The sequence below is a fragment of the Streptomyces sp. NPDC030820 genome, assembly GCF_055572075.1.
The window spans coordinates 336,252-390,645 of sequence record NZ_JBVIEB010000007.1 but is presented as its reverse complement, the minus strand read 5'-3'; the positions used below and the strand labels follow the sequence as shown (position 1 = coordinate 390,645).

Annotated in this window: 58 protein-coding genes and 2 pseudogenes (1 of these 60 running past the window's edge); 31 read left to right on the top strand and 29 right to left on the bottom strand. The window is 72.4% G+C overall.

Going from position 1 to position 54,394, the window contains the following annotated elements; genetic code table 11:
* A protein-coding gene (locus ACZ418_RS21830) for an SHOCT domain-containing protein (RefSeq protein WP_468365252.1) crosses the window boundary here: on the bottom strand, positions 1–99 show its 5' portion. 195 nt of this gene lie to the left of the window's left edge; 99 of the gene's 294 nt are visible here — the first part of the coding sequence; the start codon lies at positions 97–99; its stop codon lies off the left edge, out of view.
* A gap of 215 nt (positions 100–314) precedes the next feature.
* On the opposite strand from ACZ418_RS21830, the gene ACZ418_RS21825 reads away from it, so the two are divergent.
* The 5 genes from ACZ418_RS21825 to ACZ418_RS21805 all read left to right on the top strand — a co-directional run bounded on the left by ACZ418_RS21825 (position 315) and on the right by ACZ418_RS21805 (position 3,216).
* Positions 315–905, top strand: a complete 591-nt coding sequence (locus ACZ418_RS21825) for a TetR/AcrR family transcriptional regulator (protein WP_468365249.1) — start codon at positions 315–317, stop codon at positions 903–905.
* A 5-nt stretch (positions 906–910) separates the two neighbouring features.
* Complete coding sequence (locus ACZ418_RS21820) at positions 911–1,300, top strand: (R)-mandelonitrile lyase (protein WP_468365247.1); 390 nt, start codon at positions 911–913, stop codon at positions 1,298–1,300.
* Positions 1,301–1,316: 16 nt separating this feature from the next.
* A complete protein-coding gene (locus tag ACZ418_RS21815; RefSeq protein ID WP_468365245.1) occupies positions 1,317–1,901 on the top strand; it encodes a DUF4865 family protein in 585 nt (194 codons plus the stop codon).
* Positions 1,898–2,809, top strand: coding sequence for a phosphotriesterase family protein (locus ACZ418_RS21810; RefSeq protein ID WP_468365243.1), 912 nt, complete (start codon positions 1,898–1,900; stop codon positions 2,807–2,809). Before ACZ418_RS21815 ends, ACZ418_RS21810 begins: the two co-directional genes overlap by 4 nt.
* Before the next feature lie 68 nt (positions 2,810–2,877).
* The gene (locus ACZ418_RS21805) at positions 2,878–3,216 is read left to right on the top strand and encodes a hypothetical protein (RefSeq protein WP_468365240.1); all 339 of its coding nucleotides are present in this window, start codon (positions 2,878–2,880) and stop codon (positions 3,214–3,216) included.
* A 33-nt stretch (positions 3,217–3,249) separates the two neighbouring features.
* Here ACZ418_RS21805 and ACZ418_RS21800 read toward each other — a convergent pair whose 3' ends face one another.
* Both ACZ418_RS21800 and ACZ418_RS21795 read right to left on the bottom strand, forming a co-directional pair.
* Positions 3,250–4,488, bottom strand: coding sequence for an ROK family protein (locus tag ACZ418_RS21800; RefSeq protein ID WP_468365238.1), 1,239 nt, complete (start codon positions 4,486–4,488; stop codon positions 3,250–3,252).
* A gap of 36 nt (positions 4,489–4,524) precedes the next feature.
* Entirely contained in the window at positions 4,525–5,241 is a 717-nt protein-coding gene (locus ACZ418_RS21795; RefSeq protein ID WP_468365236.1) for an alpha-ketoglutarate-dependent dioxygenase AlkB family protein, read from the bottom strand.
* A gap of 80 nt (positions 5,242–5,321) precedes the next feature.
* Between ACZ418_RS21795 and ACZ418_RS21790 the strand changes: the two genes are divergently transcribed.
* On the top strand, positions 5,322–6,455 hold the full coding sequence (locus ACZ418_RS21790) for a methyltransferase (RefSeq protein ID WP_468365511.1): 1,134 nt from the start codon (positions 5,322–5,324) through the stop codon (positions 6,453–6,455).
* Here the strand turns inward: ACZ418_RS21790 and ACZ418_RS21785 are convergent.
* Complete coding sequence (locus tag ACZ418_RS21785) at positions 6,452–7,309, bottom strand: class II fructose-bisphosphate aldolase (protein WP_468365233.1); 858 nt, start codon at positions 7,307–7,309, stop codon at positions 6,452–6,454. The two genes, ACZ418_RS21790 and ACZ418_RS21785, sit on opposite strands and share 4 nt — an antisense overlap.
* A gap of 31 nt (positions 7,310–7,340) precedes the next feature.
* Entirely contained in the window at positions 7,341–8,222 is an 882-nt protein-coding gene (locus ACZ418_RS21780) for an SIS domain-containing protein (protein ID WP_468365230.1), read from the bottom strand.
* Between the two features lie 125 nt (positions 8,223–8,347).
* On the opposite strand from ACZ418_RS21780, the gene ACZ418_RS21775 reads away from it, so the two are divergent.
* Complete coding sequence (locus tag ACZ418_RS21775) at positions 8,348–9,127, top strand: DeoR/GlpR family DNA-binding transcription regulator (RefSeq protein WP_468365227.1); 780 nt, start codon at positions 8,348–8,350, stop codon at positions 9,125–9,127.
* A 241-nt stretch (positions 9,128–9,368) separates the two neighbouring features.
* Here the strand turns inward: ACZ418_RS21775 and ACZ418_RS21770 are convergent, their stop codons facing one another.
* A complete protein-coding gene (locus tag ACZ418_RS21770) occupies positions 9,369–9,764 on the bottom strand; it encodes a luciferase domain-containing protein (RefSeq protein ID WP_468365225.1) in 396 nt (131 codons plus the stop codon).
* A 658-nt stretch (positions 9,765–10,422) separates the two neighbouring features.
* Between ACZ418_RS21770 and ACZ418_RS21765 the strand changes: the two genes are divergently transcribed.
* Positions 10,423–11,640, top strand: a complete 1,218-nt coding sequence (locus ACZ418_RS21765) for an MFS transporter (RefSeq protein ID WP_468365223.1) — start codon at positions 10,423–10,425, stop codon at positions 11,638–11,640.
* A gap of 236 nt (positions 11,641–11,876) precedes the next feature.
* The gene (locus ACZ418_RS21760) at positions 11,877–12,617 is read left to right on the top strand and encodes a maleylpyruvate isomerase family mycothiol-dependent enzyme (RefSeq protein ID WP_468365221.1); all 741 of its coding nucleotides are present in this window, start codon (positions 11,877–11,879) and stop codon (positions 12,615–12,617) included.
* A gap of 7 nt (positions 12,618–12,624) precedes the next feature.
* Here the strand turns inward: ACZ418_RS21760 and ACZ418_RS21755 are convergent, their stop codons facing one another.
* Positions 12,625–13,023 (bottom strand): MarR family winged helix-turn-helix transcriptional regulator, encoded by a 399-nt coding sequence (locus ACZ418_RS21755; RefSeq protein WP_468365219.1) that lies wholly within the window; start codon positions 13,021–13,023, stop codon positions 12,625–12,627.
* An 85-nt stretch (positions 13,024–13,108) separates the two neighbouring features.
* Between ACZ418_RS21755 and ACZ418_RS21750 the strand changes: the two genes are divergently transcribed.
* Both ACZ418_RS21750 and ACZ418_RS21745 read left to right on the top strand, forming a co-directional pair.
* The gene (locus tag ACZ418_RS21750; RefSeq protein WP_468365216.1) at positions 13,109–14,599 is read left to right on the top strand and encodes an MFS transporter; all 1,491 of its coding nucleotides are present in this window, start codon (positions 13,109–13,111) and stop codon (positions 14,597–14,599) included.
* A 71-nt stretch (positions 14,600–14,670) separates the two neighbouring features.
* Positions 14,671–14,952 (top strand): DUF6332 family protein, encoded by a 282-nt coding sequence (locus ACZ418_RS21745; RefSeq protein ID WP_468365214.1) that lies wholly within the window; start codon positions 14,671–14,673, stop codon positions 14,950–14,952.
* On the opposite strand, the gene ACZ418_RS21740 is transcribed toward ACZ418_RS21745, so the two are convergent.
* The 3 genes from ACZ418_RS21740 to ACZ418_RS21730 all read right to left on the bottom strand — a co-directional run bounded on the left by ACZ418_RS21740 (position 14,913) and on the right by ACZ418_RS21730 (position 17,593).
* On the bottom strand, positions 14,913–15,578 hold the full coding sequence (locus tag ACZ418_RS21740; RefSeq protein WP_468365211.1) for a response regulator transcription factor: 666 nt from the start codon (positions 15,576–15,578) through the stop codon (positions 14,913–14,915). The genes ACZ418_RS21745 and ACZ418_RS21740 overlap by 40 nt on opposite strands.
* A complete protein-coding gene (locus ACZ418_RS21735; RefSeq protein WP_468365209.1) occupies positions 15,575–16,789 on the bottom strand; it encodes a sensor histidine kinase in 1,215 nt (404 codons plus the stop codon). Before ACZ418_RS21735 ends, ACZ418_RS21740 begins: the two co-directional genes overlap by 4 nt.
* Before the next feature lie 117 nt (positions 16,790–16,906).
* A complete protein-coding gene (locus tag ACZ418_RS21730; RefSeq protein ID WP_468365206.1) occupies positions 16,907–17,593 on the bottom strand; it encodes a TetR/AcrR family transcriptional regulator in 687 nt (228 codons plus the stop codon).
* Between the two features lie 145 nt (positions 17,594–17,738).
* On the opposite strand from ACZ418_RS21730, the gene ACZ418_RS21725 reads away from it, so the two are divergent.
* Positions 17,739–18,188: a nitroreductase family deazaflavin-dependent oxidoreductase gene (locus tag ACZ418_RS21725; RefSeq protein ID WP_468365202.1), complete on the top strand. Its 450-nt coding sequence runs from the start codon at positions 17,739–17,741 to the stop codon at positions 18,186–18,188.
* Positions 18,189–18,404: 216 nt separating this feature from the next.
* On the opposite strand, the gene ACZ418_RS21720 is transcribed toward ACZ418_RS21725, so the two are convergent.
* A complete protein-coding gene (locus ACZ418_RS21720; RefSeq protein WP_468365199.1) occupies positions 18,405–19,646 on the bottom strand; it encodes a geranylgeranyl reductase family protein in 1,242 nt (413 codons plus the stop codon).
* A gap of 141 nt (positions 19,647–19,787) precedes the next feature.
* Here ACZ418_RS21720 and ACZ418_RS21715 point away from each other — a divergent pair, with 141 nt between their 5' ends.
* On the top strand, positions 19,788–21,143 hold the full coding sequence (locus tag ACZ418_RS21715; protein ID WP_468365197.1) for a M20/M25/M40 family metallo-hydrolase: 1,356 nt from the start codon (positions 19,788–19,790) through the stop codon (positions 21,141–21,143).
* A gap of 62 nt (positions 21,144–21,205) precedes the next feature.
* Positions 21,206–21,913 carry an MBL fold metallo-hydrolase gene (locus ACZ418_RS21710; protein ID WP_468365194.1) on the top strand — a complete coding sequence of 236 codons (708 nt, stop codon included), beginning with the start codon at positions 21,206–21,208 and terminating at the stop codon, positions 21,911–21,913.
* Between the two features lie 54 nt (positions 21,914–21,967).
* Here the strand turns inward: ACZ418_RS21710 and ACZ418_RS21705 are convergent, their stop codons facing one another.
* Positions 21,968–23,011, bottom strand: a complete 1,044-nt coding sequence (locus ACZ418_RS21705; protein WP_468365192.1) for an NUDIX hydrolase — start codon at positions 23,009–23,011, stop codon at positions 21,968–21,970.
* Between the two features lie 143 nt (positions 23,012–23,154).
* Positions 23,155–23,349 (bottom strand): hypothetical protein, encoded by a 195-nt coding sequence (locus ACZ418_RS21700; protein ID WP_468365189.1) that lies wholly within the window; start codon positions 23,347–23,349, stop codon positions 23,155–23,157.
* An 841-nt stretch (positions 23,350–24,190) separates the two neighbouring features.
* On the opposite strand from ACZ418_RS21700, the gene ACZ418_RS21695 reads away from it, so the two are divergent.
* From ACZ418_RS21695 to ACZ418_RS21685, 3 genes are all read left to right on the top strand, one after another.
* Positions 24,191–24,544, top strand: coding sequence for a hypothetical protein (locus tag ACZ418_RS21695; protein WP_468365186.1), 354 nt, complete (start codon positions 24,191–24,193; stop codon positions 24,542–24,544).
* Entirely contained in the window at positions 24,541–25,311 is a 771-nt protein-coding gene (locus tag ACZ418_RS21690; protein WP_468365183.1) for a maleylpyruvate isomerase family mycothiol-dependent enzyme, read from the top strand. The genes ACZ418_RS21695 and ACZ418_RS21690 overlap by 4 nt, the downstream gene beginning before the upstream one ends.
* A gap of 215 nt (positions 25,312–25,526) precedes the next feature.
* On the top strand, positions 25,527–27,566 hold the full coding sequence (locus ACZ418_RS21685) for an NPCBM/NEW2 domain-containing protein (protein WP_468365180.1): 2,040 nt from the start codon (positions 25,527–25,529) through the stop codon (positions 27,564–27,566).
* Between the two features lie 118 nt (positions 27,567–27,684).
* Here ACZ418_RS21685 and ACZ418_RS21680 read toward each other — a convergent pair whose 3' ends face one another.
* On the bottom strand, positions 27,685–28,635 hold the full coding sequence (locus tag ACZ418_RS21680) for an ROK family protein (protein WP_468365177.1): 951 nt from the start codon (positions 28,633–28,635) through the stop codon (positions 27,685–27,687).
* A 260-nt stretch (positions 28,636–28,895) separates the two neighbouring features.
* Here ACZ418_RS21680 and ACZ418_RS21675 point away from each other — a divergent pair, with 260 nt between their 5' ends.
* Positions 28,896–29,945 carry a LacI family DNA-binding transcriptional regulator gene (locus ACZ418_RS21675; RefSeq protein ID WP_468365175.1) on the top strand — a complete coding sequence of 350 codons (1,050 nt, stop codon included), beginning with the start codon at positions 28,896–28,898 and terminating at the stop codon, positions 29,943–29,945.
* 176 nt (positions 29,946–30,121) lie between these two features.
* Here the strand turns inward: ACZ418_RS21675 and ACZ418_RS21670 are convergent, their stop codons facing one another.
* From ACZ418_RS21670 to ACZ418_RS21645, 6 genes are all read right to left on the bottom strand, one after another.
* On the bottom strand, positions 30,122–31,420 hold the full coding sequence (locus tag ACZ418_RS21670) for a DUF6986 family protein (protein ID WP_468365173.1): 1,299 nt from the start codon (positions 31,418–31,420) through the stop codon (positions 30,122–30,124).
* A 184-nt stretch (positions 31,421–31,604) separates the two neighbouring features.
* Positions 31,605–32,567 (bottom strand): electron transfer flavoprotein subunit alpha/FixB family protein, encoded by a 963-nt coding sequence (locus tag ACZ418_RS21665; protein WP_468365170.1) that lies wholly within the window; start codon positions 32,565–32,567, stop codon positions 31,605–31,607.
* 55 nt (positions 32,568–32,622) lie between these two features.
* On the bottom strand, positions 32,623–33,408 hold the full coding sequence (locus ACZ418_RS21660) for an electron transfer flavoprotein subunit beta/FixA family protein (protein ID WP_468365167.1): 786 nt from the start codon (positions 33,406–33,408) through the stop codon (positions 32,623–32,625).
* Between the two features lie 217 nt (positions 33,409–33,625).
* On the bottom strand, positions 33,626–34,135 hold the full coding sequence (locus tag ACZ418_RS21655; RefSeq protein ID WP_468365165.1) for a flavin reductase family protein: 510 nt from the start codon (positions 34,133–34,135) through the stop codon (positions 33,626–33,628).
* A 44-nt stretch (positions 34,136–34,179) separates the two neighbouring features.
* Complete coding sequence (locus ACZ418_RS21650) at positions 34,180–34,260, bottom strand: putative leader peptide (RefSeq protein ID WP_351617915.1); 81 nt, start codon at positions 34,258–34,260, stop codon at positions 34,180–34,182.
* Between the two features lie 83 nt (positions 34,261–34,343).
* Positions 34,344–34,757 carry a TlpA family protein disulfide reductase gene (locus ACZ418_RS21645; RefSeq protein ID WP_468365508.1) on the bottom strand — a complete coding sequence of 138 codons (414 nt, stop codon included), beginning with the start codon at positions 34,755–34,757 and terminating at the stop codon, positions 34,344–34,346.
* Positions 34,758–34,832: 75 nt separating this feature from the next.
* Here ACZ418_RS21645 and ACZ418_RS21640 point away from each other — a divergent pair, with 75 nt between their 5' ends.
* Entirely contained in the window at positions 34,833–35,249 is a 417-nt protein-coding gene (locus tag ACZ418_RS21640; protein ID WP_468365162.1) for a DUF4395 domain-containing protein, read from the top strand.
* 188 nt (positions 35,250–35,437) lie between these two features.
* The gene (locus ACZ418_RS21635) at positions 35,438–36,166 is read left to right on the top strand and encodes a lysophospholipid acyltransferase family protein (protein ID WP_468365159.1); all 729 of its coding nucleotides are present in this window, start codon (positions 35,438–35,440) and stop codon (positions 36,164–36,166) included.
* A gap of 261 nt (positions 36,167–36,427) precedes the next feature.
* On the opposite strand, the gene ACZ418_RS21630 is transcribed toward ACZ418_RS21635, so the two are convergent.
* The 4 genes from ACZ418_RS21630 to ACZ418_RS21615 all read right to left on the bottom strand — a co-directional run bounded on the left by ACZ418_RS21630 (position 36,428) and on the right by ACZ418_RS21615 (position 40,352).
* Entirely contained in the window at positions 36,428–37,018 is a 591-nt protein-coding gene (locus ACZ418_RS21630; protein ID WP_468365157.1) for a transglutaminase domain-containing protein, read from the bottom strand.
* Positions 37,019–37,096: 78 nt separating this feature from the next.
* Entirely contained in the window at positions 37,097–38,167 is a 1,071-nt protein-coding gene (locus tag ACZ418_RS21625; protein ID WP_468365154.1) for a threonine aldolase family protein, read from the bottom strand.
* Positions 38,164–38,958, bottom strand: coding sequence for an SDR family NAD(P)-dependent oxidoreductase (locus ACZ418_RS21620; protein WP_468365152.1), 795 nt, complete (start codon positions 38,956–38,958; stop codon positions 38,164–38,166). The genes ACZ418_RS21625 and ACZ418_RS21620 overlap by 4 nt, the downstream gene beginning before the upstream one ends.
* Positions 38,955–40,352 carry a DUF6421 family protein gene (locus tag ACZ418_RS21615; RefSeq protein WP_468365149.1) on the bottom strand — a complete coding sequence of 466 codons (1,398 nt, stop codon included), beginning with the start codon at positions 40,350–40,352 and terminating at the stop codon, positions 38,955–38,957. Before ACZ418_RS21615 ends, ACZ418_RS21620 begins: the two co-directional genes overlap by 4 nt.
* A 389-nt stretch (positions 40,353–40,741) precedes the next feature.
* On the opposite strand from ACZ418_RS21615, the gene ACZ418_RS21610 reads away from it, so the two are divergent.
* Positions 40,742–41,425, top strand: coding sequence for a glycerophosphodiester phosphodiesterase (locus ACZ418_RS21610; RefSeq protein WP_468365146.1), 684 nt, complete (start codon positions 40,742–40,744; stop codon positions 41,423–41,425).
* Between the two features lie 3 nt (positions 41,426–41,428).
* On the opposite strand, the gene ACZ418_RS21605 is transcribed toward ACZ418_RS21610, so the two are convergent.
* On the bottom strand, positions 41,429–41,968 hold the full coding sequence (locus ACZ418_RS21605) for a GNAT family N-acetyltransferase (protein WP_468365144.1): 540 nt from the start codon (positions 41,966–41,968) through the stop codon (positions 41,429–41,431).
* A 72-nt stretch (positions 41,969–42,040) separates the two neighbouring features.
* On the opposite strand from ACZ418_RS21605, the gene ACZ418_RS21600 reads away from it, so the two are divergent.
* Positions 42,041–42,433 carry a VOC family protein gene (locus tag ACZ418_RS21600; protein ID WP_468365141.1) on the top strand — a complete coding sequence of 131 codons (393 nt, stop codon included), beginning with the start codon at positions 42,041–42,043 and terminating at the stop codon, positions 42,431–42,433.
* Here ACZ418_RS21600 and ACZ418_RS21595 read toward each other — a convergent pair.
* Entirely contained in the window at positions 42,430–43,269 is an 840-nt protein-coding gene (locus ACZ418_RS21595; protein WP_468365138.1) for a class I SAM-dependent methyltransferase, read from the bottom strand. The two genes, ACZ418_RS21600 and ACZ418_RS21595, sit on opposite strands and share 4 nt — an antisense overlap.
* A gap of 151 nt (positions 43,270–43,420) precedes the next feature.
* Here ACZ418_RS21595 and ACZ418_RS21590 point away from each other — a divergent pair, with 151 nt between their 5' ends.
* Positions 43,421–44,185 carry a VOC family protein gene (locus tag ACZ418_RS21590; RefSeq protein WP_468365135.1) on the top strand — a complete coding sequence of 255 codons (765 nt, stop codon included), beginning with the start codon at positions 43,421–43,423 and terminating at the stop codon, positions 44,183–44,185.
* Positions 44,186–44,217: 32 nt separating this feature from the next.
* Here the strand turns inward: ACZ418_RS21590 and ACZ418_RS21585 are convergent.
* A pseudogene (locus ACZ418_RS21585) lies at positions 44,218–45,145 on the bottom strand (FUSC family protein); the annotation flags it as partial.
* Between the two features lie 62 nt (positions 45,146–45,207).
* Here ACZ418_RS21585 and ACZ418_RS21580 point away from each other — a divergent pair.
* The 5 genes and pseudogenes from ACZ418_RS21580 (at position 45,208) to ACZ418_RS21560 (ending at position 49,119) form a co-directional block, all read left to right on the top strand.
* Positions 45,208–45,765 (top strand): DUF5134 domain-containing protein, encoded by a 558-nt coding sequence (locus tag ACZ418_RS21580; protein WP_468365132.1) that lies wholly within the window; start codon positions 45,208–45,210, stop codon positions 45,763–45,765.
* 88 nt (positions 45,766–45,853) lie between these two features.
* Positions 45,854–46,789 (top strand): M56 family metallopeptidase, encoded by a 936-nt coding sequence (locus ACZ418_RS21575; protein ID WP_468365129.1) that lies wholly within the window; start codon positions 45,854–45,856, stop codon positions 46,787–46,789.
* A 202-nt stretch (positions 46,790–46,991) separates the two neighbouring features.
* A pseudogene (locus ACZ418_RS21570) lies at positions 46,992–47,370 on the top strand (phosphatase PAP2 family protein); the annotation flags it as partial.
* A gap of 61 nt (positions 47,371–47,431) precedes the next feature.
* Positions 47,432–48,121 carry an HAD family hydrolase gene (locus tag ACZ418_RS21565; RefSeq protein WP_468365126.1) on the top strand — a complete coding sequence of 230 codons (690 nt, stop codon included), beginning with the start codon at positions 47,432–47,434 and terminating at the stop codon, positions 48,119–48,121.
* 278 nt (positions 48,122–48,399) lie between these two features.
* Entirely contained in the window at positions 48,400–49,119 is a 720-nt protein-coding gene (locus ACZ418_RS21560; protein WP_468365124.1) for a TetR/AcrR family transcriptional regulator, read from the top strand.
* Here the strand turns inward: ACZ418_RS21560 and ACZ418_RS21555 are convergent.
* A complete protein-coding gene (locus tag ACZ418_RS21555) occupies positions 49,101–49,721 on the bottom strand; it encodes a DUF6214 family protein (RefSeq protein ID WP_468365505.1) in 621 nt (206 codons plus the stop codon). The two genes, ACZ418_RS21560 and ACZ418_RS21555, sit on opposite strands and share 19 nt — an antisense overlap.
* Positions 49,722–49,953: 232 nt before the next feature.
* Here ACZ418_RS21555 and ACZ418_RS21550 point away from each other — a divergent pair, with 232 nt between their 5' ends.
* Both ACZ418_RS21550 and ACZ418_RS21545 read left to right on the top strand, forming a co-directional pair.
* Positions 49,954–51,291 carry an FAD-dependent oxidoreductase gene (locus ACZ418_RS21550; RefSeq protein WP_468365122.1) on the top strand — a complete coding sequence of 446 codons (1,338 nt, stop codon included), beginning with the start codon at positions 49,954–49,956 and terminating at the stop codon, positions 51,289–51,291.
* 143 nt (positions 51,292–51,434) lie between these two features.
* The gene (locus ACZ418_RS21545; RefSeq protein WP_468365119.1) at positions 51,435–52,826 is read left to right on the top strand and encodes a nucleobase:cation symporter-2 family protein; all 1,392 of its coding nucleotides are present in this window, start codon (positions 51,435–51,437) and stop codon (positions 52,824–52,826) included.
* Here the strand turns inward: ACZ418_RS21545 and ACZ418_RS21540 are convergent.
* Complete coding sequence (locus tag ACZ418_RS21540) at positions 52,743–53,099, bottom strand: ArsR/SmtB family transcription factor (protein ID WP_468365116.1); 357 nt, start codon at positions 53,097–53,099, stop codon at positions 52,743–52,745. The genes ACZ418_RS21545 and ACZ418_RS21540 overlap by 84 nt on opposite strands.
* A gap of 131 nt (positions 53,100–53,230) precedes the next feature.
* On the opposite strand from ACZ418_RS21540, the gene ACZ418_RS21535 reads away from it, so the two are divergent.
* Positions 53,231–54,310 carry an NADH:flavin oxidoreductase/NADH oxidase gene (locus tag ACZ418_RS21535; RefSeq protein ID WP_468365113.1) on the top strand — a complete coding sequence of 360 codons (1,080 nt, stop codon included), beginning with the start codon at positions 53,231–53,233 and terminating at the stop codon, positions 54,308–54,310.
* The last annotated feature ends 84 nt before the right edge of the window (positions 54,311–54,394 follow it).

Below are 54,394 nucleotides of genomic sequence, written 5' to 3'. Positions count from 1 at the left end.
GAAGGTGACGGCGCCGATCACGACGGCCGCCCAGATCAGCGGGAAGAACAGGATCCAGGGGCCGGGTCCGCCGCCGCCCCAGTCGGCCAGGGTCTGCATCTCGGGTCATCTCCCTCGTCGGTTGCCAGGTCCCCGGTCCTTGGGGACGCCACGAGAGTCCCTCCGGGAGGGGGTCCGGGTCGTCGTGCGGCCGGCGGCAGTGCGGGTACCTCCCGGGGAGTACGACAGGGGCGGCGGACTGCTCCCCGAGGAGCCCCTGGAGAGTTCGAGAGCCTCTGGGCAGCTTCTGGGGCTGGCGGACTGTAACTACTAGTATGTACAGTGATCGCATGAGCACCTCGGAACGACTGATCGAGTCCACCCGTGAGCTGCTGTGGGAGCGCGGGTACGTGGGCACGAGCCCCAAGGCGATCCTGGAGCGCGCGGGTGCCGGCCAGGGCAGCATGTACCACCACTTCAAGGGCAAGCCGGACCTCGCCCTGGCGGCGATCCGGCGAACCGCGGAGGAACTGCGCGCCGCCGCCGAGCGGGTCCTGGGCGGTCCGGGCACGCCGTACGAGCGCATCGAGGCGTATCTGCTGCGCGAGCGTGACGTGCTGCGCGGCTGCCCGGTCGGGCGGCTGACCATGGACCCGGACATCATCGCCAGCGAAGAGCTGCGCGCGCCGGTGGACGAGACGATCGCGTGGGTCCGGAAGCGGATCGCCGGGATCGTCGAAGAGGGCAAGCGGCAGGGGCAGTTCGCACCCTCGCTGGACGGCGAGGAGATCGGCGCGGCCGTCCTCGCGACCGTGCAGGGCGGCTATGTCCTCGCCCGCGCCTCCGGCTCCCCCGCCGCTTTCGACGCCGGGGTGCGCGGTCTGCTCTCCCTGCTCGCACCCCGAACCCCCGGACAGGAGACCTGAGTCACATGCACATCACCAGACGGCGTCCCGACACCAGGCAGGGCCCGGCGGAGAACTTCACCGGCACGGTCTGGCTGGACGAGATAGCCGCCCCGGCCGCCCCCTCGCGGCTGCGCATGTTCAACGTCCACTTCGCTCCGGGCGCCCACACGGCCTGGCACCGGCATCCGAACGGGCAGGTGCTGCACGTGCTGGAGGGCGAGGGTCTGGTGCAGCGCAAAGGCGGTGCGGTGGAGGCGATCCGCGCGGGCGACACGGTGTGGATCGAGCCGGACGAATGGCACTGGCACGGCGCCGCGCCGCGCACCTTCATGACCCATCTCGCGGTCGTGGAGGCCGCCGAGAACGGCACGACGACCGAGTGGCACGCGCACGTGGCCGACTACCCCGCCTGAGAAAGGGATGCGCGAGATGCACGCCATGCAGTACGAGTTCGCCCTTCCCGCCGACTACGACATGGGCGTCATCCGCTCCCGCGTCGCCCGTGTCGCGCATCTGCTGGACGACTGGGACGGCCTTGGCATCAAGACGTATGTGCTGCGCGAGCGCGGGGTGCACGGCTCGCCGGTGAACCAGTACGGGCCGTTCTACCTCTGGAACACCATGGAGGGCATGAACAGCTTCCTGTGGGGAGGAACCTTCCAGGGGCCCGTCGACGACTTCGGGCGGCCGGCGATCCGGCAGTGGACGGGGCTGGCGTTCGAGGAGGGCACCGCGACCGGGGCGGCGCCCGCGTTCGCCGTGCGGCGGCGGCAACCGGTGCCGGAAGGCGTGGAGTTGGCCGCGTTCATGGCGGACGCGGCGGCCGAGACCGGGCGGCTGGCGGCGGAGGACGGCGCGGTCCTCGCCGCGGCGGCCGTGGACACGCGCGCGTGGGAGCTGGTCCACTTCTCGCTCTGGGAGCACGACACGCCCAAGGCCGACGGAGACCTCTACCAGGTGCTGCACCTGTCCGCGCCCGGCCGTGACCGGCTGCCGCGCGGGCGGCAGTGGTGAGCCGCGTCCGCACGGTCCTCGGCGACATACGGCCCGATGAGCTGGGCGTGTGCGACGCGCACGACCATCTGTTCCTGCGCAGCCCGCGGTTGCCGGGCCAGGAGCTGAACGACCTGTCGGCCGCGCGGGCCGAGCTGGCCGCGTTCCGGGCGGCGGGCGGAGCGGCCGTCGTGCAGTGGACGCCGTACGGCATGGGACGGCGGGCGGCGGACCTGCCGGAGCTGTCCCGGGACACGGGTGTGCGGCTGGTCTGCGCCACGGGCCTGCACCAAGCGGCGCACTACGACTCCGAGTTGCTCGGCAGGCTGCGCGCCGACGGCCTCACCGAGCTGTTCGTGTCCGAGCTGACCGGCGGCATCGGCACGAGCGGGGTGCGGGCCGGGCTGATCAAGGTGGCGGGCGGTTTCCACGCGCTCGACGCGCACGCCCGCCGCACCATGACGGCCGCGGCCGAGGCGCACCACGCCACCGGCGCACCCATCGCCGTGCACCTGGAGCTGGGCACCGGCGCGCCGGACGTACTCGACCTGCTGTGCGGCGAGTTGAGGGTGCCCGGCGAGCGGGTGATCCTGGGCCATCTGAACCGCTTCCCCGACCCGGTGGTGCACCGGCAGGCCGCCGAGTCCGGCTGCTGGCTGGCCTTCGACGGGCCGTCCCGCGCCCATCACGCCACCGACTGGCAGATGCCGGAGGCGGTACGGGCGCTGGCGGACGCCGGCTTCGGTGACCGGCTGCTGCTCGGCGGCGACACGGTGGTCGCCGGGGCCCGCTCGGTCGACGGCGGGCCCGGGATGCCGTACCTGCTGCGCCGGCTGCGGCCCCGGCTGGACGCTGCGCTGGGCGCGGACCTGGTGGACCGCATCCTCACCGAGCATCCGGGACGGGCGTTCGCGGCCGACTGGACGTGAGCGGAGAGGCGTGGCCCGATCGCATCGATGCCTGTCCCTCCGGACGGTTCCCGCTCCGGCGACCGAGCGTGTCCACGCTGACGGCCGCCGTCTACTTCACCCGCTCCGTGGGCCTGCGGCGGCGCAGGTCGGCCTCGGCATGGGCCTCGGCGCGGTCAGGACCGGCTGCTCGGGGTCGGCGTCGCTCCGGCGCCCCAGGCCAGTACTCCGGCGCCTTCCACCTCGGCAGCGGCCTGGTCGGCGTCGCGCCACCGTCCGTCCTGGCCTGGCTCTGTCTCACCCGGGGTGGGCCGGGCTGGATCTGTATGGGCGCCGTGTTCGGGTGCGCGGGGCTCCCGGCGCCGCCGGCAGTCCGCTCGGCGCTGCGGTCCCGCCCGGCCGAGGTGCCGAGCGCCGCCACCGGGTGACGGCCAAGTCACCCGAGGCGACCAGGACCCCCGTCAGCGCAGCGCCCCCAGCGGGTCGTCCAGGACCGGTTGCCAGGCCAGTTCGGCAGCGCCGACCAGGCTGTTGTGGTCCAGGGTGCACGGAAGGATCGGCACGCCGCCGCTCTGACCCCACAGGCTGCGGTCGGCGACGACCGCGCGAAGCCGGCCGGGGTCGGCGTCCAGGAGGGTGCGGTGCAGGCCGCCGAGGATGATGCGGTCGGGGTTGAGGATGTTGACCAGGCCGGCCAGACCCAGGCCCAGACGGTCGATCAGGGCCTCGGCGGCCCTGCGGACGGCAGGGTCGTCGTACTGGGTGTCCAGCAGGTCGTTGGCCTGCTGGAGCAACGACAGCTCGGGGCCCGGCTCGCGGCCGGCCTCGGCCAGCAGGGCCAGCGGGTCGGCCTCCACGTCCAGACAGCCGCGGCTGCCGCAGTGGCAGGGCCGGCCCTCCGGGTTGACGGTGAGATGGCCGACCTCCAGGGCGAGCCCCGAACTTCCCGTGTGCAGACGGCCGTCCAGCACGAGGGCGCCGCCGACGCCGCGGTGTCCGGTGGCCACGCACAGCAGGTCCCGGGCGCCGCGGCCGGCGCCGTGCCGGTGCTCGGCGAGCGCGGCGAGGTTGACGTCGTTGCCGGCGAAGGCAGGCCCGGTGATGCCCGCCGCGCGCACGCACTCCGTGAAGATCCGCCGGACGGGAGCGCCGACCGGCCAGGCCAGGTGCAAGGGGTTGAGGGCGAGCCCGTCGGGTTCGGCCACGGCGGACGGTACGGCGAGTCCGGCGCCGACACAGCGGCGGCCGGTCGTGCGCAGCAGCTCCGCGCCCGCCTCCACGACCGAGCCGAGCACCTTCGCCGGGTCGGCGTCGACGGTCTCGCAGCCGGGCGCGGTCGCCACGATCCGCCCGCCGAGGCCGACCAGCGCGGCCCGGAAGCCGTCGGCGTGCACCTGCGCGGCGAGCGCCACCGGGCCGTCCTCGGCGACCTCCAGCCGGTGCGAGGGGCGGCCCTGCGAACCGGCCGCGGCGCCCGGCCGGGCGTCCACCCGGATCAGTCCGAGCGCCTCCAGCTCGGCGGCCACCGCACCGGCGGTCGCCCGGGTGACCCCGAGTTCCGCGGTGAGCACGGCCCGGGTGGGGGCCCGCCCGGTGTGCACCAGCTCCAGCGCGGGCCCGAGCGCTCCGCGCCCTCGGTCCAGCCGCGCCCTGGAGGTGTTCCTCTCCCCCGCCGTCCGGGGATCCGCCTTGCCGCTCATGAGGGCGAGTCTCCCATGATCCGCAGGTGCGGCGGCCTACAGGCCGCTGACCCGAAGCGTGATGTTCAGACGTCCGGACAGCCCCAACTCGGTCGGCGCGGTGCCGCCGTGCACCCGCGGAACCCCGTGGTAGGCGAGCCGGGAGGGTCCGCCGAAGACGAACAGGTCGCCGCTGCGAAGCTCCACGTCCGTGTACGGCTTCGCGCGCGTCTCGGTGTTGCCGAAGCGGAACACGCATGTGTCGCCCAGGCTCAGGGAGACCACCGGCGCGTCCGCCTTCTCGTCGCTGTCGCGGTGCATGCCCATGCGGGCGTCGCCGTCGTAGAAGTTGATCAGTGCGATGTCGTACGCGTACGGCTCCTGGGGGCCCAGCGCGGCGACGGCGGCGCGGCGGCCGAGCTCGCCGAACCAGGCCGGGAACGGCTTCACGGGGGCGCCGTCGCCGTCGACGGCCGTACGGGCGTAGGCGTACGGGTACGCGTGCCGGCCGGGGCAGTCGGGGTTGTCCCGTACGGCCCGCCCGCAGTTCGGGCACCTGCGCACGACACCCCAGTGCCGGCCGAGGCAGACCTGTCGGGCGGTCATCGTGCCGCCGCCCGGGGTGCGGACGGTGCGCAGTCCGGCCGGCGGCCGCGCCCAGTCCCGGCAGGCGGCGAGCAGCTCGCGCTGGCGGCCCGCGTCCAGCCAGTCCGGGACGTGCACGGCGCCCGGCGCGACCTGAGCGCGCTCCCTGGGAAACAGCTCCGCGTCCACACGCTCCATCTTGCCGCAGGGCCGCCCCAGCAGCTCTGAGCTGCGGCTCCGCTAGCCTGGGAGGCACGATGAGCGACCGAATGACGACACCGTGGGGCGAGGTCGAGCTGTCCCGCTTCCCCGACGATCCCCGCGACCGGCTGCGCGCCTGGGACGCCTCCGACGCGTACCTGCTGCGCCACCTGGCCGAGGAGGGGGTGCCGCTCACCGGCTCGATCGTGGTGGTCGGGGACCGCTGGGGCGCGCTGGCCACGGCGCTCGCGCAGCACCGGCCGGCGCAGATCACCGACTCCTTCCTGAGCCAGGAGGCGACCCGGGCGAATCTTGCGCGGGCCGGTGTCGAGCCGGGTGCCGTCCAGTTGCTGACCACCCAGGATCCGCCGCCGCAGCGGGTGGACGTGCTGCTGGTGCGGGTGCCGAAGAGCCTGGCGCTGCTGGAGGACCAGCTGCTGCGTCTGGCGCGCGCCGTGCACGCCGGCACGGTGGTCGTGGGCACCGGGATGGTGAAGGAGATCCACACCTCCACGCTGCAGCTGTTCGAGCGGATCCTCGGACCGACCCGGACCTCTCTGGCACAGCAGAAGGCCCGGCTGATCTTCTGCACCCCGGACCCGGCCCTGGAGCGGCCGGCGAACCCATGGCCGTACAGCTATGTCCTTCCGGACGGCGTCGGGGCGGTCTCCGGGCGCCCGGTCGTCAACCACGCCGGCGTCTTCTGCGCCGACCGCCTCGACATCGGCACCCGCTTCTTCCTGCAGCACCTGCCCGGTCCGGGCGCGGGCCGCGTGGTGGACCTCGGGTGCGGCAACGGCGTGGTCGGTACGGCGGTGGCGCTCGCCGATCCGTCGGCCGAGGTGCTGTTCGTGGACGAGTCCTTCCAGGCCGTGGCCTCGGCGGAGGCCACCTACAAGGCCAACGGGGTGCCGGGACATGCTGAGTTCCGCGTCGGCGACGGGCTGGCCGGGGTGGCGCCGGGCAGCGTGGACCTGGTCCTGAACAACCCGCCCTTCCACTCCCACCAGGCCACGACCGACGCGACGGCGTGGCGGATGTTCACGGGGGCGCGGCGCGCGCTGCGGCCGGGGGGTGAGCTGTGGGTGATCGGGAACCGGCACCTCGGGTATCACGTGAAGCTGAGGCGGTTGTTCGGGAACAGCGAACTGGTGGCCTCCGACCCGAAGTTCGTGGTGCTGAGGGCCGTCAAGAAGGCCTAGGCCGTCCGGGAGAGGACCCCGATGATCCGGCGTACCTCGTCGGCCATCGCCTCCCGCCCCACGCTGAGGTACTTGCGCGAGTCGACGGCCTCCGGGTGAGCCGCGAGGAAGTCCCGGATCGCGCCGGTCATGGCCACATTGAGCGCCGTGCCGACGTTGACCTTGGCGATGCCGCCGGTGACCGCCGCGATCAGGCCGTCGTCCGGAACCCCGGAGGAGCCGTGCAGCACGAGGGGGACGGGCAGGGCGGCGGACAGTCGTTCGAGCAGGCCGTGGTCGAGGGTGGCGGTGCGGGTGGTCATCGCGTGCACGCTGCCGACGGCGACGGCGAGCGCGTCCACCCCGGCGCCCGCCACGAAGTCGCGGGCCTGGTCCGGATCGGTGCGGGCGCCGGGCGCGTGGGCGTCCAGCGGGAGCCTGCCGTCCTTGCCGCCGATCTGGCCCAACTCGGCCTCGATCCACAGCCCTTGGGAATGAGCCCAGTCGGCGGCGGTCCGGGTGGCGGAGAGGTTGTCGGCGTACGGCAGCCGGGCCGCGTCGTACATCACCGAGCTGAACCCGGCGTCGGGCGCCTGGCGCAGCAGGTGGTCGCTCTGCACATGGTCCAGGTGCAACGCGACGGGAACGGCGGCGCGTTCGGCGGCGGCGACGGCGGCCCTGGCCAGCGGCAGCAGCCGCCCGTAGCGGAATTTGACGGCGTTCTCGCTGACCTGGAGCACGACGGGCGCGCCGGCCGACTCGGCGCCGGCGATGACGGCCTCGACGTGCTCCAGGGTGATGACGTTGAACGCGGCGACGGCGGATCTGGTTTCGGCGGCTGCGGTGACCAGCTCGCCGGTGGACGCGAGGGGCACGTGAGGTGTCCTTCCGGGCGCGGGTCGGGGCTCAGGGGGCGAGGATCACCGAGCGGGTGAGATGGCGCGGCCGGTCGGGGTCGAGGCCGCGGGCGGCGGCGACGGCGACCGCGAGCCGCTGGACGCGGACGAGTTCGGCGAGCGGGTCGAGCCCGCCCTCGATCCACAAGCCGCCGGTGGTGCGGACCTGTTCGGCGAGCCCCCCGGGTGCCTCGCCGAGCATCCAGGTGGCCGTGCCCTCGGTGGTGACGCTGATCGGACCGTGCCGGTACTCCATCGCCGGATAGGCCTCGGTCCAGGACAGCGAGGCCTCGCGCATCTTCAGCCCGGCCTCGCTGGCGAGCCCGACGGTCCAGCCGCGCCCGAGGAAGGTGAACTGGGTGCAGGCGACCAGGCCTTCGGGCAGGGGGGTGGTCAGTGCCGTGCGCGCGTCGGCGACGACGGAGTCGGTGTGCAGGCCGAGGTGGGCGCGCAGGAGGGTGAGGGCGGTGGTGGCGAACCGGGTCTGGACGACGGAGCGCTCGTCGGCGAAGTCCAGGACGACCAGGTCGTCGGCGGCCGAGGTCACCGGGGTGTCCGGATCGCCGGTGACGGCCGTGGTCCGGATCCTGCCCCTCAACTCGCCCAGCAGTTCCAGCACTTCGGTGGTGGTGCCGGAGCGGGTGAGGGCCACCACCCGGTCGTACGAGCGCCCGTACGGGAACTCGGAGGCCGCGAAGGCGTCGGTCTCGCCCCGGCCCGCGCCCTCCCGTAGGGCGGCCACCGCCTGCGCCATGAAGTACGAGGTCCCGCACCCCACGATCGCTACCCGCTCCCCCGGCCCCGGCAGTGCGTCCCGGTACCGCCCCGCCTCCTCGGCCGCCCGTATCCAGCACTCCGGCTGGCTGTTCAGCTCGTTCTCGACATGGCTCATGGCCACACCCTCCCCTTGCTGATTGTTCCTGCAAGATATAGCGAGTTTTCGAGCAGTATCAAGCATTCGAGCGCAGAGAGAGGTGCGCTAGGGTCACCGGGAACACTTCGGAACGGAGGCTGCGGATGTCCCGGGACGCCCGCTGGAAGGCGCTGCTGGAACTGCTCGTCGAGCGCGGCCGGCTGGAGGTGGAGGAGGCGGCGGCCGAGCTGGAGGTGTCGGCGGCGACGATCCGCCGGGACTTCGACCAGCTCGCCGAGCAGCAGATGCTGGTGCGCACCCGGGGCGGCGCGGTGGTGCACGGGGTGTCGTACGAACTCCCGCTGCGCTACAAGACGGCCCGCCGGGCCTCGGAGAAGCAGCGCATCGCCAAGGCCGTGGCCGAACTCGTCGCGCCCGGCGAGGCGGTGGGGCTGACCGGCGGCACGACCACCACGGAGGTGGCCCGCGCCCTCGCCGTACGCGGCGATCTGGCCACCGGATCGCCCGCGCTGACGATCGTCACCAACGCGCTCAACATCGCCAACGAGCTCGCCGTACGGCCGCAGTTCAAGATCGTGGTGACGGGCGGGGTGGCGCGCCCGCAGTCCTACGAGCTCATCGGCCCGCTCGCGGACGGGGTGCTCGGTCAGATCACGCTCGACGTGGCGGTGCTCGGGGTGGTCGCCTTCGACGTCACGCACGGCGCGGCGGCCCATGACGAGGCGGAGGCCGCGATCAACCGGCTGCTGTGCGAGCGCGCCGAGCGGGTGGTGGTCGCCGCGGACTCCAGCAAGCTGGGCCAGCGGGCGTTCGCCTGGATCTGCGGGGCGGAGCTGGTGGACACGCTCGTGACGGACGCGGCGGCGGGACCGGAGACGGTACGCCGCTTCGAGGAGGCGGGCGTCCGGGTCGTCACGGTGTGACGGCGGGCGCGGCTCGGGCGGGGAACGGTCCGCCGGCACCGGCTGCCGGCTGCCCGCCGCACTGCGGGTGCCGTTCGAGGCGTGCAGCCGGCGCGAGTTCAAGGCATCGAGTTCAAGGCATGCAGTCGACGCGAGTTCAGCGGCGCGCTCGGCCTTCGCATCCACCACGCCACGCCGCTCGGATCCGACGCCACACCGCGACGCCGCTCGGATCCGACGCCACCGCGCCAGGCCGTGCGCCTCAGATGCCGCCGCGGTCGGCCTTCACAAACCCCGCGCCGCGCTGGTCGTTGCAGCCCGTCGATGGCCGGTCGAGCGGGTCGGGCCAAGCCTGCTGGGCCTGGAGCGCCACGCTCACCAGGGTCAACAGCAGATCGACGTCGCTCGCCGCGTCGAGGCGCAGGGTCACCCACTGCGAACCGGACACGATCCTGATCGCCCCCGAGTCCCTGAGGTCCTTGGCGAAGCGCCGGATCGCCCGGTCGGTCAGCCGCAGATCCACATCGCGGTCCGAGTGGAAGTGGGCGATCTCGCCCTGGGCCGAACTCACCGCCTGTCCCAGGCCGCAGCTCGGGACCGCCTGACTCAGGTCGGGCCAGGTCGCCAGTTGCGCGAGCGCGCGCGAGGCCAACGTCATGGGCCCATCATGGCCCGCTCACCCCTCGGCAACCAGCTCGTGAGCAAGCATTAACCGACCTGTATCCCACCGCGGAGCGCGTGTGGACGCCCTCGGAGCACACCGAACGAGGCATGCGGGCAGCCGTGTTGACGCCGCCGTCGACCCGAGCGAGCACAAGTCGGTGCAGGTCAAGGGCGCATCGGTTGATTCCTGGGCACTCGGGCTCCAGGCACGCAGCGTCCGGCAGTCCGAAGCACGGCAGGAGGCCGTTGTCGCCGAAGCGGGTGATGGCGGAGATCCGGTCGTCTCGCAGTGTGAGAACGACAAGCCGGCAGGCGCGGGCGACCGGGCTGCCGGGCTCGCGCAGACAGCTGCCGAACGCGGGCCGGCCGTTCGCACGGGTGGGTACGAGGCGGAACACCCGGCCGCCCCACCAGGGCAGGACGCCGTAGAACCGGGCGATCGCCGTGTGTCCCTGGTACTGGAGCGGCTCGGGCGGCATCGCCAGCCAAGCGTCCCGCCTGGGAAGGCGGGACCCGAAGGCGGGCGCACGGACACCGCCGCAGGCACACACACGCCCTGCTCTCGCCTCCCGCACACCCGGCACGCCACCAGGCCTGCCCGACCGCCCGGCATATCCCTTGCCCACTCCCGCGCCGCCACCTAGCCTCACTTTGTGCCGCAAATAAACAAACCACCGACGCACAGCGTCGTGCCGGGTGGCAGCCGCGGTCTCTCCCGGCTCCGCATCGCCCTGACCGCCTTCTTCGCCCTCGACGGCTTCGTCTTCGCGGGCTGGGTCGTCCGGATCCCCGCCATCAAGCAGCAGACCGACTCCTCCGCCAGCGCCCTGGGCCTGGCCCTGCTCGGCGTCTCCGCCGGCGCCGTCGTCACCATGACCCTGACCGGGCGGCTGTGCCGCCGTTACGGCAGCCATCCGGTCACCGTGGTCTGCGCCGTCCTGCTCTCCCTCAGCGTCAGCCTGCCCCCACTGACCCACTCCGCGCCCGCCCTCGGCGCCGTACTCCTTGTCTTCGGCGCCGCCTACGGCGGCATCAACGTCGCCTTCAACAGTGCCGCCGTCGATCTGGTGGCCGCTTTGCGGCGGCCGATCATGCCGTCGTTCCACGCGGCGTTCAGCCTCGGTGGCATGATCGGCGCCGGTGTCGGCGGTCTGGTCGCCGGCGCGCTCTCCCCCACGCGCCATCTGTTCGGGCTCACGCTGATCGGGCTGCTCGTCACGGCCGTCGCCGGGCGCACCCTGTTGCGGCAGCAACCGCCCCTCCCGGCGGACCGCACCCCCTCCTCACCCCCGCACACGCACCGCGCCGCCGCGGCGCGGCGGACCGGCGGCCGCGGGCTGGTCGTCGTCTTCGGGCTGATCGCGCTGTGCACGGCCTACGGCGAGGGCGCCATGGCCGACTGGGGCGCGCTCCACCTCCAGCAGGACCTCGCGGCGTCGTCCGGCACGGCGGCGGCCGGGTACGCGTGTTTCGCGCTGGCCATGACCGTGGGCCGGGCGACCGGCACGACCCTCCTGGAGCGCCTCGGCCGGGCCCGCACGGTGATCGCCGGAGGCACCGTCGCGGCGGTGGGCATGCTGCTCGGCTCACTCGCGCCGTCCGTGTGGGCCGCGCTGCTCGGCTTCGCCGTCACCGGCCTGGGGCTCGCCAACCTCTTCCCGGTCGCCGTGGAGCGGGCGGGTGCACTGACCGGTCCGTCCGGTGTGGCCGTCGTCTCGACCTTCGGCTACGGCGGCATGCTGCTCGGGCCGCCCGCCATCGGCTTCATGGCCGACTGGTTCTCCCTGCCGGCCGCGCTCACCAGCATCGCGGCACTGGCCGCCGTCGCCGCCGCCATCGGGGTGTCCACGCGGCGGACGATGGGCGCCTGAGGCCACGGCAGCGGGATCCGCCGGAACCTTCACCACACCGACCGGAACCCTCACCGCACCGAGAAGACGCCGCCGGCCGGCTCCGGCCCGGCGAGCCCGGTCAACGCCGCGCCGAAACCGCCCGGTCATCCACCGCACCGCAAAACGCCCGGTCAGCGTCGCACCGAAAGCCCGGTCGGCCCCCGCGTCGCACATTGCCGCCCGGTGGAGCGCGCCCATCCGGCACACTCACGGCCATGGACATTGCCGACTTCCTTCAGACCCTGGACCGGGAGGGCCGGCTGCTCGCGGCGGCCGCCGCTGCGGCGGGGACCGATGCCAAGGTGCCGACCTGCCCGGAGTGGCAGGTGCGCGACCTGCTGCGGCACACCGGCACGGTGCACCGGTGGGCCGCGGCCATCGTCGCCGACGGGCGCACGGAACCCAGCCCCTTCGGCGACCTGCCGGACCTGGACGGTGCCGAACTGGTGGACTGGTACCGGGACAGTCACCGCCTGCTGGTAGACACCCTGGCCGCCGCGCCGGCCGACCTGGAGTGCTGGACCTTCCACCCGGCGCCCAATCCCTCGGCGCTGGCCTTCTGGACCCGCAGGCAGGCGCACGAGACGACCGTCCACCGGTACGACGCTCAGGCCGCGCGCGGCGGGACGGCATCGCCGATCGAGCCGGACTTCGCGGTGGACGGCATCGACGAGTTGCTGCGCGGCTTCCACGCCCGCTCCAGGAGCCGCGTCCGTACGGACGAGCCGCGCCTGCTGCGGGTCCGGGCGGTGAACGCGGGGCCGGACGCCGTGTGGACCGTACGGCTCACGGCGGAGCCACCGCTGACCGTCCCGGGCGCAGCGGACGAGGCCGATGCCGAACTGTCGGGCCCCGCCGACCGGTTGTACCTCGCCCTGTGGAACCGGGAGCCCGTGCCGAGCGTGTCAGGTGATCGCTCCCTCGCCGCCCTCTGGCGGGAGAAGAGCGGAATCTGACACCCGGTCAGTCGCGCTCGGTCAGCATCCGGGCCAGCACCGCGCGCTGTACCGGCCGTACCTCGCCGTGCAGCGCGCGCCCCTTCGCCGTGAGCGCCACGCGCACCCCGCGCCGGTCCTCGGCACACATGGCGCGTTCGACCAGGCCGTCCTTCTCCAGGCGCCCGATCAGCCGGGACAGCGCGCTCTGGCTGAGATGGACGCGCTCGGAGATCTCCTGGACGCGGTAGGCGCAGCCGCCGTCCGTCGCCGCGCCCTCGGCCAGCAGGTCGAGGACCTCGAAGTCGCTGGCACACAGGCCGTGTCCGTGCAGGGCCCGGTCCAGCTCGCACTGGGTGCGGGCATGCAGCCCCAGGATGCCCCGCCACTGCTCCACGAGCGCCTGCTCGGCCCTGTTCGACGCCATGGGCGCACCGTAGCAGAGAAACAAGATTATTGCATCGGAATTAAATGTACTTGCATTTCATGCATGCGCATGTAGCGTCTTCCGCATGACCTCTCCGCTCACCCCCTCCGCGACCCCGTCCTCGACGGTTCGCTGGACCCCCCGGCTGTGGGGCACCCTGCTGGTGCTCTGCGCGGCGATGTTCCTGGACGCACTGGACGTGTCGATGGTCGGCGTCGCACTGCCGTCCATCGGCTCCGACCTGCACCTGTCCACGTCGACGCTGCAATGGATCGTCAGCGGCTACATCCTGGGTTACGGCGGCCTGCTCCTCCTCGGCGGCCGCACCGCCGACCTGCTCGGCCGGCGCCAGGTGTTCCTCGTCGCCCTCGGCGTCTTCGCACTCGCCTCGCTGCTCGGCGGGCTCGTGGACTCGGGTCCGCTGCTGATCGCCAGCCGGTTCATCAAGGGCCTGAGCGCGGCCTTCACGGCCCCGGCCGGCCTGTCGATCATCACCACGACGTTCCCGGAGGGCCCGCTGCGCAACCGCGCCCTCTCCATCTACACCACCTGCGCCGCGACCGGCTTCTCCATGGGCCTGGTGCTCTCGGGCCTGCTCACCGAGGCCAGCTGGCGCTTCACCATGCTGCTGCCCGCACCGATCGCCCTGATCGCACTGCTCGCCGGTCTGCGGCTGCTGCCGCGCAGCGCCCGTGAGGAGAACCACGACGGCTACGACATCCCCGGTGCCATCCTCGGCACCGCGGCGATGCTGCTGCTGGTCTTCACCGTCGTCCAGGCGCCCCAGGCCGGCTGGGCCTCGGCCCGCACACTGCTGTCCTTCCTCGCCGTCGCGGTGCTGCTGACCGTCTTCGTCCTGGTCGAACGGCGCTCGCCGAGCCCGCTGATCCGGCTGGGCGTGCTGCGCTCGGGCAGCCAGGTCCGCGCTCAGCTCGGCGCGATCGCCTTCTTCGGCAGTTACGTCGGCTTCCAGTTCCTGACGACGCTGTACATGCAGTCCCTGCTCGGCTGGTCGGCGCTGCACACGGCACTCGCGTTCCTGCCGGCGGGCGCGCTGGTGGCGGTGTCCTCCACGAAGGTAGGCGCGATCGTCGACCGGTTCGGCACCCCGCGCCTGATCGCGACCGGCTTCGCCTTCATGGTCCTCGGCTACGCGCTGTTCCTGCGGGTCGACCTCGACCCGGTGTACGCGGCCGTGATCCTGCCGTCCATGCTGCTGATCGGCGCGGCCTGCGCGCTGGTCTTCCCGTCGCTCAACATCCAGGCCACCAACGGAGTCGAGGACCATGAGCAGGGCATGGTCTCCGGCCTGCTCAACACCTCGGTGCAGGTGGGCGGCGCGATCTTCCTGGCGGTGGTCACCGCCGTGGTGACCGCGGACGCCCCCGCGCACGCCACCCCGCAGGCCGTCCTCGACAGCTACCGGCCGGGCTTCATGGTCGTCACGGGCATCGCGGCGGCGGGCCTGCTGATCACCCTCACCGGCCTGCGCAGCCGTCGTACGCAGCGGTCCCTCGTGGTCGCCAGGTCCACCGTGGAGGAGGCGGAAGCGGAGCGCGTGGCGGTCCGTGACTAGGGGGACGCCTCCAACCGTGCGCCCGGCGGGGCCGATTGCCCCGCCGGGCGCCCGTCTGTGAAGCTGGGGGAATGGACGCATACGGGGGACGCCGCAAGGCTCGACAGGACGCGGCGACGGTGGAGATCGGCTACGCGCTGGTGAGCGCAGCCTTCGCGGCGGCCGTGCTGTTCGGGGCCGTGGCCGGGCCGGCACTGCTCTTCGACCTGCCGCCGCTGCTGTCCAAGGTCCTGCTGCGGCTCGGTACGACGGTCGCACCGGTGGTGTTCGTCGCCCGGGTGGTGAGCGTGCTGGTGCGCTTCCGGCGGGCGGTTCAGCCCAGCCAGCCGGGTCGCACCAGACCCGACTCGTAGGCCAGCACGACCAGTTGGGCCCGGTCCCGGGCGCCCAGTTTCACCATCGTGCGGCTCACGTGGGTCTTGGCGGTGAGCGGGCTGACCACCAGCCGCCGGGCGATCTCCTCGTTGGACAGGCCGATGCCGACCAGCGCCATCACCTCCCTCTCCCGCTCGGTGAGCCGGGCGAGCGCGTCCGCCGCCGCGGGCTCCTTGGAGCGGGCCGCGAACTCCGCGATCAGCCGGCGCGTGACGCCCGGCGACAGCAGCGCGTCGCCCTGGACCACCGCCCGTACCGCACGCAGGAGTTCGTCCGGTTCGGTGTCCTTCACCAGAAAGCCGGAGGCGCCGGAGCGGATCGCTTCGAAGACGTACTCGTCCAGCTCGAAGGTGGTGAGCATGACCACCTTGACGTCCTTCAGCTCCGCGTCACCGGTGATGCGCCGGGTCGCGGTGAGACCGTCGAGCAGGGGCATGCGGATGTCCATCAGGACCACGTCCGGCCGCAGTTCGCGCACCAGGCGCACCGCCTCCTCGCCGTCGGCCGCCTCCCCGGCCACCTCGATGTCCGGCTGGGCGTCGAGCAACGCCCTGAAACCGGCCCGCACGAGCGACTGGTCGTCGGCGAGCAGTACCCGGATCACTGGTCCTCCCTGGTGTGCGACGGCAGTACGGCGAGCACCCGGAAGCCGCCGTCGGGGCGCGGGCCCGCCTCGATGGTGCCACCCAGCGCGGCGGCCCTCTCCCGCATGCCGGCCAGTCCGTTGCCGCTGCCCCCGGCGTCGGCGCCGGTGGCCGGACCGTCGTCGTCGATGCGCAGCCGCAGCACCTCGCCGTCGTGGGCGAACCGCACGCGCGCGTGCCGCGATCCGGAGTGCCGTACGACGTTGGTCAGGGCCTCCTGCACGATACGGAAGGCGGCCAGGTCGGCGCCCGGCGGCAGCTGCGGCGGCTCGCCCTCGATCTCCACGTTGAGTCCGGCCGCGGCCGCCTGCTCCAGCAGTTCCGGCAGCCGGTCCAGGCCGGGGGCGGGGGCGCGCGGCGCGGCGCCCGGGGCGCGCAGGGTGTCGAGCACCTGGCGCACTTCGCCGAGCGCCTCTTTGCTGGCGGCCTTGATGGTGGTGAGCGCGGCCCGCGCCTGCTCGGGGTCGCTGTCGAGCAGGGCGAGCCCCATGCCGGCCTGGACGTTGATGACCGAGATGCTGTGCGCGAGGACGTCGTGCAACTCGCGGGCGATCCGCAGCCGTTCCTCGTCCGCGCGGCGCCGCGCCGCCTCCGCCCGGTCGGCGCGCTCCCGCGCCCACTGCTCGCGCCGCACCCGGACCAGTTCGGCGAGGGCGACGACGGCCAGCACCCAGGCGCCGATGCCGATCTCCTGATAGACGCTGCCGCCCTCGTCGTCCGAGGGCGGGAGCCAGCGGTAGAGCCACAGGGCGACCAGGGCGTGCCCGGCCCACAGCAGCCCCACGGCTCCCCAGGCCGCCCGCCGGTGCCCGGCGACGACCGCGCTGAAAAAGCCGACGGCGGCGGTCAGGAAGACCGGTCCGTAGGGATAGCCCGCGGCCAGGTAGCCGAGGGTCACCGCCGCGGTGCCGTAGGCCACGGCCACCGGGTGCCGGTGCCGCCACAGCAGCAGGACCGAGCCGACGAGCAGCAGCACGCGCGCGTAACCGTCCAGGGGCACACGGTGGGGCTGGCTGTGGGCCGCGAAGTGGGTGCCGATGAGGACGAACGCGGTGAGCAGCACGGTGGTGCGCCAGGGCCAGTGCGCCCGGTCCGGCTCCGTCTCGTCGGGGGCGCCCCGCCACGGCGGCCCGTGCCGCCGCCACTGACCTGGGGCGCGCCGCTCTTCCATGCAGGCCACGGTAGACGCCGCCGGGCGGCACGGGCGTCGGCCGGACGAGGTGATCACGCGTACTCCCGGGGAAGTACGACGCCGACCGCGCGCTCGGTATCGGGTGCCGCCCTGCGCCTACCGCAGCCCCACGCCGTGCGCCAGCCCCGTGACCGCGTGCCGGAAGAAGGCCTCCCGGTCCTCGACCACCTTGTTGAACTGGCCGAACAGCTCGAAGCTGACCAGCCCGAACAGCTGGGCCCAGGCCGCCACGAGCGCCGTGATCGCCTCGGGAGGCAGATCGGGAGCGAGGTCGGCGGCCATGCGCTCGGCCTCGGGGCGCAGCCCGTCGGGCACGGGGAGGTCGGCGAGGCCGGAGTCGTCGAGGGCGTCCCGGAGGATGCCGATGAAGACCAGGCCGACCCGGGCGGCGGCCGGGACGGTGGTCTGCGGGGCGGCATAGCCCGGCACGGGCGAGCCGTAGATCAGCGCGTACTCGTGCGGATGGGCGAGCGCCCAGCCGCGCACCGCCTCGCACACCGCCGTCCAGCGGGCCACCGGAGCGGCGCCGGCCGCTGCGTCCCGCGCCTGCTCGGCCGCCTCGCCGAGGGAGTCGTAGGCATCGATGATCAGGGCGGTGAGCAGCTCGTCACGGCTGGGGAAGTAGCGGTAGAGCGCGGAGGAGACCATGCCCAGTTCGCGGGCGACGGCCCGCAGCGAGAGCTTGGCCGCGCCTTCCTCCGCCAGCTGTCTGCGGGCCGCTTCCTTGATGGCGGCGGTGACTTCGATCCTGGCCCGTGCCCGGGCGCCCTGTGCGGTGCTCATGCTTGCAGTCTGCCACGAACGAGAGCAGTGCACGCAAAAGAGAACACCGAACAAAAAAGAGAGCGCCGCTCTTGCTTTGGAGCACCCGTCTGCGCCACAATCGAGTCAAGCGAGAGCACCGCTCTCCCAAACCGTGGGGGTCAGCATGTCGACACACGTGAAGAAGCCGGGCTGGTTCACCGTCAACGTCTTCAACCGGGCCGTGGCCTGGCTCACCCGGCGCGGCCTCAGCATCTGGGGCTCCCGGGTGCTGGCGGTGCGCGGACGCAAGAGCGGAGAGTGGCGCACCACTCCGGTGAACCTGCTGACGGTGGACGGGCAGCACTACCTGCTCGCCCCGCGCGGCCATGTCCAGTGGACCCACAACATGCGGGCGGCCGGCGGCGGCGAGCTGCGGCTCGGCAAGAACGTGGACGTCTTCACCGCCACCGAGGTCACCGACGACGACAAGGTTCCGCTGCTGCGGGCCTACCTCAAGCGCTGGAAGGCCGAGGTCGGGGTCTTCTTCAACGGCGTCGGCCCCGACTCCCCGGACGAGGACCTGCGGCGCATCGCCCCCGACCACCCGGTCTTCCACATCACGGTCACGAACTGACCGGAACCCGCTCCCGGCTCGGCAGGGACCGGCGCCGCCCCCACGGCCCGGTTCTCGTGCTTCCCCCCCCACCGGCCCGGTTCCCGTGCTTCTCCCGCACCGGCCCGACTCTCGCGCCCCGCACCGGAGTAGCTCTCGCGCCAAGTCGGCCTGGTCCGCACTGGCCCCATCCGGCCCGGTCCGCACTGACCCGGTCGCAGGCCGTGTCCGGCGCGGTCAGGAGGCCGCCGGGTCCTCCACCGGAACCGCCGGCCCCCGGTCCAGCGCGGTCAGGGCGCGCTGGGCGATGGGGTGGGTGCGGACGATGTCGCCCAGGGAGGTCGAGCCCTGGGTGATGTCCCGGAAGGCCTTCCATGCGGGGCGGAAGCCGGTGAGGGCCGCATGGAACAGGCCGGGACGCCTCTCGAAGACGGTCAGCAGACGCTTGCCGACGCTCATCTCGACGCCGAGCCCGGCCTTGATCGCGAACGCGTAGTTCAGGGCCTGGCGGCGGGCGTCCACCGCGTCGTGCGCCTCGGCGATGCGCACCGCCCACTCCCCCGCCAGCCGGCCCGAGCGCAGCGCGAAGGAGATGCCCTCGCGGGTCCACGGCTCCAGCAGTCCGGCCGCGTCACCGCAGACCAGCACCCGGCCCCGGGACAGCGGCGAGTCGTCGGCGCGGCAGCGGGTCAGATGCCCGGAGGACACGGCCGGCTCGAAGCCGGACAGGCCGAGGCGGGCGATGAAATCCTCCAAGTACCGCTTGGTGGCGGCGCCTTCACCGCGCGCGGAGATCACGCCGACCGTGAGGGTGTCGCCCTTGGGGAACACCCAGCCGTAACTGCCCGGCATCGGGCCCCAGTCGATGAGCACCCGCCCCTTCCAGTCCTCGGCGACCGGCTCCGGGACGGGGATCTCCGCCTCCAGGCCGAGGTCCACCTGGTCCAGCTTCACCCCGACGTGCGCCCCTATGCGGCTGGCGCTGCCGTCGGCGCCGACGACCGCGCGGGCCAGCACCGTCTCGCCGCCCTGCAGGACCACGGCGACCGTACGCCGGTCGGGGACCGCCGAGCCGTGCTGCTCGACCCGCTGCACCGTGACGCCCGTACGCAGCTCGGCGCCCGCCTTCTGGGCGTGCTCGACCAGCTGCTGGTCGAACTCGGGCCGGTTGATCAGACCGAACAGCATCTGCTTGGAGCGGCGGGTGCGGGTGAAGCGGCCGTTGTTCGAGAAGGTGACCGCGTGCACCCGGTCACGGAAGGGCAGCTCGAAGCCGGGCGGCAACGCGTCGCGCGAGGGGCCGATGATGCCGCCGCCGCAGGTCTTGTAGCGCGGCAACTCGGCCTTCTCCAGCAACAGCACGCGCCGGCCCGCGACCGCCGCCGCGTAGGCCGCCGAGGCCCCAGCGGGTCCCGCGCCCACCACGACGACGTCCCACACCCGCTCCACGCCGTCCGCCGAAGAGTTCTCGCCGCTCACGATGGTCTACCGCTCCGATCAAGCCGCTGCCGTAGTGTCCCTCGCATCCTACGGCGGCCATCGCCGCAGGCCGCTGTGGGAGTATCGGGGGCACATACCCTGTTCAAGCTGTTCAACGTCGCACCCACGAGGAGCGTGCCCATGCCGTCGAATCCGGTCGCCGAGACCGTCGCCTCACTGCTGCCCAGGGCGAAGGCGGAGCTGACCGAACTGGTCGCCTTCAAGTCGGTGGCGGACTTCACGCAGTTCCCGAAGAGCGAGAGCGAGGGCGCTGCGAACTGGATCGCCGACGCGCTGCGCGCCGAGGGATTCGTCGACGTGGCCCTGCTCGACACCCCGGACGGCACGCAGTCCGTCTACGGCTACCTGCCGGGCCCGGAGGGTGCGAAAACGGTTCTCCTCTACGCGCACTACGACGTGCAGCCCCCGCTGGACGAGGCCGGCTGGACCACCCCGCCGTTCGAGCTCACCGAGCGCGACGGCCGCTGGTACGGCCGCGGGGCCGCCGACTGCAAGGGCGGCGTGATCATGCACCTGCTCGCGCTGCGCGCCCTGAAGGCGAACGGCGGCGTCCCGGTGAACGTCAAGGTGATCGTCGAGGGCTCGGAGGAGCAGGGCACCGGCGGCCTGGAGCGGTACGCCGAGGAGCACCCGGAGCTGCTGGCGGCCGACACCATCGTGATCGGCGACGCGGGCAACTTCCGCGTCGGTCTGCCGACGGTGACCACCACGCTGCGCGGCATGACCCTGGTCCGGGTGCGGATCGACACCCTCGCGGGCAATCTGCACTCCGGCTCGTTCGGCGGCGCCGCCCCGGACGCGCTCGCCGCACTGATCCGCGTACTGGACTCGCTGCGGGCCGAGGACGGCACGACGACGGTCGAGGGGCTGGACTCCACGGGGACGTGGGACGGCCTGGAGTATCCCGAGGAGCAGTTCCGCGCGGACGCCAAGGTGCTCGACGGGGTCGGGCTGATCGGCAACGGCTCGGTCGCCGACCGCGTCTGGGCCCGCCCGGCCGTCACCGTCCTCGGCATCGACTGCCCGCCGGTCGTCGGCGCCACCCCGTCCGTGCACTCCAGCGCGCGTGCGCTGGTCAGCCTGCGGGTGCCGCCGGGCGTGGACGCGGGGCAGGCGAGCAAGCTGCTGGAGGCCCACCTCACGGCGCACACCCCGTGGGGCGCCCGGGTCACCACCGAGCAGATCGGCCAGGGTCAGGCCTTCCGCGCCGACGCCTCCAGCCCGGCCTACCAGGCGATGGCCGACGCGATGGCGGTCGCCTACCCGGGCGAGACCATGCAGTACGCCGGTGAGGGCGGCTCCATCCCGCTGTGCAACACCCTCGCCGGCCTGTACCCGCAGGCGGAGATCCTGCTCATCGGCCTGAGCGAGCCGGAGGCGCGGATCCACGCGGTCAACGAGAGCGTGTCCCCCGGGGAGCTGGAGCAGCTGTCGGTCGCCGAGGCCCTCTTCCTGCGCAACTACGCGGCGGGCTGATCCCTTCTGCCCGTGGCAGAGCGCCCTCGCCCTCGGGCGGGGGCGCCGCCTACGGTCGGCGCATGGGCGTCATCGAACTGCTCCCTCGGCTCCACCTCCTGCGCTTCCCCGTCGGCCAGGCCTATCTCTGGCGCGACGACGACGCGTTGACACTGATCGACGCGGGCACGATCGGTGCCGGCCGCGCCATCGCAGAGGCGGTCGGGGCGCTGGGGCACGCACCCGGGGACGTACGGCGGATCGTGCTGACCCACTTCCACGAGGACCACGTGGGCGGGGCGGGCGAGTTCGCGGCGCTGAGCGGTGCGGAGGTACTGGCCCACCATCTCGACGCGCCGTTCGTGCGAGGTGAACTCAACGGCCCGCCACCGCGCTTCGAGGACTGGGAGCTGCCGATCCACGCGGAGGTCGCCCGGCATCTGCCCGAGGGCACACCGATGCCTCCGGCCGCGCTCACCGATGTCGCCGACGGCGATGTGCTGGGCTTCGGCGGCAGCGGCGCCCGAGTGGTCCACGTACCGGGGCACACGGACGGCAGCATCGCCCTGTTCCTGCCGGACGAGCGGGTGCTGTTCACCGGGGACACGGTGGCGGCCTCACCGCTCGACGGCACGGTGATCCCGGGCGTCTTCAACCTCGACCGGCCCCAACTTCTCGCCTCCCTCGGCCGGTTGGCCGAGCTGGACGCGGAGGTGGCGTGCTTCGGACACGGGGACGCGGTGGTAGGAGGCGCCGCCGCCGCGCTGCGCGAGGTGGCGAACACCCACTGACCAGTGGGCGTGGCCGTCACCCGACGGCTCGTCGTCCTTGCCCGCAGGGGCGGGTCAGCCGACGGGTACCCCCGCCTCCAGATACAGCGCGGTCCCCCGCTCGCGGGCCCGCAGGGCCCAGCGCAGCCGCTCGTAGCGGACCGGCGGCAGCATCTCGGCGGCCTCCTGCTCGCTGGCGAAACGCCAGCCGCGCAGCTCGGGGCCCGGCAGCAGCACCCGGGACGCCTCGCCGGTCTCCAGCCGGCCGCCGTCGAACAGCAGCCGCAGCCCGCCGAAGCCGGGCGGCACCGGCCGTTCCCAGTCCACGACGAGCAGCCGGGGCACCTCCCGCAGCCGTATCCCGGTCTCCTCGGCGACCTCGCGCATCCCGGCGCGGGCCGGTGCCTCGCCGCGCTCGACCACGCCGCCGGGGAACTCCCAGCCGGGCTTGTAGGTGGGGTCCACGAGGAGCACCCGGTCGCGCTCGTCGAAGAGCAGCACCCCGGCGGCCAGGGTCTCGGCGGTCGGCTCGGGGGTCTGCACGATGTCGCAGGGCGGTACGGCACCGCTGCCGACGGCGTCGGCGATGCGGACGGCGGTGGCGTACGGGGTGAGGGCGCTGCTGTCCACGAGGTGCGCGTCGGCGGTGAGCCAGGAGGCCAGGGCGGCGCGGTAGGGCTCGATGCGGTCGTAGGCCCACTGCTGCACCCGTATCTCGCCGTCGGGCAGGTCCGGCGGGATCTCCCGGCCGGCCATCCGCTCGCGCAGGATCGTTTCAGCCGGGGCGAGCAGCAGATGGTGCACGGCGATCCTGCGGGCGGCGAGGCCGCCGAAGATCTCGTCGCGGTACTCCTGGCGGAGCAGGGTCATCGGCACCACGAGGGTCCCACCGAGCTCGGCGAGCATCGCGGCCGCCGTGTCGACCACGAGCCGGCGCCAGATCGGCAGGTCCTGGAGGTCGCCGACCTCGGCGAGGCGCTTGGCCGGCAGAAGGTGCCTGAGCCCCGCGCCGATGACCTCGGGGTCGAAGAGCGTGCTGTTCGGGATCAGCTCGATCAGTTCCCGTGCGGTGGTGGTCTTCCCCGCACCGAACGCGCCGTTGATCCAGACGACGGTCACGGACTCCCCCTCCTGTGTCGGCCCCCTGAGGCTTGCCCGCTCCACCCTGCCACGGAAACCCCGCCCCGGTGAGCGCGCCGGAACGGCAGTGCCGGTGCCCCCTGCGACGGGGACACCGGCACGCGCGCCGTGGGCCGTGGGCCCTACTCCTGTCCGCCGAGGGCGTCGTCGTCGACGGCGAAGCTGTCCTGGCCGGCCAGGTGACCGGCCGTGTCGAGAGTGTCCGAGACCTTGAGGTCCTTGAGGGGTCCATGGTCCGCCGCGTGGGAGGGCGTGACGGCGGCCACGACGAATCCGGTGGCCAGGCTGGCGATGGCGAGCATGCTGCGCTTCTTCATGCACTGACCAACTGCGGATCCGGCCAAGGGTCACGCGGATACCCGCCGTTCCGGTGGGAGGGCCGGGTTACGTCCGACGGGAGAGCCGGAGGGACGACCGGGTGGGAAGGCCGGGGCGACGACCGGGTGGGAAGGCCGGGGCGACGACCGGATGGGCGGGCCGGGCGACGTCCCGGCGGAAGAGCCAGGGTGACGTCCCGGCGGAAGAGCCAGGGTGACGTCCGGCGGAAGAGCCGGAGTGACGACCGCGTGGGAAAGCCGGGTGACCTCCGGAAGGAGGGCCGGGTCACGACCGGGTGGGAAGGCCTGGTGACCTTCGATGGAAGAGCCGGAGTGACGACCGGGCGGGAAAGCCGGGTGACCTCCGATGGAAGAGCCGGAGTGACGACCGCGCGGGAAAGCCGGGTGACGACCGGTGGGAGGGCGCATGGAGGAGTCCGGCGGTCGCCGCCACGTCGAGGCGCACGGCGATGCGGCGGCGGTGCGCATTGTCACCGCCGCCTTCGGTCTGGTCGGCACGCTGTCCGCCGAGGCCACCACGGGATACGGGTTGCGGGTGCCCCGCGCTCTCGTCTCACGGCACCCGAGCGCGTCAGGTGCCTGCCCTGCCGCGAGCACCCCCGGGACCGGCACCTGCGGGCAGCCGGGCAGCCGGGGCGACCGTCGGCCGGCCCCGGGTGGCGCGAGCAGCCGCCCAACACCGCGACCTGGCACGGCGGTTCGCGGCGCCGTGAGGGTGGTCCCGCCGAAACCCGCTGGTCCGCTCCCGGATGGGGCCGGTATCGTCCGACGTCCCGGCCCTCCCGCTGCCATGGCAGGCCCCGACCAGAATTGCGACATCATGACCAGCCCGCCCCTGACGACGACCCTCTGGCGACCGACGGGCCCCAAGGAGCTGGAGCTGGTCCGCGCGCTCGGCTGGCGGGCCTGGCCGCCCCGGCTCCCGGAGCAGCCGATCTTCTACCCGGTCCTCAACGAGGACTACGCGATCCGCATCGCCCGGGACTGGAACGTCAAGCACGACGGCGCCGGCTTCGTGACCCGCTTCGAGGTCGACACGGAGTTCCTCGGCCGCTATCCGGTCCGCCAGGCCGGTGGCGAGACCATCCTCGAACTGTGGGTTCCGGCGGAGGAGCTGGACGAGTTCAACGCCCATATCGTCGGCCGTATCGAAGTCGTGCGGGAGTTCCGGTGAGCGAGCTCGCCGCCTTCCCCGCCGGAGGCGACCGCATCGAGGACATCAGGCGCTCCGGCGACCGGCTCCTACGGACCGCGGCCGGCCTGTCCGACGGCGGACTCCGCGCCCCCTCGGAACTGCCCGGCTGGACGCGCGCCCATGTGCTCGCCCACGTCGCCCACAGCGTCGACGCCTATGTGTGGCTCCTGCGGCTCGCACACACCGGCCGCGAACCGGGTCCACGCGCGAACGCGGCGACGCTGTCCGCGGCGATCGAGCGGGACGCGGCCCTGTCCACCGACCGGCTCCTGGCCCGGCTGCGGGAGAGCCTGGACCGGTTCACGGCGCAGGCGCGCGACATCCCCGCCCCCGCCTGGGACCGTCCGGTCGCGGCACTGGCCGGCTGGCGGCACCCGGCCTGGTACCTCCTGCTGCGCTGCCTGCGGGAGTTGGAGACCCACCGCCTCGACCTGGGCCTCGGCCATGGCACCGAGCAGTGGCCCGACAGCTATGTCTCCTGGGCACTGGACGACACCCTCACCACGCTGCGCGCCCAGGGCTTTCCGCTCGCCTCGGTGGTGGCCGTGGATCTCGGCCGGCGCTGGTCCATGGCGGCGGAGGGGCCCTCGGTCGCCGGGGCCGGGCACCAGGTGCTCGGCTGGCTCAGCGGACGGACTCCGGCCGGCGTACTGACGACGGACAGCCCGGCGCCTCTCCTCCCCGCCCCACCCGCCTGGCCCCAGCCTCCGCTGCCCGGCTGGGGTCGCGTCGACGACGGGGCATGAGCCCCGGAAGCGCACACATCCGAACGCGCGACAGCAGTGAGTGAACGAAACGGCCCTGCCCCCAGCGTTTCTGACGGCGTATCGAACAGTGGCGACACACCTCTTCCAACACAGTCCGACACGTCCTACCGTAATCGCGCACAGCTGACACATATATGACGCCCAGGCGCCGCCCTGTCGTCAGCCACCATTCGCGAGTCGGAGGAACGTCAACGATGCGTCAACCTCACACCCGCACGACCCGCCACGCCCGCACAACCCACCGAAGAGTCGTGGGAGCACTCACCGCAGGCCTGCTGTGCGCGGCGGGCCTCGCCGGCCCCGCGCTGGCAGGCCCCGCCCAGAACCCGGCCGCTCCCGCACTGGCCGACGGCCTCGCCCTCACTCCACCCATGGGCTTCAACAACTGGAACTCCACGCACTGCCGCGCGGACTTCAACGAGAGCATGGTCAAGGGCATCGCCGACCTCTTCGTGGCGAAGGGCCTGAAGGACGCCGGCTACCAGTACGTCAACCTGGACGACTGCTGGGCCCTGCCGCAGCGCGACGCCGGCGGCAAGCTGGTGCCCGACCCGGCCCGCTTCCCGAACGGCATCAAGGCCGTCGCCGACTACGTCCACGCCAAGGGGCTCAAACTCGGCATCTACACCAGCGCCGGCACCAAGACCTGCAACAGCGCCGGCTTCCCCGGCGCGCTCGGCCACGAGTACAGCGACGCGCAGCAGTTCGCCGACTGGGGCGTGGACTATCTGAAGTACGACAACTGCAACAACCAGGGCGTCGACGCCAAGCAGCGGTACACCACCATGCGGAACGCCCTCAAGGCGACCGGTCGGCCCATCGTCTACAGCATCTGCGAGTGGGGCGAGAACAAGCCCTGGGAATGGGCGTCCGACATCGGCCACCTGTGGCGGACCACCGGCGACATCAGTGACAACTGGTCCTCGATGCTGTCCATCCTGAAGCAGAACCTGCCGCTCGCGCCGTACGCCGGACCCGGCCACTGGAACGACCCCGACATGCTGGAGGTCGGCAACGGCGGCATGACGGGCACCGAGTACCGCTCGCACTTCTCCCTCTGGTCGGTCATGGCCGCACCGCTGCTGATCGGGACCGATCTGCGCAAGGCCTCCCAGGCGACCTTCGACATCCTGGACAACAAGGAGGTCATCGCCGTCGACCAGGACCCGCTGGGCAAGCAGGGCACGGTCGTCTCCTCGGCGGGCGGACGCTGGGTCATCGCCAAGGAGATGAAGGACGGCAGCCGCGCGGTCGCCCTGTTCAACGAGTCCGGCACCGCCCAGCGGATCGCCACCACCACATCCGCCGTCGGCCTGCCCGACGCCACCGCTTACACCCTGCGCGACCTGTGGCAGCACCGCAGCTACAACACCGCCGGCACCATCGCGGCCACCGTCCCCGCCCACGGCACGGTCCTGCTGCGCGTCTCGGCCGACCCACGCTGGGCCGCGCACCCGCCCGCCACCGAACTGGGCCTGGACGACAGCCCGTTGCTGGAAGCGGCTACACCGGCCACGCTGACCAGCACCGTCACCGACCTCGGCCGCACTCCGGCGCGCCGGGTGTCCGTGTCCCTGACCGGCCCCGACGGGTGGACCGTACGGCCCTCGTCGCCGACCACGGCCGACGCCCTCGCCACCGGCAGCACCCTGCGCACCGGCTGGACCGTCACCGCTCCGGCCGGAACACCGACCGGCTCCTACGGCCTCACCCTCCAGGCGCGTTACCTCTCACCGGCCGGACAAGGCGTCACCAGCACCCTCGCGCTGACCGCGTCCGTAGTCGTCCGGCCGCCGGCCGGGACGTCGTACCTCAGCGACCTGCCCTGGCTGTCGGCGACCAGCGGCTGGGGGCCGGTGGAGCGCGACACCAGCAACGGGGAGAGCGCCGCGGGCGACGGCCACCCGATCACCATCGGCGGCACGGTGTACGCCAAGGGCCTCGGCGTGCATGCCCTGAGCGACGTCTCCTTCTACACCGGCAAAGCCTGCAGCAAGGTCACCGCGGACGTCGGCGTCGACGACGAGAAGGGCACCAAGGGCACCGTGACCTTCGAGATCTGGGCCGACGGCACGAAGGTCGCTTCGACCGGCGTCCTGACCAACGCGATGCCCGCCCAGCCCCTCACCGCCGACGTCACCGGCGCCCAGGTGGTCCGCCTGGTCGTCACCGACGCGGGCGACGGCATCGACTCGGACCATGCGGACTGGGCGGACGCGCAAGTGAGTTGCTGACTGTGACTGCGGGCCGTCCTGCCCAGGTGCGGCGCGGATACGGGCGCGGCGGCTGCAACTCCCCAGGGGCGCGGGGTTGTGTCCGATGTGCGGTGGCTCCAGCGAGCAGCGCTGTCGCTCAGACCCCCGCCGTAGCGTCCGGCCTCCGCGCCAGCGCGGCGGCCGCCGCGCCGACCAGTCCCGCGTCGGTACCCATCTGCGCGGGCACGACCCGCAGGCGCTGGACGAAGGACAGCGTGGCGTAGTCGGCGAGCGCCTTGCGCAGGGGGGTGAAGAGGATGTCGCCCGCCTTGCCGACACCGCCGCCGATCACGGCGATGTCGATCTCGACCAGGGTCGCGGTGGCCGCGATACCAGCGGCCAGCGCCTGTGCCGCACGCGCGAAGGAGGCCATCGCGACCGGGTCGCCCTCGCGGGCGGCGGCGGCCACGGCGGCGGCCGAGGTGTCGCCGTCGGGGCCGGGACGCCAGCCCTGGTCCAGGGCACGGCGGGCGATGTTCGGGCCGCTCGCGATCCGCTCCACACAGCCGCGCGAGCCGCACGGGCACGGATCGCCGTCGAGGTCGACGCTGATGTGACCGATGTGCCCGGCGTTGCCGGTCGGCCCGGGGTGCAGCCGGCCGTTCAGGACCAGGCCGCCCCCGACGCCGGTCGACACCACCATGCACAGCGCGTTGTCGTGGCCACGCGCGGCTCCCTGCCAGTGCTCGGCCGCCGTGATCGCGACGCCGTCGCCGATCAGCTCGACCGGCAGACCGCCGGTGGCCGCGCGCACCCGCTCGACCAGCGGGAAGTCCCGCCAGCCCGGTACGTTCACCGGACTGACCATGCCCGCCGAGGCGTCCACCGGGCCGGCGCTGCCGATGCCGACGGTGCCGGCGCGTTCCCACAGCGGAGACCCGGCGAGGTCGCCGAGGACCCCCTCGACGGCCCGCATGACCGTTTCGCCGTCCTGCTGGGCGGGCGTACCGCGCTGGGCCCGGGCCAGGATCCGTCCGCCGCCGTCCACCAGGGCGCCGGCGATCTTGGTGCCGCCGATGTCCAGGGCCGCCACGAGGTCGGTGTGCATCAGAGTCAGATCTCCCCGTTGAAGCTTGAGAACCAAGGACACGCAGGCCGGTCACACGGTGGGGCGCAGGCCGACAGACAGCGATGGACAGTCTCTCGCGCAGCTGACAACGTTGTCCAGGCCCTATGCTCGAGGCCACATCCTCATACAAATCACGGATCGGCGCATCACCCGGGGTGCACCACCCCTTACGCACCGGCGCACCAGCCCGGACGCACCGGCTCCGTGACCAGACGGACGACAGGACAGGACGCCGCATCGTGCCCGAGACCACCCGCCGCACAGACAGCCTTTCCGGCACCCGTTACGGCAACCGCCCGACCATGAAGGACGTGGCGGCGCGGGCCGGGGTCGGCCTGAAGACGGTCTCCCGGGTGGTCAACGGCGAGCCCGGCGTCACCCCGGACACCGAGCGCCGGGTGCAGGAGGCGATCGAGGCGCTGGGCTTCCGCCGCAACGACAGCGCCCGGGTGCTGCGCAAGGGCCGTACGGCGAGCATCGGCCTGGTCCTGGAGGACCTCGCCGACCCCTTCTACGGCCCGCTCAGCCGTGCCGTGGAGGAGGTGGCCCGGGCCCACGGCGCCCTGCTGATCAACGGCTCCAGCGCCGAGGACCCGGAGCGCGAGCAGGAGCTGGCGCTGGCGCTGTGCGCACGGCGGGTGGACGGGCTTGTGGTGATCCCGGCCGGGGACGACCACCGCTATCTCGAACCGGAGATCAGGGCGGGCGTGGCGACCGTTTTCGTGGACCGGCCGGCCGGGCGCATCGACGCCGACGTGGTCCTCTCCGACAACTACGGCGGTGCCCGGGACGGTGTCGCCCATCTCATCGCCCATGGCCACCGCCGGATCGGCTTCATCGGCGACATGCCGCGCATCCACACCGCCGCCGAGCGGCTGCGCGGCTACCGGGCGGCCATGGAGGACGCGGGGATACCGGTCGAGGAGGCCTGGATGTCCCTGGGGCAGACGAATCCGGAGCGGGTGCGCCGGGCGGCGGAGGAGATGCTCTCCGGTCCCGCCCCCGTCACCGCGATCTTCGCGGGCAACAACCGGGTGACGGTCACCGTGATCCGGGTGCTCGCCGAGCAGTCCCGCCGGGTCGCCCTCGTCGGCTTCGACGACATCGAGCTGGCCGATCTGCTCCAGCCGGGCGTCACGGTCGTCGCCCAGGACGCGGCCGCCCTGGGCCGTACCGCCGCCGAGCGCCTGTTCCGTCAGCTGGACAGCGGCCTCGTCGCACCGGAGCGCATCGAACTGCCCACCCGGCTGATCACGCGCGGCTCGGGCGAGCTGCCGCCGGCCGACTGAACCGCCCGTGACCGGCCGCGCCTGGAGGAACTCGGCCTCGCCGACGCTCCCCGCGACCGTCCGCTGCCCTGTCCCGGCGCCTGGCCCGCCGACGCCGGGCTGTTGCACGGCGACCGGATGTTCCCGCTGGAGCGCGCGGCGGTGCCCGCCCGGGGCTGGGGACCGGTTCGCTGCCGTTACTTGGCGGATGCCGTCAGGTCACCGCGCCGGGGTGCGGCGAAGCCCTCCAGGTCGGCGCGGGTCAGGCCGGTGAGGCGGGCGACCTCGGCGATGTCGAGGGCGCCGCAGTCCAGGCCGCGCAGCAGATAACCGCTGAGGGCCTTGGCGGTGGCGGGCTCGTCCATGACGTCGCCGCCGGCCCGGTTGGCGTAGCGGGCGAGGCGGCCGGCGGCCTGCTCGAAGCCCTCGCGGTAGAAGGCGAAGACGGCGGCGTAGCGGGTCGGGATGTGGCCGGGGTGCATGTCCCAGCCCTGGTAGTAGGCGCGGGCCAGGGCGCGCCGGGTGAGGCCGTAGTGCAGCCGCCAGGCGTCGTGGACCTTCGCGGTCGGGCCGACGGGCAGGACGTTGGTCGAGCCGTCGCAGACGCGCACCCCCGTGCCCGCCGCCGCGACCTGCATGATCGCCTTGGCGTGGTCGGCGGCGGGGTGGTCGCTGGCCTGGTAGGCGGCCGAGACGCCGAGGCAGGCGCTGTAGTCGAAGGTGCCGTAGTGCAGCCCGGTGGCGCGGCCCTCGGCGGCCTGGATCATCCGGGCGACGGTGGCGGTGCCGTCGGTGGCGAGGATGGACTGGCTGGTCTCGATCTGGATCTCGAAGCCGAGCCGGCCGGCGTCCAGGCCATGCACCTTCTCGAAGTCCTCGAGCAGGCGCACGAACGCGCCGACCTGCTCGGGGTAGGTCACCTTGGGCAGGGTGAGGACCAGGCCCTCGGGCAGGCCGCCGGACTCGACCAGGCCGGTGAGGAAGACGTCGAGGGTGCGGATGCCCCGGTCCCGTACCGCCGCCTCCATGCACTTCATGCGGATGCCCATGTACGGCGCTGCCGTGCCGTTCTCGTACGCCTGCGCGATCAGCCGGGCCGCGCGGGCCGCCGCCTGGTCCTCCTCGGCGTCGGGGCGGGGGCCGTAGCCGTCCTCGAAGTCGACGCGCAGGTCTTCGATCGGCTCGCGTTCCAGCTTGGCGCGGACGCGGGAGTGGACCGGCTCGGCCAGCTCGTCCGAGAGGCCCAGGACAGCCGCGAAGGAGGCGGCGTCGGGGGCGTGTTCGTCGAGGGCGGCGAGGGCCTGCTCGCCCCAGGAGCGGATCGTGTCGGCGGCGAAGGCGTCACCGGGGACGTAGACGGTGTGGACGGGCTGCCGGGTGCCGGGGTCCCCGGGGTAGCGGCGCTCCAGCTCCGCGTCGACCGGTGCGAGGGAGGCGCTGATCTCCTCGCTCACGGCGCCCGCGAGGCTTGTCGCCACCTTCTCCTGCTGACCCATCCCACACCCTCCAATTTTCCGCTTTACGGAATCAACAATCCGTAGAATGAAGTTATCCGGGTGGTTCTCGCTGGTCAACACCCCGTCCGCACCGTGGTCGAGGCCCGACGGATCCTCACCAGGATGCACCGAGGCCCCGGTGACCGCGTCGGTCACCGGGGCCTCGGACGTGCCTGGGTGAGGCTCAGCCCTTGCGGGCCTTGATCTCCTCGGTCAGCTGCGGGACGACGTCGAACAGGTCGCCGACGACGCCGTAGTCGACCAGCTCGAAGATCGGGGCCTCGGGGTCCTTGTTGACGGCCACGATGGTCTTGGAGGTCTGCATACCGGCACGGTGCTGGATCGCACCGGAGATGCCGTTGGCGATGTACAGCTGCGGCGAGACCGACTTACCGGTCTGGCCGACCTGGTTGGTGTGCGGGTACCAGCCGGCGTCGACGGCGGCACGCGAGGCACCGACGGCCGCGCCGAGGGAGTCGGCCAGCGCCTCGATGATCGAGAAGTTCTCGGCGCCGTTGACACCACGGCCGCCGGAGACCACGATCGCGGCCTCGGTCAGCTCCGGACGGCCCGTGGACTCACGCGGGGTGCGGGCGGTGACCTTGGTGCCGGTCGCCTGGTCCGAGAAGGTCACGGACAGGGCCTCGACGGCGCCCGCGGCCGGGGCGGCCTCCACGGCGGCCGAGTTCGGCTTGACCGTGATGACCGGGGTGCCCTTGATGACGCGGGACTTGGTGGTGAAGGACGCGGCGAACACCGACTGGGTGGCCACCGGGCCCTCGTCGCCGGCCTCCAGGTCGACGGCGTCGGTGATGATGCCGGAGCCGATGCGCAGCGCCAGACGGGCGGCGATCTCCTTGCCCTCGGCGGAGGACGGGACCAGCACGGCGGCCGGGGAGACGGCCTCGTAGGCGGCCTGCAGAGCGTCCACCTTCGGCACGACCAGGTAGTCGGCGTACTCGGAGGCGTCGTGGGTGAGGACCTTCACCGCGCCGTGCTCGGCGAGTGTGGCGGCGGTGTCGGCGGCGCCGTTGCCCAGGGCGACGGCGACGGGCTCGCCGATGCGGCGGGCCAGGGTCAGCAGCTCCAGGGTGGGCTTGCGGACGGCACCGTCCACGTGGTCGACGTAGACGAGGACTTCAGCCATGGGATTGCTCTCCTGCGAAAACGGAAGTTGAGGGGCGGTCAGCGGGGGCGAGCCCTTAGATGAACTTCTGGCTCGCGAGGAACTCAGCGAGCTGCTTGCCGCCCTCGCCCTCGTCCTTGACGATGGTGCCGGCCGTGCGCGCCGGGCGCTCGTTCGCGGCCTCGACCTTGGTGAGCGCGCCGTCCAGGCCGACCTCTTCGGCCTCGATGTCCAGGTCGGACAGGTCCCAGGACTCCACCGGCTTCTTCTTGGCCGCCATGATGCCCTTGAAGGACGGGTAACGCGCCTCACCGGACTGGTCGGTGACGGAGATGACCGCCGGGATCGAGGCCTCCAGCTGCTCGGAGGCGGCGTCGCCGTCGCGACGGCCCTTGACCGTGCCGTCCTCGACGGAGACCTCGGACAGCAGGGTGACCTGCGGGACACCGAGACGCTCGGCGACCAGCGCCGGTACGACACCCATCGTGCCGTCCGTCGACGCCATGCCGGAGACGACCAGGTCGAAGCCGGCCTTCTCGATCGCCTTGGCCAGCACCAGGGAGGTGCCGATGGCGTCGGTGCCGTGCAGGTCGTCGTCCTCGACGTGGATGGCCTTGTCGGCACCCATCGACAGGGCCTTGCGGAGCGCGTCCTTGGCGTCCTCGGGGCCGACCGTCAGAACGGTGACCTCGGCGTCGTCCGCGTTCTCCGCGATCTGCAGGGCCTGCTCGACCGCGTACTCGTCCAGCTCGGAGAGCAGACCGTCCACGTCGTCGCGGTCGACGGTCAGGTCATCGGCGAAGTGCCGGTCGCCAGTGGCGTCGGGCACGTACTTCACAGTGACAACGATCCTCAAGCTCACGCCGGCTCTCCTACTGCATCGTCATTTCCGGGCTGCCTCTTGCACGCAGCATAGGCGCCTCAAGCGGCCGATCCCGGTCGGGGCGTCCGCGCGCTCCGACCGAAATATTACTCGTCAGTACACCCAGTTCATGCCCGCTAAGCAAGCGCTTTGAACTGTGACCTTCGCAACGCAGCGTAACCGGAACTCGACGCGCGCGCAGGACACGGCGGCGTGATCAATCCCGCAAGCCGTTGAAGCGGCCCTGGTGGTAGAGGAGGGGGCGACCGGCGCCCGTGGGATCGCCCAGGACGACCTCGGCGAGCACGATCCGGTGATCACCGGCCGGGACCCGGCCGACGATCCGGCAGACCAGCCAGGCGAGCACGTCGTCGAGCACCGGTACGCCTTCCGGGCCCTCGCGCCAGGCGGTGGGCGCACCGAAGCGGTCGGCGCCGCTGCGGGCGAAGGTGGCGGCGAGCTCGCGCTGGTGCTCACCGAGTATGTGGACGCCGATGTGGTCCGTCTCGGCTATCGCGGGCCAACTGGAGGCGCCCGTGCCGATGCCGAAGGAGACGAGCGGGGGCTCGGCGGAGACCGAGGTGAGGGAGGTGGCGGTGAAGCCCACCGGGCCGGAGGCACCACGCGCGGTGATCACCGCCACACCGGCGGCGTGCCGACGGAAGGTGGAGCGCAACAGGTCGGGAGAGGCGAGCTGAACAGTGCCGAGGTCGGGCGAGGCCGTCATGGAGTTGTCCTTCTGCTGGAGGTCGCGAACTGGGCCGTCGGGTCTCAACAGCCCGGACAGATGGCGCTCGCGGTGCGGGCGAGGTCGACGTGGACCCGCCCATGGAGAAGGAGTTCGGTCGGCATACGGTCAGGCTGACGATAGTTGGTGCGCCCAGTCAAGCACGGTCCGGGATGCGGAAGGCACCGCACTGTCTCCTGAGGCCCCCTCACACGGCCTCGCCCAGTGCCGCGATGACGTCGGCCTTACGGGGTTGTCCGGTGGCGCGCCGTACGACCCGTCCGTCGGCGTCGAGCACCAGCACGGTGGGCGTCTTCAGGATTTCCAGTTCGCGTACCAGGTCCAGACGGGCCTCGGCGTCGATCTCGATGTGGGTCACTCCGGGGACCATTCCGGCGACCTCGCCGAGGACACGCCGGGTGGCCCGGCAGGGCGCGCAGAAGGCGCTGGAGAACTGGACCAGCGTGGCCCGCTCACCGAGGTCGCCGCCCAGCTCGGCGACGCCCAGCCGCTTGCCCTCGTCCCGCCCGCGCACCCGTACTCTCCCGCTCCGCCGCTTGTGCAGCACTCCGTAGGCGCTCGCCACGACGAGCACCGCCACGCACACCACCACTCCGGTCATCATCTGCACAAGCATTCATCAGACTGCAAAGATTCCCGCCTCCCGCCGCAGTTTCCGTTGCGGAATGCTGGATTCATGGACATCGACGTGAGGGGGCCGCGCTTCGGGGCGGCCGTGATGACGGCCGTTCTGGCCGTGGCACTGATCCTGCAGAACTCCTGGGTGCTGGGCTGGCAGACGCTGGTGTTCGCGGTGGGCGCGGCCGCGGGCGTGCAGCGTTCGCCGTACGGCTGGGCGTTCCGTACGGCCGTACGGCCGCGGCTCGGGCCGCCCAAGGAGTTCGAGCCGCCGGAACCGCCGCGGTTCGCGCAGGCCGTGGGTCTGGTGTTCGCGGGGCTCGGTCTCGTCGGGTTCACCGTGGGACCGCAGTGGCTGGGACTGGCCGCGACCGGCGCGGCTCTCGCCGCCGCGTTCCTGAACGCGGCGTTCGGCTACTGCCTGGGATGCGAGATGTTCCTGCTTCTGAAGAGGGCCACCGTACGGGCGGAGTAAAAGGCCTTCAAAGATCCAAGGTGGGATGTACGCCGACGTGACGAGAATCTCGCCACCGCCGGGCACCAGGACTGGCTACCCGTCCGTTCTTCGGGCACGATCTGCGAGACGCCGTAAACCTACGGCTGCGTAACTTACCCGCCGGGAGCCCCCTTTCCCGAGCAGAGCAGAAAGGGTCCGTCCCGCCCATGGCAGAGCTGGTCTACCGTCCCGTCATCGGATTCGCCAAGACGTTGTTCAAGGTCTGGGACCTGAAGATCGACTGCCAGGGGTCGGAGAACATCCCGCGCTCGGGCGGCGCCGTGCTGGTGAGCAATCACATCAGCTATCTGGACTTCGTCTTCAACGGCCTGGCGGCCCTGCCGCAGAAGCGCCTGGTGCGCTTCATGGCCAAGGAGTCCGTCTTTCGCCACCGGATCTCCGGTCCGCTGATGCGCGGCATGAAGCACATCCCGGTGGACCGCAAACAGGGCGAGGCGGCCTACGCGCACGCGCTGGACTCGCTGCGCTCCGGTGAGGTCGTGGGGGTCTTCCCGGAGGCCACCATCTCGCAGTCGTTCACGCTGAAGAGCTTCAAGTCCGGTGCGGCCCGGCTCGCCCAGGACGCCGGCGTCCCGCTGGTCCCGATGGCGGTGTGGGGCACCCAGCGGCTGTGGACGAAGGGCCACCCGCGCAACTTCAGGCGCAACCACCTGCCCGTCACCATCCGCGTCGGCGAGGCGGTCGAGGCACCCCGCGACCAGTACGCGGGCGCCATCACCCGTCGGCTGCGCGAGAGCGTCCAGGAGCTGCTGGAGGCCGCGCAGCGCGCCTACCCGGGCCGCCCCAAGGACTCCACGGACTCCTGGTGGCTGCCCGCCCATCTGGGGGGTACGGCACCGACGGTGGAGGAGCTGCGGGCGGCCGACGCGAGGTGACCTGCGGCGCCTTGACCGGGGCTTGGGGGCTTCGGCGGTTTCTTCGGCTGCGGGCCGGTGGGGGCTCGTCGCGCAGTTCCCCGCGCCCCCAGGGGGCTGAAGAGCCGTCGGTTTCAGGTGTGCGGCAATCGACGTATCGCTGACCGCTTGCCGCCGAGCACCCGGCCGTCGGCGGCGCGTTCGCCAACTTGCCTGTGGCGACCGGTTCCCCGCCAAAAGCGCCGCCCCGTCCTCGCTCGGGGCGACGGTCGTCCCTTGGCTTCAGAGTGCGTCAGGGAGCGTCCTCCACAGGTACGGCCGGTCGGGGGCCGCCTTCAGGGCGTCGAGGACGACCGGGTGCGGTTCGGCGTACAGGACCGGGTAGTCCAGCTCACCGGCCGCGGGGTCGGGGACCCAGGCCAGCCGTTCGCCGTCCAGGGAGAACTGGGCGTCCACGCCCGGCTTGTTGCCGCGCGGGTCCTGTCGGTGCCAGGCGCCGTGGAAGCGAACGGCGACCAGACCGTGCACGGCGTGGCCGCCCTCGTCGTCCGTCAGCCGCTGGTAGCAGAGGGCCGCGGGGATGTCCTCGGCACGCAGCAGCGCGGCCAGCGCGTGGGCTTTGGCGTAGCAGATGCCCGTGCCCAGGGCGAGCACGTCGGAGGCGCGCCAGGTGACGCGCAGGTCGCCGGAGTCCTGGGAGTGCGGGATGGTGTCCCGGACGAATTCATAGGCTGCCCGCGCATAGGCATACGAGTCGGCCGCCCCGGCGGCCAGTCTTCCGGCCGTCTCGCGGACCACGGGATGGTGATGGTCGATGACCTCGTCCGCGGCCAAGTACGCAGAGAGATCGGCGGTGTTCTGGATCAGCTCCATGGCCGCAGAGCATAGGAACGCGACCGCCCGACAGTCAATGACTTTTCGAGCGACCGCATACCTATGCATGACTGAGGACTAGCGCGCCATCTCCTCCTTGAGCGCGGCCACGAAGGTGTCGACGTCCTCCTCGGTGGTGTCGAAGGAGCACATCCAGCGCACCACTCCGGCGGCCTCGTCCCAGAAGTAGAAACGGAAGCGCTTCTGCAAGCGCTCGGACACGTCGTGCGGGAGCCGTGCGAAGACGCCGTTGGCCTGCACCGGGTAGAGGATCTCCACGCCGTGCACCGCGCGCACGCCCTCGGCGAGCCGCTGGGCCATCTCGTTGGCGTGCCGGGCGTTGCGCAGCCACAGGTCCTTCGCCAGCAGCGCCTCCAGCTGCACCGACACGAAACGCATCTTGGAGGCCAGCTGCATCGACATCTTCCGCAGGTGCTTCATCCGCCGCACCGCGTCCTGGTTGAGGACCACGACGGCCTCGCCGAGGACGGCGCCGTTCTTGGTCCCGCCCAGCGAGAGGATGTCGACCCCGACCGCGCTCGTGAAGGTCCGCATGGGCACGTTCAGCGAGGCGGCCGCGTTGGCGATCCGCGAGCCGTCCAGGTGCACCTTCATGCCGTGCGCATGGGCGTGCTCGCAGATCGCGCGGATCTCGGCCGGCGTGTAGAGGGTGCCGAGCTCCGTGCTCTGGGTGATCGACACGACCTGCGGCATGGCACGGTGCTCGTCCTCCCAGCCCCAGGCCTGCCGGTCGATCAGCTCGGGTGTGAGCTTGCCGTCCGGCGTGGGGACGGTGAGCAGCTTCAGGCCGCCCATGCGCTCGGGCGCGCCGCCCTCGTCCACGTTGATGTGGGCGCTCTCGGCGCAGATCACCGCGCCCCAGCGGTCGGTGACCGCCTGGAGCGCGACCACGTTCGCGCCGGTGCCGTTGAACACCGGGAAGGCCTCCGCGGTGGCCCCGAAGTGGCTGCGGATGATCCGCTGGAGGTTCTCGGTGTACTCGTCCTCGCCGTAGGCCACCTGGTGGCCGCCGTTGGCGAGGGCCAGGGCGGCCAGCACCTCGGGGTGGGCCCCGGCGTAGTTGTCACTGGCGAAACCGCGGACCTCGGGGTCGTGATGACGACGCGCGTCGGTCCTGGGAGGGTTCACGGCTTCTCGGTCAGCCACAGACGGTTTCCGTTCACTTCCGCGGCGGGCTTGCTCCAGACGCCCTCGATGGCCTCGGCGAGGTCCTTGACGTCCGTGAAGCCCGCGAACTTCGCGTTGGGGCGTTCGGCGCGCATCGCGTCGTGCACCAGCGCCTTCACCACCAGGATGGCAGCAGCCGCCTGCGGACCGGCCTCGCCCCCCGCCTTGCGGAAGCCGTCGGCCATGGCCAGCGTCCACGCCTCGGCGGCGGCCTTGGCCGCGGAGTACGCCGCGTTGCCCGCGGTGGGCTTCGACGCACCGGCCGCGCTGATCAGCAGGTACCGGCCGCGGTCGCTGCGCTGCAGGCCCTCGTAGAAGGCCAGGGAGGTGTGCTGCACCGTACGGATCAGCAGCTTCTCCAGCAGGTCCCAGTCCGCGAGGCTCGTCTCCGCGAAGGTCGCGCTGCCGCGCCAGCCGCCGACCAGGTGGACCAGGCCGTCGATCCTGCCGTGCTCCTTCTCGATGCGGCCGGCCCAGGCACGGGTCGAGTCAAGGTCGAGCAGGTCGACCGTCTCGCCGGTCACCGTGGCACCGCCGCGCGCGTAGCGGGCCGCGTCCACGGCCTCCGCCAGGCGCTCGGGGTTGTTGTCGGCGCCGACGACGACCGCGCCGGCCTCGGCGAGCCGGACCAGGGCCGCGTGTCCGGCCGGTCCGCCCGCGCCGGCCACCGCGATCACCGCACCGCTGAGAGACCCGTTGTTCGCCACGTTCTTCCCCTCTGAAGCAGTGTTCTCGTTGACGCGGTCGCTCACGCGGCGATCCGCTCGGCGCTGTCCGCCGTGATGCCCTTGGTGGAAGCGATCACATTCTTCAGCTTCTTGGACAGGGCCTCGTAGAACATGCTCAGCGGAAACTCGTCCGGAAGCACGTCGTCCACGAGCTTGCGCGGCGGCTGGGTCAGGTCCAGCGCGTCCGGGCCCTTGGCCCACTTGGAGCCGGGGTGCGGGGCGAGGTAGGTGGCGACCAGCTCGTAGCCGGCGAACCAGTGCACCAGCTTCGGGCGGTCGATGCCGTCCTTGTAGAGCTTCTCGATCTCGGCGCACAGCTGGTTGGTGACCTGCGGGGCGCGCTCCCAGTCGATGGAGAGCTTGTTGTCGGTCCAGCGGACGACGTCGTGCTTGTGCAGGTAGGCGAAGAGCAGCTGGCCGCCGAGGCCGTCGTAGTTGCGGACGCGGTCGCCGGTGACCGGGAAGCGGAACATCCGGTCGAAGAGCACCGCGTACTGCACGTCACGGGCCTGCGGGACGCCGTCCGCCTGCAGCTTCACGGCCTCCTTGAAGGCGGTGAGGTCGCAGCGCAGCTCCTCCAGGCCGTACATCCAGAACGGCTGACGCTGCTTGATCATGAACGGGTCGAACGGCAGATCGCCGTGGCTGTGGGTGCGGTCGTGGACCATGTCCCAGAGCACGAAGGCCTCTTCGCAGCGCTTCTGGTCGTGGACCATCGCGGCGATGTCCTCGGGCAGCTCCAGGCCGAGGATGCCGACGGCGGCCTCGGTCACCCGGCGGAAGCGGGCGGCCTCGCGGTCACAGAAGATGCCACCCCAAGAGAAACGTTCCGGCGCCTCGCGGACGGCGATGGTCTCCGGGAAGAGGACGGCCGAGTTCGTGTCGTAGCCGGACGTGAAGTCCTCGAAGGTGATGCCACAGAACAGCGGGTTGTCGTAGCGGGTGCGCTCCAGCTCGGCCAGCCAGTCGGGCCAGACCATGCGCAGCACGACCGCCTCCAGGTTGCGGTCCAGGTTGCCGTTCTGGGTGTACATCGGGAAGACGACCAGGTGCTGCAGGCCGTCCGCACGGTTCGCGGCGGGCTGGAAGGCCAGCAGGGAGTCCAGGAAGTCCGGCACCTGGAAGCCGCCCTCGGCCCACCGGTGCAGATCCTTCACCAGCGCCTGGTGGTAGGCCTCGTCGTGCGGGAGCAGCGGGGACAGCTGTTCGACCGCGTCGACGACACGCCGTAGGACGGCCTCGACGTCCGCCCTGGCCGGGGCGCCCTCAGCCCCGAAGTCGATGGATCCGTCCTTCGACTGCCACGGCCGGATCTGCTCCACGGCATCCTTGAGCACGGGCCAGGCCGGGTGTTCAACCACCCTGGTCGACGAAGGAATGCGTCCCTCCGTACCCGCCTGCACAAGAATTTCCGTCATGTCCCATCCTCCACGGGAGAAGCTCAAGTAGGGACACCGTATGCATACCCGGTTTCAGCCAGCAAGAGGCAGCCCGGGAAATTTTTCTGCGCAGCCCCTTGGTCACCGACATTTTTCCTGCCGTAAACCGTGACGGCGCTCACTTCCGTCGAGCACCCCGCTTCCGGCGCGACAGCGATCGGTCGCCGAAGGGGCGGGAACTCGCCCACGGCAGAGTGACGGCGGGGGCGTGTACCGGCCAGTCGACGGCCGCCACGCACCCGTATGCCCCATGCACGTGCGGGTTCATCGCGGGGCCCGGCCGTTAGGCTGCGACTCTGCCCGCGCGGACGACGGAGTCCGCCCGTTCCGCGCGTGCCGAGCCGCCGTCGACGGAACGGAGTCGAACCTTGAACTTCCTTACCATCGGTCACCGCGGGGTCATGGGTGTCGAACCCGAGAACACCCTTCGTTCCTTCGTCGCCGCGCAGGACGCCGGCCTCGATCTGATCGAACTCGATCTGCACCTGAGCAAGGACGGCGCCCTGGTCGTCATGCACGACGCAGAGGTGGACCGTACGACCGACGGCACCGGGCCGATCGCCGACAAGACCCTGGCCGAGCTGCGCTCCCTGGACGCGGGCCGCGGGGAGCGGGTACCGGTGTTCGAGGAGGTCCTGGACGCGGTGCGCACGCCGCTGCAGGCCGAGATCAAGGACGTGGCTGCGGCCCGGGCGCTTGCGGCGGTGATGCACGATCGCGATCTGGTCGGGCGGGTGGAGGTGTCCTCCTTCCACGACGACGCGGTCGCCGAGATCGCCCGCCTGGTGCCGGGCGTGCGCACGGCACTGATCGGGAGCCGCTACACCACAGACATCGTGGAGCGCGCCGTCGCCGTGGGCGCGGCGACCGTCTGCCTCAACATCCGACGGCTCACCCTGGAGATCGTCGAGCACGCGCGCAAGTCAGGACTGCGGATCATCGGCTGGGTCGTCAACACCCAGGATCATCTGCGGTTGGTGCGCGCCCTGGAGCTGGACGGCGCGACGACCGACTACCCGCAGATCAAGCGCACGGGGCGGTTCACGGCCTGACGGTCACCCGAGCTTCTTCACCAGCAGCTCGAACTGCAGATCGTCGCGCTGCGGAATGCCGAAGCGCTCGTCGCCGTACGGGAAGGGCGACATCTTTCCCGTACGGCGGTAGCCCCGGCGCTCGTACCAGGCGATCAGGTCGTCCCGGACGGAGATCACCGTCATGTGCATCTCCGTGACGCCCCAGATCTCACGGACCTGACGTTCGGCCTCCGCCATGACCGTCTTGCCGAGACCCGCGCCCTGCAGGGTGGGGCTGACCGCGAACATGCCGAAGTAGGCGTGATCGCCACGGTGTTCCAGCTGACAGCAGGCGATGATCCGGCCGTCCTGCTCCACGGTCAGCAGCCTGCTCTCGGGCGACTTGATGACCTCCAGCACGCCCTCGGGATCCGTCCGCTGCCCCTGAAGGATGTCCGCCTCGGTGGTCCACCCGGCCCGGCTGGAGTCCCCGCGGTAGGCCGACTCGATCAGCGCGACGAGCGCGTCGACGTCGGCGTCGGTGGCGTCGCGGAAGGTGGGGCCGGCGGCGGGGGTTTCCATGGAGCGCATCTCCGATTCTCGGGCGTGGCTGAGCCAGGGTCGAGGGTAACCCTGCCACTAGGCTGCGCCTGCATGGTGCACGTACTCAGCAGCCGGACCCTGCTCACCCCCTCCGACCCCGAGCGCTCCCGGACCTTCTACGGCGAGCAGCTGGGGCTGTCCGTCTACCGCGAGTTCGGTACGGGCCCCGAGCGGGGGACGGTCTACTTCCTCGGCGGCGGCTTCCTGGAGGTCTCCGGGAGGTCCGAGGCGCCGCAGTCGCCCGCCGTCCGGCTGTGGCTCCAGGTCGACGACGTCACGGCCGCGCACGAGGAGCTGAAGGCCAACGGCGTCGACATCGTCCGGCCGCCGGTGAAGGAGCCGTGGGGCCTGGTCGAGATGTGGATCGCCGACCCGGACGGCATCCGCATCGCAGTGGTGGAGGTCCCGGAGGACCATCCGATGCGCTATCGGCCGGGGATCTAGAGTCCGGACACATCCTCAGGGCGGTTGCCGGCAGTGAGCAGGTGGCCGCTGACACCGAGCAGTGAGGGCACGGACTCCGTCTGCCGCAACGCCGCCAGGACCAGCGCCCGGCGCTCCGGATCGTCGAGCCAGGAGGCGACATCGCCCATCAGCCAGGCGGCGCCTTCGAGGCCGTACTGAGCGTGCGGTGTGAGGCCGGCGTCCGCGAACTCGGCGGGGACGTCCTCCGGCGCGTGGAAGTAGGCCGTGGTGAACAGCGCCTTGGGCCCGCGGCCCGGACGCAGCCACCCGTCCTCGGCGGCCGCCTCGATGTGCGGGCGCCGGTCGGCGTCGAAGTACACGCCCTTGGCGAGTGTGTCGTGCAGCCCCGCGAAACGGTTGATCGTGGCGGCGACCACGAGACCTCCGGGCCGCACCACCCGGCGCGCCTCGGCGAGCGCCCGCACCCGGTCCGGGCGCTCGGGCAGGTGGTAGAGCGGGCCGAGGAGCAGCGCGACGTCCACGGACGCGTCCGGCGCCTCCAGGGCCCGGGCGTCGCCGTGGCGTGCCCGGACGCCGGGCAGCCGGGCCGCGCGCTCGACATGCAGGGGTACCGGGTCGAGGAGTTCCACGTCGTGGCCGTCGGCGGCGAGCCACTCCGCGTGGACACCGCTGCCGCCGCCCACGTCGAGGATCCGTGCCGGAGCGGGCGGCAGGAGCCTGCGCAGGACGTCCTGGGTGCGCCAGAACTCCAGCCGTCCGGCGCCGGTGCGCAGTCGGGCGTCCTCCTGGTCGCGTCCGTAGTACGCGGCGATCTCCTCGGCCAGCGAGGGTGCCGTGGTGTCCTCGGTTTCCATGGCCGGAACCCTCGCGCACCCCGCTCCGCCCGAGCAAGCCATTTCGCCGCCCGCAGGGACGTCCCGGATGGCCGGGGCGGGGGGCCGGGGTTAGCGTGCCGGAAGAGCGCCTGTGGGCGCGGCAGGCCCGCCCCGGCCGGAAGGAACCCCCATGAAGTTCGACAAGCCGGTGACCGGCGGACCGTGCTGGACCGAGCTCGGGACCAGCGATCTGGAGGGGGCCAAGCGGTTCTACACCGAGTTGTTCGGCTGGCGGCCGGAGACCGACCCGCGGCAGGAGGCCGGCGGGTACACGGTGGCGCACCTGGGGGACGCGGCGGTCGCCGCGCTCACCCCGCTGTACCAGGAGTCCCAGCCGGTGGCGTGGAACGTCTCCTTCGCGGTGACCGACGCGGACACGGCGGTACGGCGGGTGGAGGAGGCCGGCGGGACGGTGGTACTGGGCCCGATGGACGTGTTCGACGTGGGCCGGTTCGCGGTGGCCCTCGACCCGACCGGCGCGGCGTTCCAGCTGTGGCAGGCGCGGTCCTTCCCCGGCGCCGGGCTGTTCAACGCGCCCGGCACGCTCGGCTGGGTGGAGCTGGCGACCCGGGAGACCGAGCGGGCCCGGGACTTCTACACCACGGTGTTCGGCTGGAGCGTCAACGCCTCGGAGTGGTACACGCAGTGGGGCATCGGCGGGGACGACTTCGGCGGCATGGCCGACATGGGCGACCGGTTCCCGCCCGAGGTGCCGCCGCACTGGCTGCCGTACTTCGCGGTGGACGACGTGGACGCGACGGCCGAGGTCGCGCAGCGGGCGGGCGGCTCCGTCGTCGTGGCGCCCGTGTCGGTGCCCGACGGTCCGCGCATCGCGGTGTTGCGGGATCCGCAGGGCGCGGCGTTCGGAGTGCACCAGGCCGACGAGGAAGGCTGAGCCGCTGCGCTTGCCCTACCTTGTCTTCGCGGGGGTGCCGGGTGCGGCTCGGCCAGCAGCCGGGCGGCGTTCTCCGCGCTCCGCCGCGGTCAGCGCGTGTTCGAGGCGGTCGCCCGCGCGCCGGTTGGTGACGGCGACGGCCGCGACGAAGCCGACCAGCGCGCCGACCAGGGTGTCCGCGACCCGCTCGGTGATCAGTTCGGCCGGGTTCTGGGCGCGCGCGAACTCGGTGATGAGCAGGGCCATCGGGGTCACGCAGACGGTGCCGAGCCAGTAGTTGCGCGCGATCAGCGCCTCGGCGCCGAAGTTGAACGCGAGGCAGCACAGCACCAGCGCGACCGGGTGGAGATGAGCGAGCGGGGCGACGACGGCGAACACGAGGACGCCGAGCGCGTTGCCGACGACCCGCTGGACGGCCCGGCTCCAGGTGAGGGTGACGTTGGCCTGGTACAGGGAGGCCGCCGTGACCAGGGCCCAGTAGGGGCGCCCCACGCCGAACGCGAGGGAGGCGTAACCGGCGAGGGCGCAGCCGATCGCGGTGCGCGTGGCGATCGGGGCGAGGGGGGCCAGGCGATGCCGCAACGGCCGTCGCGCCAGGGCGGGTTCGGCGTCGAGGCCGAGGAGTCCGCCGGCGGACTCGCGCGGGGACTCGACGCGCGGTATCCGTCCGGCGCCGCGCAGCTCGCGGGCCCAGGCACGCAGCCGTGCGGGGTCGGTGTCGGCGGGGGCGGCGAGTGCGACCTCGGCGTGGACGAGGAGCCGTTCCAGGGCGCGCCGGGTGCGGTCGGGGCGGGTGCCGGCGGCGAGCAGCGACTGCCGGGCGGCGTGGATCGCGGCGGCGCTCGCGGCCCGGGCCCGGACGTGGCCGTCGGCGGTGCCACGGGTGTCGTCCGACAATCCCCAGGGCGCGCTCACCTGCCGTGCCCCGCCGAACGCTCCTCGTGTACATCCTTGCGCTCGCGTGCGCTCCGCACGGCGTGGGCATCGCATCCCTCGACCGACCGTCGATCGGGGAGGTGCGCGTGCACGGACCGGTGCCGGCAGCGTGGTTGCTGGTCGCCCTGTGTGCGGCGACCGGGGCCTACTGCCTGCTGCGGATGCGCAGCCGCGTGGAGGAACAGCGCAGCGCCGCGGGCGGCGAGGCTCTGATGGGCTTCGGCATGGCCGTGATGGCCGTACCGGCGGCGGCCTTCTCGCCGCCGAGGTGGGCGTGGCCGGTGTACGCGGCCGTGTTCGGCGCGGCGGCACTGCGCGCGCTGTGGGCCGCGCGCGCGGCCCCGCATCATCTGCACCACCTGGTGGGCACGTCCGCGATGGTCTACATGTCGGTGGTCATGGCCGCGGCTCCGCCCGGCGCCCATCACGCGCACGGCGGCTCGGGCGTGCCGCTGCTGACCAGCCTGTTGCTGCTGTACTTCGCGGGTTATGTGCTGCTCGCCGGCGCCCGTCTGGTGCCGGCCGCCGTCGCGGTGGCCGGGGCCGGCGGCGGCCCGGTCGGCTGGGGCGACCGGCCGGAGCTGGCGCGGGCCTGCCGGCTGTCGATGGGGATCGGCATGGTGGCGATGCTGCTGGCCATGTGAGCCGGGTCCGTGCGGGGTGCGTTGTCTACGTCACTTCGGTGACGCGGAGCGTACCGGTGAGCGGGATCGCGCTCATAGGGTGCTGACCATGATGGTCCCCGTGACCCTGCTGCTGCTCGGCGCCCTGACCGCCGTCGTCGCCCCGGGGCTGCTCGCCCGGGCCGACTGGGCGGACCGCGAACCGGTCCTCGCCCTGTGGGTGTGGCAGTGCGTGGTCGCGGCCGTCCTGCTGTGCTGCCTGCTGTCGATGACGCTCAGCGCGTCGGCGGCCTGGCACGCGGTGCGCAGCCATGTGTTCGCCCCGGCTCCGCGCGCGGTCGTGGACGCCTACGCCCTCGGTACGGCCGGCCCGTGGGCGGCACCCACCGCCCTGCTGCTGGCCTCCGGTGGCCTGTGGAGCCTCGCGATGCTGGTGCGCGAGGTCGTACGGGCCCGGGCCCGGCGGCGTACCCGGCGGTCCGAACTCCTCGTGCGCGCCCCGCTGTTGCCGGGCGAGAAACCCGCCGGCGGCCGGCTGGTGGTGCTGGAGGGCGAGCGTCCCGACGCCTGGTGGCTGCCTGGTACGGCACCCCGCCTGGTCATCACGACGGCCGCGCTGCGCCGTCTGAAAGAGCGTCAACTGGATGCGCTCCTCGCCCATGAGCAGGGCCACGCACAGGCCCGGCACGATTGGCTGCTGCACTGCTCGGCGGCGCTGGCCAGCGGGTTTCCGCAGGTGCCGGTGTTCGCGGCGTTCCGTGCCGAGATGCACCGGCTGGTCGAGCTGGCGGCGGACGACATGGCGTCCCGGCGCTTCGGCCGGCTGACGACCGCGCTGGCGCTGGTCGAACTCAACGAAGAACGGGGCGTGTTCGGCCCCTGCCCGACCCCGCAGGCCCATGTGCCGCAGCGAGTGCACCGGTTGCTCGCTCCACCGGACCGGCTCCCCGCACTGCGCCGGCTGCGTCTGACGGCCGTCGCGGCGCTGGTGCCGGTGATCCCGGTACTGGTGACCCTGATTCCGGGCCTGCGCGCGCTCGGCTGACAACTGTCGCCGATCAACCGACAACTGTCGGCTGTCGGCTGTCGGCTGTCGGCTGTCGGCTGTCGGCTGTCGGCGCCGTACGCCGCGCGGCCGGCCGGATGGTGGCCACGCGCCTCCCGATCAACAGGGATCGCGGCATGCCCCGGCCCCATCCGCGCCACGGCCCTCCTCGCCGCCGCCGTCGGGACGGCGGCCTCTCCCGCGGGTGCTGACCGACTGGGGTCTGGGACCCGCTGATGCTGCGCCTGGTGTGCGCGGCCGCCGTGGTGTGGCTGGTGTCGCGGCACGCAGCCTGGTGGACGGCGCTGTGGCCGGCGGTCACCGTGGCCCTGGCGGCGGTGGTGCAGCAGTCGGTGAAGGGGGCCGTCGACCGGCCTCGGCCGGTGTGGCCGGACCCCCGTCGACTCCGTCCGTTACGCGGCCTTCCCGTTCGGTCACGCCATGACGGCCACCGTGGTGTGCGGCCTGCTGCCGTGGCTGCTGCACCGCTTCGGCGTGGGTCGCGCGTGCACTGGCCCTCGGACGTGCTGGGCGGCCGGCTGTTCGGGACGTCGGGGGTGACCCTGGCCGTGATCGTGTAGGAGTGGCCGTGGCCCGGTCACGTCCATACCGCTGGGCACCGGCCCGGATAGGGTCACGGACATGACTGCCGTGTTGTTCGACTTCTCCGGGACGCTGTTCCGCGTCGAGTCCACCGAGTCCTGGCTGCGTGCGGTGCTGAGCGAGACCGGGCACACCCTGTCCGAACCCGAACTGATGGCGGCCGCACGGGCCTTGGAGACGGCCGGTGCGCTGCCGGGCGGAGCGAATCCGCTGGAGCTGCCGGCCGACCTGGCCGAGGTCTGGGCAGTGCGGGACGAGAGCGCGGAGCTGCACCGGGCCGCCTACACGGGCCTGTCCCGGCGGGTGCCGCTGCCCGACCCCGGGCTGCACGACGCGCTGTACGAACGGCACAAGACGCCGGCCGCCTGGGCCGCGTACCCGGACGCCCCCGAGGTGCTGCGCACGCTGCACGAGCGCGGGATCGGCGTGGGCGTGGTCAGCAACATCGGCTGGGATCTGCGCCCGGTGTTCCGCGAGCACGGCCTCGACCGGTATGTGGACACGTACGTCCTGTCGTACGAGCACGGCGTGCAGAAGCCCGACCCGCGGCTGTTCTCGGTCGCCTGTGCGGCGCTGGACGCCGATCCCCGGCGGGTGGTCATGGTGGGCGACAGCAAGGAGGCCGACGGTGGCGCGGCCGCGCTCGGCTGCCGGGTGCACTTCGTCGACCACCTGCCGGTGACCGACCGGCCCGACGCGCTGCTGCCCGTGCTGGATCTGGTGGGCTGAGGCCCCGGAGAACACCACCCTGCGTGGTCGGCGCTGCCGCGACAGGTCCCAGCACAGCGCCGCGCGGAGGCTGCGCTCGTCGGGTCGGACAGGGCCGGACAGCACACTGCGGGCACTTCGAGCACGCCGGGAAAAAGGGGCTCACTGCCAAGCCGTCCGCCTGAGACGATCCCCCGCGTCGCCCCAGACGGACGGCAGCCTGGACAGGGCCCGCCCATGGCGGTACCCACTGCGGTGAGTATAGTTGGCTGGCAGCCAGTCAACGCAGGAGTTACAGGATGTCCCCGCGCAGCGCCTCGGTCAATGAAGAGTTGCGGCGGCGTTCCCGGGAGCGGCTGTTGCAGGCCGCCGTGGAGCTGGTCGACGAGCACGGCTTCGAGGCCACCACGCTGGGCGACATCGCGGACCGTGCCGGTTCGGCGCGCGGACTGGTGTCGTACTACTTCCCCGGCAAGCGCCAGCTGGTGCAGTCGGCCGTGCACCGGCTGATGCATCGCACGCTGGAAGAGGCGCTGGAGCAGGAACCGCACACCGAGGACGGCCGGGAGCGCCTCGCCCGGGCCATCGACGCGATCCTGGGCCTGGCCCGCGACCGGCCGGTGCTGATGCGGCAGCACATGGCGGGGCTGCTGCAGGCGGAGGGCTTCGTCCAGTGCCCGGAGCAGCGCCGGCTGTCGGAACTGCTCAGCGACACCGTCGCCCGGTACGGCTCCCAGGACGTCGCCGCCGACTATCCGATGCTGCGCGCCCTGCTGATGGGCGCGGTGTACGCGGCGCTGGTGCCGGGAGTACCGATGCCCGTCCCCGCGCTGCGGGCCGAACTGTTCCAGCGGTACGGGCTCGACTGGGAGTCCGGGGTGCCGCCGGAGAGCGAGCAGTGCAAGCAGGCACGGGAGCAGGACCTGTCCCGGTTCTTCGCGACGGAGGAGCGGCCGAGCAGTCGTGACGGACGCGTGAGCCGTGAGGACGGCAAGCGGCCTCAGTCGCGGCGTACGTGACGGGGCGTCAGGAATCCCGCGTCCCGTGCCTGGGCGATCAGCCTGAGGGAGCGGCGGCGGCTGTGCCCGGTCGCGCTCATCACGGCGAGCACCGGGTCACCGCCGTCCTCCTGTGCGGCACGGTACTCCTGTGCGACCAGCCGACGCCCCTCGATGCCGCGCGGCCAGACCGGCCGGGCGCGCCGCGGCCCCACACCGAGCGCGCTCTCCTCTGCACCGACCTCGTCCTCGACGACCTCCTGCTCGACGACCTCCTGCTCGACGACCTCCTGCTCGACGACCTCCTGCTCGACGACCTCCTGCTCGACGACCTCCTGCTCACCGGCCGCCCCTTCGTCGTCGGCTTCCGGTTCGCACCGCTCCTCCGGATGCTCGCCGCCGTCGCCCTCGTAGGAACGCTCCACCCCGCACGACTCGAACAGCGGCCCCTCGATCCAGTCCGCTAGCACCGTGAGGTCGGCGAGGGACAGGGCCGGCTGGGCCCTGACGTCCTCGATCGACACGCAGCCCTCGCGCACGACGGCCAGGGCGTCGACCTGAGCACCGTCCGGAAAGGCCAGCCGCACATGGAACCAGGACGTGACCTCGCCGGGCTCCCGCACCTTCCAGGCGGGCCACACGGACACCACACCGTCCTTCGGGTCCCGCTCGGAAAGATCAAGAAAGGATGCTTCCCGCACACACGCAACGTAACCTCATGATCACAATCCATGACGAACGGACACGCTTCGTAGTCACCCCGCCGGCCCCTGCCGTCGCGGACCCGTGGGTGCCATGCTGGAGCCGTCCGCACACCACCTCCTTCGTCACCTCCGCCGTCCGAGGAGTACCGCTGTGCTGCGTGTCGCCGTCGTCGGTTCGGGGCCGAGCGGGTGTTACACCGCCCAGACCCTGGTTCAGCAGGCCCCTGAGGTGTACGTGGACGTCCTGGACCGGCTGCCGTGCCCGTACGGCCTGGTCCGGTACGGCGTCGCCCCGGACCACGAGAAGATCAAGTCCCTGCAGGGCAGCCTGAGGACGGTGCTGGAGCACGAGCGGGTGCGGTTCCTCGGCGGGGTCCGGGTGGGCGGCGGCCCCGGGGAGCTGTCGGTGGAGCGGCTGCGGGAGCTGTACCACGCCGTGGTGTACTGCGTGGGTGCCGCCGCCGACCGCCGGCTCGGGATTCCGGGCGAGGAGCTGCCCGGCAGCTGGTCGGCGACCGACTTCGTGGCCTGGTACAGCGCCCATCCGGACGCAGCCGACACGGGCTTTCTGCGCGGAGTGCGGTCGGCCGTCGTGATCGGCGTGGGCAATGTGGCGGTGGACGTCACGCGGATGCTGGTCCGGGGTGCCGCGGAACTGCGCCCGACGGACATGCCACAGGCGGCGCTGGACACGCTGACGGCGAGCGGGATCACCGAGGTGCACATGGTGGGTCGGCGCGGCCCGTCGCAGGCCCGCTTCACCACCAAGGAGCTGCGCGAGCTGGGCGCGCTGCCCGGCACCGCGGTCCGCGTCGATCCGGCCGATCTGACGCTGGATCCGGCGGACCCCGCCGCCCTGCCCGCCGTACCCCGCCGCAATCTGGAAGTGCTCCGCGGCTGGGCCGCCGGCTCCTCGGCGGAGGGCGCCCGGCGCATCGACCTGCGCTTCTACCTGCGGCCCGTGGAACTGCTCGCGGACGCCGGCCGGGTGGGCGCCGTGCGCTTCGAACGGACGGCGCCGGACGGGCGGGGCGGGGTGACGGGCACCGGCCGGTTCGTGGACCTGCCCGCCCAGTTGGTGCTGCGCTCGGTGGGCTATCGCGGAGTGCCGCCGGACGGGCTGCCGTTCGACACGCCGAGCGGCACGGTGCCGAACACGGCGGGGCGGGTCGTACGCGAGGGTGCCCCCTCCCCCGGCGAGTACGTCGCCGGATGGATCAAGCGCGGTCCGACGGGTGTCATCGGCACCAACCGGCCCTGCGCCAAGGAGACGGTGACCTCCCTGCTCGCGGACGCTCCGGCGCTGCTGCGCCGGCAGGTGCCCGAGGATCCGGTGCCTGCGCTGCGGGCGGCCGGCATCGAACCGGTGCCGTGGGCGGGATGGCTGGCGATCGAGCGGGCCGAGGCCGAGCTGGGCGCGCGGCTCGGGCGGAGCGTGGTCAAGCTGGCCGACTGGGACGCGCTGCTCACGGCGGCCCGGTCGGCATAGCCCCCGGTGGCCAGGGGTTCCGCAGCGGCCGGGCGGGCATGACACACAGCGGCAACGGACCGGAAATCAACAAACTGTTCAAGGCGCTTACGGTCTCGTCCTGTTCGGATGTCACTCCCCACCCGCTCACTGCTGGAGTCCCCATGGCCACCACCGCAGACGTCCATCCCGTCGACGAGATACCACCGGCGCGCCAGTTGGCGGCCTTCGGGCTGCAGCACGTGCTCGCGATGTACGCGGGTGCCGTCGCCGTGCCGCTGATCGTGGGCGGCGCCATGAAGCTGTCGCCCGCCGACCTGGCGTATCTGATCACCGCCGACCTGCTGGTGTGCGGAATCGCCACGCTGATCCAGTGCGTCGGTTTCTGGCGGTTCGGCGTCCGGCTGCCGATCATGCAGGGCTGTACGTTCGCGGCGGTGTCGCCGATGGTGCTCATCGGGACGACGGGCGGCGGACTGCCCGCGATCTACGGCTCGGTGATCGTCGCGGGTCTGGCGATCATGCTGCTCGCGCCGGTCTTCGGCAGGCTGTTGCGCTTCTTCCCGCCGCTGGTGACCGGCACGGTGATCCTGATCATCGGGGTATCGCTGCTGCCGGTCGCGGGCAACTGGGCGGCGGGCGGCGCCGGTGCGAAGGACTTCGGGGAGCCGAGGAACCTGGCGCTGGCGGCCTTCGTGCTGGCGGTGGTGCTGGCCGTGCAGCGGTTCGCGCCGCCCGCCCTCGGCCGGATCGCCGTCCTGGTCGGGATCGCGGTGGGCCTGGCGGTCGCGGTGCCGTTCGGGTTCACCGACTTCAGCGGGGTCTCCGGCGCCGACTGGGTGGGCATCAGCACGCCGTTCCACTTCGGGGCGCCGCAGTTCAAGGCGTCCGCGATCGTGTCCATGCTGGTGGTCGCTCTGGTGACCATGACCGAGACGACGGGTGACCTGATCGCGGTGGGCGAGCTGACCGGGCGGAAGGTCGAGCCGCGCTCGCTCGCCGACGGGCTGCGCGCGGACGGTCTGTCGACGGTGCTGGGCGGAGTGTTCAACACCTTCCCGTACACGGCGTACGCGCAGAACGTGGGCCTGGTCGGGATGACCCGGGTGCGCAGCCGCTGGGTGGTGGCAGCGGCCGGCGGAATCCTGGTGCTGCTCGGTCTGCTGCCCAAGCTGGGCGCGGTGGTCGCGGCGATCCCGGCGCCGGTGCTGGGCGGCGCGGGGCTCGTCATGTTCGGCACGGTCGCGGCGAGCGGGCTGCGGACGCTGGCCGAGGTGGACTTCAAGGGCAACCACAATCTGACCGTCGTGGCCGTGTCGGTGGCGATCGGCATGCTGCCGGTGGGTGTGCCGACGGTCTACGCGAAGTTCCCGGACTGGTTCCAGACGGTGATGAACAGCGGGATCAGCGCGGGCTGTCTGTCCGCGATCGCCCTCAACCTGCTTTTCAACCACCTTCCGGGGAAGGCGGGTTCAGGCGCCGTCGCCGAGCCGGCCGGCCTGCCGGTCGGCGGCCGCGAGGAGGCTGTCGAGCAGCCCCGGGAAGAGTCCGTCTAGATCGTCCCGGCGCAGGCCGTTCATCTTGGCCGTACCTCGGTAGACCTGCCGGATGACCCCGCTCTCCCGCAGCACCCGGAAGTGGTGCGTGGTGGTGGACTTGGTCACCGGCAGGTCGAACTGCGAGCAGGTCAACTCCACTTCACGGGCGGCTAGTTCACGCACGATCTGCAGCCGCATCGGGTCGGAGAGCGCGTGCAGCACGCCCTCCAGGCGGATCTCCTGCCGCTCCGGATGCGGCAGCGCGCGGCCGGCGGTGTCGGTGTCGGTCACGGCGGCTGCCCTTCGTCGCGGAACTCCTCGGCTGTGAACATTGTACGAGAGACGCCGTAGTTTGACATGTCTCGTAGTACGAGGATTATCGTACGAGGCGACCAGCGGTCCCGTGACGAACGGAGTCTGTCGTGAGCTCGCTCTTCGAGAGCATCACCCTGCGCGAAGTGACCATCCCGAACCGGGTGTGGATGCCGCCGATGTGCCAGTACTCGGCCGAGCCGGAGGGTCCGCTCGCGGGCGCCCCGCACGACTGGCACTTCGCGCACTACGCGGCGCGCGCCACGGGCGGCACCGGCCTGATCGTCGTGGAGGCCACCGCGGTCTCGCCGGAGGGCCGGATCTCCCCCTACGACCTCGGCCTGTGGAACGACACACAGGTGGAGGCCTTCCGCCGGATCACCCGCTTCCTCACCGCCCAGGGCACGGTGCCGGGGGTCCAGCTCGCGCACGGTGGCCGCAAGGCGTCCACCGACCAGCCGTGGAAGGGCGGCGCTCCGCTCGGACCGGAGGCGCGCGGCTGGCAGCCGGTCGCCCCGAGCGCGGTGCCGTTCGACGAGCGCCACCCCGTGCCCACCGAGTTGACGGCGGACCAGATCCAGGAGATCGTCGGTGAGTTCGCCGCAGCGGCTCGACGGGCGCTCGCAGCCGGCTTCGAGATCGCCGAGATCCACGGCGCCCACGGCTATCTGATCAACGAGTTCCTCTCCCCGCACTCCAACCACCGCACCGACGCCTACGGCGGCTCCTACGAGAACCGCACCCGGTTCGCCCTCGAGGTCGTGGACGCCGTACGGGCGGTGTGGCCCGAGGACAAGCCGGTGTTCTTCCGTATCTCGGCCACCGACTGGCTCGAGGACGGCGGCTGGACCACGGAGGACACGGTCCGCTTCGCCCACGACCTGCACGCCCACGGCGTCGACCTGCTCGACGTCTCCACCGGCGGCAACGCCTCCGGCGTGACCATTCCGACCGGGCCCGGCTACCAGGTGCCGTTCGCCGCGCGGGTGAAGGCCGAGACCCCGCTGCGCGTCGCCGCCGTGGGCCTGATCACCGAGGCCGAGCAGGCCGAGAAGATCGTGACGAACGGCGAGGCCGACGCCGTCCTGCTGGGCCGCGAGCTGCTGCGCAACCCGTCCTGGGCCCGACACGCGGCCCGCGAGCTGGGCGGCGAGGTCCGGGTACCGGACCCGTACCACCGGTCGGTCTGACCCACAGCAACCGCCACCACCGGCAGGCCTGAGCACAGCCGTCCCCGACCACCCGGCCGGTCAAAGCGCAGGGCGCCCACCACC

Bases quoted from the DNA above. Each gene is read 5' to 3' on its own strand.
- ACZ418_RS21825 (WP_468365249.1), top strand. From the start codon at position 315: ATGTACAGTGATCGCATGAGCACCTCGGAACGACTGATCGAGTCCACC.
- ACZ418_RS21820 (WP_468365247.1), top strand. From the start codon at position 911: ATGCACATCACCAGACGGCGTCCCGACACCAGGCAGGGCCCGGCGGAG.
- ACZ418_RS21815 (WP_468365245.1), top strand. From the start codon at position 1,317: ATGCACGCCATGCAGTACGAGTTCGCCCTTCCCGCCGACTACGACATG.
- ACZ418_RS21800 (WP_468365238.1), bottom strand. From the start codon at position 4,488: ATGAGCGGCAAGGCGGATCCCCGGACGGCGGGGGAGAGGAACACCTCC.
- ACZ418_RS21790 (WP_468365511.1), top strand. From the start codon at position 5,322: ATGACGACACCGTGGGGCGAGGTCGAGCTGTCCCGCTTCCCCGACGAT.
- ACZ418_RS21780 (WP_468365230.1), bottom strand. From the start codon at position 8,222: ATGAGCCATGTCGAGAACGAGCTGAACAGCCAGCCGGAGTGCTGGATA.
- ACZ418_RS21775 (WP_468365227.1), top strand. From the start codon at position 8,348: ATGTCCCGGGACGCCCGCTGGAAGGCGCTGCTGGAACTGCTCGTCGAG.
- ACZ418_RS21770 (WP_468365225.1), bottom strand. From the start codon at position 9,764: ATGACGTTGGCCTCGCGCGCGCTCGCGCAACTGGCGACCTGGCCCGAC.
- ACZ418_RS21760 (WP_468365221.1), top strand. From the start codon at position 11,877: ATGGACATTGCCGACTTCCTTCAGACCCTGGACCGGGAGGGCCGGCTG.
- ACZ418_RS21755 (WP_468365219.1), bottom strand. From the start codon at position 13,023: ATGGCGTCGAACAGGGCCGAGCAGGCGCTCGTGGAGCAGTGGCGGGGC.
- ACZ418_RS21750 (WP_468365216.1), top strand. From the start codon at position 13,109: ATGACCTCTCCGCTCACCCCCTCCGCGACCCCGTCCTCGACGGTTCGC.
- ACZ418_RS21745 (WP_468365214.1), top strand. From the start codon at position 14,671: ATGGACGCATACGGGGGACGCCGCAAGGCTCGACAGGACGCGGCGACG.
- ACZ418_RS21735 (WP_468365209.1), bottom strand. From the start codon at position 16,789: ATGGAAGAGCGGCGCGCCCCAGGTCAGTGGCGGCGGCACGGGCCGCCG.
- ACZ418_RS21730 (WP_468365206.1), bottom strand. From the start codon at position 17,593: ATGAGCACCGCACAGGGCGCCCGGGCACGGGCCAGGATCGAAGTCACC.
- ACZ418_RS21725 (WP_468365202.1), top strand. From the start codon at position 17,739: ATGTCGACACACGTGAAGAAGCCGGGCTGGTTCACCGTCAACGTCTTC.
- ACZ418_RS21715 (WP_468365197.1), top strand. From the start codon at position 19,788: ATGCCGTCGAATCCGGTCGCCGAGACCGTCGCCTCACTGCTGCCCAGG.
- ACZ418_RS21710 (WP_468365194.1), top strand. From the start codon at position 21,206: ATGGGCGTCATCGAACTGCTCCCTCGGCTCCACCTCCTGCGCTTCCCC.
- ACZ418_RS21700 (WP_468365189.1), bottom strand. From the start codon at position 23,349: ATGAAGAAGCGCAGCATGCTCGCCATCGCCAGCCTGGCCACCGGATTC.
- ACZ418_RS21695 (WP_468365186.1), top strand. From the start codon at position 24,191: ATGACCAGCCCGCCCCTGACGACGACCCTCTGGCGACCGACGGGCCCC.
- ACZ418_RS21685 (WP_468365180.1), top strand. From the start codon at position 25,527: ATGCGTCAACCTCACACCCGCACGACCCGCCACGCCCGCACAACCCAC.
- ACZ418_RS21680 (WP_468365177.1), bottom strand. From the start codon at position 28,635: ATGCACACCGACCTCGTGGCGGCCCTGGACATCGGCGGCACCAAGATC.
- ACZ418_RS21670 (WP_468365173.1), bottom strand. From the start codon at position 31,420: ATGGGTCAGCAGGAGAAGGTGGCGACAAGCCTCGCGGGCGCCGTGAGC.
- ACZ418_RS21665 (WP_468365170.1), bottom strand. From the start codon at position 32,567: ATGGCTGAAGTCCTCGTCTACGTCGACCACGTGGACGGTGCCGTCCGC.
- ACZ418_RS21655 (WP_468365165.1), bottom strand. From the start codon at position 34,135: ATGACGGCCTCGCCCGACCTCGGCACTGTTCAGCTCGCCTCTCCCGAC.
- ACZ418_RS21650 (WP_351617915.1), bottom strand. From the start codon at position 34,260: ATGCCGACCGAACTCCTTCTCCATGGGCGGGTCCACGTCGACCTCGCC.
- ACZ418_RS21645 (WP_468365508.1), bottom strand. From the start codon at position 34,757: ATGACCGGAGTGGTGGTGTGCGTGGCGGTGCTCGTCGTGGCGAGCGCC.
- ACZ418_RS21640 (WP_468365162.1), top strand. From the start codon at position 34,833: ATGGACATCGACGTGAGGGGGCCGCGCTTCGGGGCGGCCGTGATGACG.
- ACZ418_RS21635 (WP_468365159.1), top strand. From the start codon at position 35,438: ATGGCAGAGCTGGTCTACCGTCCCGTCATCGGATTCGCCAAGACGTTG.
- ACZ418_RS21630 (WP_468365157.1), bottom strand. From the start codon at position 37,018: ATGGAGCTGATCCAGAACACCGCCGATCTCTCTGCGTACTTGGCCGCG.
- ACZ418_RS21615 (WP_468365149.1), bottom strand. From the start codon at position 40,352: ATGACGGAAATTCTTGTGCAGGCGGGTACGGAGGGACGCATTCCTTCG.
- ACZ418_RS21605 (WP_468365144.1), bottom strand. From the start codon at position 41,968: ATGGAAACCCCCGCCGCCGGCCCCACCTTCCGCGACGCCACCGACGCC.
- ACZ418_RS21600 (WP_468365141.1), top strand. From the start codon at position 42,041: ATGGTGCACGTACTCAGCAGCCGGACCCTGCTCACCCCCTCCGACCCC.
- ACZ418_RS21595 (WP_468365138.1), bottom strand. From the start codon at position 43,269: ATGGAAACCGAGGACACCACGGCACCCTCGCTGGCCGAGGAGATCGCC.
- ACZ418_RS21590 (WP_468365135.1), top strand. From the start codon at position 43,421: ATGAAGTTCGACAAGCCGGTGACCGGCGGACCGTGCTGGACCGAGCTC.
- ACZ418_RS21575 (WP_468365129.1), top strand. From the start codon at position 45,854: ATGATGGTCCCCGTGACCCTGCTGCTGCTCGGCGCCCTGACCGCCGTC.
- ACZ418_RS21565 (WP_468365126.1), top strand. From the start codon at position 47,432: ATGACTGCCGTGTTGTTCGACTTCTCCGGGACGCTGTTCCGCGTCGAG.
- ACZ418_RS21560 (WP_468365124.1), top strand. From the start codon at position 48,400: ATGTCCCCGCGCAGCGCCTCGGTCAATGAAGAGTTGCGGCGGCGTTCC.
- ACZ418_RS21545 (WP_468365119.1), top strand. From the start codon at position 51,435: ATGGCCACCACCGCAGACGTCCATCCCGTCGACGAGATACCACCGGCG.